At 51.5% G+C, this 57,671-nt stretch carries 47 protein-coding genes, 1 rRNA gene, 1 other RNA gene and 2 riboswitches (1 of these 51 running past the window's edge); of the genes, 36 read left to right on the top strand and 13 right to left on the bottom strand.

Translation table 11 applies throughout. The features are described 5' to 3' along the window. Nucleotides 1-32: the 3' end of a hypothetical protein gene (locus tag PAEVO_RS32975; protein WP_071221117.1), read on the top strand. Its footprint begins 262 nt before the window's first position; only the last 32 of its 294 coding nucleotides appear in the window; its start codon lies off the left edge, out of view; the stop codon is at nt 30-32. A gap of 109 nt (nt 33-141) precedes the next feature. Then, nucleotides 142-456, top strand: a complete 315-nt coding sequence (locus PAEVO_RS32970; RefSeq protein ID WP_098741259.1) for a 4a-hydroxytetrahydrobiopterin dehydratase — start codon at nt 142-144, stop codon at nt 454-456. A 101-nt stretch (nt 457-557) separates the two neighbouring features. On the opposite strand, the gene PAEVO_RS32965 is transcribed toward PAEVO_RS32970, so the two are convergent. The 6 genes from PAEVO_RS32965 to PAEVO_RS32940 all read right to left on the bottom strand — a co-directional run bounded on the left by PAEVO_RS32965 (nt 558) and on the right by PAEVO_RS32940 (nt 6,520). Beyond that, nucleotides 558-914, bottom strand: a complete 357-nt coding sequence (locus PAEVO_RS32965) for a c-type cytochrome (protein ID WP_096777305.1) — start codon at nt 912-914, stop codon at nt 558-560. 161 nt (nt 915-1,075) lie between these two features. Next, nucleotides 1,076-1,576: a GNAT family N-acetyltransferase gene (locus PAEVO_RS32960; RefSeq protein WP_100541614.1), complete on the bottom strand. Its 501-nt coding sequence runs from the start codon at nt 1,574-1,576 to the stop codon at nt 1,076-1,078. A 137-nt stretch (nt 1,577-1,713) separates the two neighbouring features. Beyond that, nucleotides 1,714-2,187, bottom strand: coding sequence for a C40 family peptidase (locus PAEVO_RS32955; protein WP_100541625.1), 474 nt, complete (start codon nt 2,185-2,187; stop codon nt 1,714-1,716). A gap of 5 nt (nt 2,188-2,192) precedes the next feature. Further along, nucleotides 2,193-2,332, bottom strand: a riboswitch (cyclic di-AMP (ydaO/yuaA leader). A gap of 392 nt (nt 2,333-2,724) precedes the next feature. After that, nucleotides 2,725-3,198, bottom strand: coding sequence for a C40 family peptidase (locus tag PAEVO_RS32950; RefSeq protein ID WP_100541613.1), 474 nt, complete (start codon nt 3,196-3,198; stop codon nt 2,725-2,727). 3 nt (nt 3,199-3,201) lie between these two features. Then, nucleotides 3,202-3,341: riboswitch (cyclic di-AMP (ydaO/yuaA leader) on the bottom strand. 348 nt (nt 3,342-3,689) lie between these two features. Further along, nucleotides 3,690-4,517 (bottom strand): hypothetical protein, encoded by an 828-nt coding sequence (locus tag PAEVO_RS32945; RefSeq protein ID WP_100541612.1) that lies wholly within the window; start codon nt 4,515-4,517, stop codon nt 3,690-3,692. 11 nt (nt 4,518-4,528) lie between these two features. Next, complete coding sequence (locus tag PAEVO_RS32940) at nt 4,529-6,520, bottom strand: M1 family metallopeptidase (RefSeq protein ID WP_100541611.1); 1,992 nt, start codon at nt 6,518-6,520, stop codon at nt 4,529-4,531. A gap of 148 nt (nt 6,521-6,668) precedes the next feature. Between PAEVO_RS32940 and PAEVO_RS32935 the strand changes: the two genes are divergently transcribed. Next, nucleotides 6,669-7,187: a YwhD family protein gene (locus tag PAEVO_RS32935; RefSeq protein ID WP_100541610.1), complete on the top strand. Its 519-nt coding sequence runs from the start codon at nt 6,669-6,671 to the stop codon at nt 7,185-7,187. 94 nt (nt 7,188-7,281) lie between these two features. Here PAEVO_RS32935 and PAEVO_RS32930 read toward each other — a convergent pair whose 3' ends face one another. The 3 genes from PAEVO_RS32930 to PAEVO_RS32920 form a co-directional block, all read right to left on the bottom strand. After that, nucleotides 7,282-8,451 (bottom strand): copper amine oxidase N-terminal domain-containing protein, encoded by a 1,170-nt coding sequence (locus PAEVO_RS32930; protein WP_100541609.1) that lies wholly within the window; start codon nt 8,449-8,451, stop codon nt 7,282-7,284. 182 nt (nt 8,452-8,633) lie between these two features. Then, nucleotides 8,634-10,895, bottom strand: coding sequence for a heavy metal translocating P-type ATPase (locus tag PAEVO_RS32925; protein ID WP_100541608.1), 2,262 nt, complete (start codon nt 10,893-10,895; stop codon nt 8,634-8,636). After that, nucleotides 10,896-11,279 (bottom strand): ArsR/SmtB family transcription factor, encoded by a 384-nt coding sequence (locus PAEVO_RS32920; protein ID WP_100541607.1) that lies wholly within the window; start codon nt 11,277-11,279, stop codon nt 10,896-10,898. It lies immediately after the preceding gene. A gap of 411 nt (nt 11,280-11,690) precedes the next feature. On the opposite strand from PAEVO_RS32920, the gene PAEVO_RS32915 reads away from it, so the two are divergent. Continuing rightward, the gene (locus PAEVO_RS32915; RefSeq protein ID WP_100541606.1) at nt 11,691-12,569 is read left to right on the top strand and encodes a hypothetical protein; all 879 of its coding nucleotides are present in this window, start codon (nt 11,691-11,693) and stop codon (nt 12,567-12,569) included. Between the two features lie 111 nt (nt 12,570-12,680). Here the strand turns inward: PAEVO_RS32915 and PAEVO_RS32910 are convergent, their stop codons facing one another. Beyond that, the gene (locus PAEVO_RS32910) at nt 12,681-14,741 is read right to left on the bottom strand and encodes a transglycosylase domain-containing protein (RefSeq protein WP_100541605.1); all 2,061 of its coding nucleotides are present in this window, start codon (nt 14,739-14,741) and stop codon (nt 12,681-12,683) included. Nucleotides 14,742-15,073: 332 nt separating this feature from the next. Here PAEVO_RS32910 and speE point away from each other — a divergent pair, with 332 nt between their 5' ends. The 12 genes from speE to PAEVO_RS32845 all read left to right on the top strand — a co-directional run bounded on the left by speE (nt 15,074) and on the right by PAEVO_RS32845 (nt 34,015). Beyond that, complete coding sequence (gene speE, locus PAEVO_RS32905) at nt 15,074-15,901, top strand: polyamine aminopropyltransferase (protein ID WP_012818360.1); 828 nt, start codon at nt 15,074-15,076, stop codon at nt 15,899-15,901. Between the two features lie 18 nt (nt 15,902-15,919). Next, nucleotides 15,920-16,789 (top strand): agmatinase, encoded by an 870-nt coding sequence (gene speB / locus PAEVO_RS32900; RefSeq protein WP_100541604.1) that lies wholly within the window; start codon nt 15,920-15,922, stop codon nt 16,787-16,789. Between the two features lie 974 nt (nt 16,790-17,763). After that, nucleotides 17,764-18,729 (top strand): ABC transporter permease, encoded by a 966-nt coding sequence (locus PAEVO_RS32890; RefSeq protein WP_100541602.1) that lies wholly within the window; start codon nt 17,764-17,766, stop codon nt 18,727-18,729. Beyond that, entirely contained in the window at nt 18,729-19,598 is an 870-nt protein-coding gene (locus tag PAEVO_RS32885; RefSeq protein ID WP_009595532.1) for a carbohydrate ABC transporter permease, read from the top strand. The genes PAEVO_RS32890 and PAEVO_RS32885 overlap by 1 nt, the downstream gene beginning before the upstream one ends. 84 nt (nt 19,599-19,682) lie before the next feature. Continuing rightward, nucleotides 19,683-21,224 carry an extracellular solute-binding protein gene (locus PAEVO_RS32880; RefSeq protein WP_100541601.1) on the top strand — a complete coding sequence of 514 codons (1,542 nt, stop codon included), beginning with the start codon at nt 19,683-19,685 and terminating at the stop codon, nt 21,222-21,224. A gap of 7 nt (nt 21,225-21,231) precedes the next feature. Further along, the gene (locus PAEVO_RS32875; protein WP_100541600.1) at nt 21,232-22,533 is read left to right on the top strand and encodes a Gfo/Idh/MocA family protein; all 1,302 of its coding nucleotides are present in this window, start codon (nt 21,232-21,234) and stop codon (nt 22,531-22,533) included. Next, complete coding sequence (locus PAEVO_RS32870) at nt 22,514-24,709, top strand: glycoside hydrolase family 88/105 protein (RefSeq protein WP_481856514.1); 2,196 nt, start codon at nt 22,514-22,516, stop codon at nt 24,707-24,709. The genes PAEVO_RS32875 and PAEVO_RS32870 overlap by 20 nt, the downstream gene beginning before the upstream one ends. A gap of 69 nt (nt 24,710-24,778) precedes the next feature. Beyond that, nucleotides 24,779-27,052 (top strand): helix-turn-helix domain-containing protein, encoded by a 2,274-nt coding sequence (locus PAEVO_RS32865; protein WP_100541598.1) that lies wholly within the window; start codon nt 24,779-24,781, stop codon nt 27,050-27,052. A 22-nt stretch (nt 27,053-27,074) separates the two neighbouring features. Beyond that, nucleotides 27,075-29,150 carry a glycoside hydrolase family 65 gene (locus tag PAEVO_RS32860; protein WP_100541597.1) on the top strand — a complete coding sequence of 692 codons (2,076 nt, stop codon included), beginning with the start codon at nt 27,075-27,077 and terminating at the stop codon, nt 29,148-29,150. 43 nt (nt 29,151-29,193) lie between these two features. Continuing rightward, nucleotides 29,194-30,339: an oligogalacturonate lyase family protein gene (locus PAEVO_RS32855; protein WP_100541596.1), complete on the top strand. Its 1,146-nt coding sequence runs from the start codon at nt 29,194-29,196 to the stop codon at nt 30,337-30,339. A gap of 26 nt (nt 30,340-30,365) precedes the next feature. Then, nucleotides 30,366-31,511 (top strand): glycoside hydrolase family 88/105 protein, encoded by a 1,146-nt coding sequence (locus tag PAEVO_RS32850; protein ID WP_100541595.1) that lies wholly within the window; start codon nt 30,366-30,368, stop codon nt 31,509-31,511. Further along, complete coding sequence (locus tag PAEVO_RS32845) at nt 31,508-34,015, top strand: glycosyl hydrolase family 95 catalytic domain-containing protein (RefSeq protein ID WP_100541594.1); 2,508 nt, start codon at nt 31,508-31,510, stop codon at nt 34,013-34,015. Before PAEVO_RS32850 ends, PAEVO_RS32845 begins: the two co-directional genes overlap by 4 nt. 125 nt (nt 34,016-34,140) lie before the next feature. Here the strand turns inward: PAEVO_RS32845 and PAEVO_RS32840 are convergent, their stop codons facing one another. Next, a complete protein-coding gene (locus PAEVO_RS32840; protein ID WP_100541593.1) occupies nt 34,141-36,213 on the bottom strand; it encodes a serine hydrolase domain-containing protein in 2,073 nt (690 codons plus the stop codon). A gap of 234 nt (nt 36,214-36,447) precedes the next feature. Further along, on the bottom strand, nt 36,448-36,972 hold the full coding sequence (locus PAEVO_RS32835) for a phosphatase PAP2 family protein (protein WP_100541592.1): 525 nt from the start codon (nt 36,970-36,972) through the stop codon (nt 36,448-36,450). Nucleotides 36,973-37,315: 343 nt separating this feature from the next. Between PAEVO_RS32835 and PAEVO_RS32830 the strand changes: the two genes are divergently transcribed. The 5 genes from PAEVO_RS32830 to argS all read left to right on the top strand — a co-directional run bounded on the left by PAEVO_RS32830 (nt 37,316) and on the right by argS (nt 42,107). Next, nucleotides 37,316-38,173 (top strand): carbon-nitrogen hydrolase family protein, encoded by an 858-nt coding sequence (locus PAEVO_RS32830; protein ID WP_100541591.1) that lies wholly within the window; start codon nt 37,316-37,318, stop codon nt 38,171-38,173. A 49-nt stretch (nt 38,174-38,222) separates the two neighbouring features. Then, nucleotides 38,223-38,894 (top strand): GNAT family N-acetyltransferase, encoded by a 672-nt coding sequence (locus PAEVO_RS32825; RefSeq protein WP_100541590.1) that lies wholly within the window; start codon nt 38,223-38,225, stop codon nt 38,892-38,894. Nucleotides 38,895-38,977: 83 nt separating this feature from the next. Beyond that, a complete protein-coding gene (locus tag PAEVO_RS32820; RefSeq protein ID WP_100541589.1) occupies nt 38,978-39,649 on the top strand; it encodes a GNAT family protein in 672 nt (223 codons plus the stop codon). Nucleotides 39,650-40,005: 356 nt separating this feature from the next. Then, nucleotides 40,006-40,431, top strand: a complete 426-nt coding sequence (locus tag PAEVO_RS32815; protein ID WP_100541588.1) for a YwiB family protein — start codon at nt 40,006-40,008, stop codon at nt 40,429-40,431. Continuing rightward, nucleotides 40,428-42,107: an arginine--tRNA ligase gene (gene argS, locus PAEVO_RS32810; RefSeq protein ID WP_100541587.1), complete on the top strand. Its 1,680-nt coding sequence runs from the start codon at nt 40,428-40,430 to the stop codon at nt 42,105-42,107. The genes PAEVO_RS32815 and argS overlap by 4 nt, the downstream gene beginning before the upstream one ends. Nucleotides 42,108-42,210: 103 nt before the next feature. Here the strand turns inward: argS and PAEVO_RS32805 are convergent, their stop codons facing one another. Next, complete coding sequence (locus tag PAEVO_RS32805) at nt 42,211-43,359, bottom strand: S8 family peptidase (RefSeq protein WP_100541586.1); 1,149 nt, start codon at nt 43,357-43,359, stop codon at nt 42,211-42,213. A 367-nt stretch (nt 43,360-43,726) separates the two neighbouring features. Here PAEVO_RS32805 and rpoE point away from each other — a divergent pair, with 367 nt between their 5' ends. The 15 genes from rpoE to PAEVO_RS32730 form a co-directional block, all read left to right on the top strand. After that, nucleotides 43,727-44,293: a DNA-directed RNA polymerase subunit delta gene (rpoE, locus tag PAEVO_RS32800; protein WP_100541585.1), complete on the top strand. Its 567-nt coding sequence runs from the start codon at nt 43,727-43,729 to the stop codon at nt 44,291-44,293. Nucleotides 44,294-44,988: 695 nt separating this feature from the next. Beyond that, a complete protein-coding gene (locus PAEVO_RS32795) occupies nt 44,989-46,590 on the top strand; it encodes a CTP synthase (protein WP_071221150.1) in 1,602 nt (533 codons plus the stop codon). A 275-nt stretch (nt 46,591-46,865) separates the two neighbouring features. Continuing rightward, entirely contained in the window at nt 46,866-47,258 is a 393-nt protein-coding gene (locus PAEVO_RS32790; RefSeq protein ID WP_076326391.1) for a response regulator, read from the top strand. A 174-nt stretch (nt 47,259-47,432) separates the two neighbouring features. After that, on the top strand, nt 47,433-48,287 hold the full coding sequence (fba, locus tag PAEVO_RS32785) for a class II fructose-1,6-bisphosphate aldolase (protein WP_076326392.1): 855 nt from the start codon (nt 47,433-47,435) through the stop codon (nt 48,285-48,287). A 316-nt stretch (nt 48,288-48,603) separates the two neighbouring features. Continuing rightward, a complete protein-coding gene (locus PAEVO_RS32780) occupies nt 48,604-49,863 on the top strand; it encodes a UDP-N-acetylglucosamine 1-carboxyvinyltransferase (protein ID WP_100541584.1) in 1,260 nt (419 codons plus the stop codon). Nucleotides 49,864-50,017: 154 nt separating this feature from the next. Beyond that, the gene (rho, locus tag PAEVO_RS32775; protein ID WP_100541583.1) at nt 50,018-51,346 is read left to right on the top strand and encodes a transcription termination factor Rho; all 1,329 of its coding nucleotides are present in this window, start codon (nt 50,018-50,020) and stop codon (nt 51,344-51,346) included. Nucleotides 51,347-51,378: 32 nt separating this feature from the next. Further along, nucleotides 51,379-52,656: a radical SAM family protein gene (locus PAEVO_RS32770; RefSeq protein WP_100541582.1), complete on the top strand. Its 1,278-nt coding sequence runs from the start codon at nt 51,379-51,381 to the stop codon at nt 52,654-52,656. Between the two features lie 177 nt (nt 52,657-52,833). Further along, complete coding sequence (gene rpmE, locus PAEVO_RS32765; RefSeq protein WP_006207505.1) at nt 52,834-53,031, top strand: 50S ribosomal protein L31; 198 nt, start codon at nt 52,834-52,836, stop codon at nt 53,029-53,031. Between the two features lie 117 nt (nt 53,032-53,148). Continuing rightward, nucleotides 53,149-53,415, top strand: an RNA gene (gene ffs, locus PAEVO_RS32760) — signal recognition particle sRNA large type. A gap of 293 nt (nt 53,416-53,708) precedes the next feature. Beyond that, complete coding sequence (dnaX, locus tag PAEVO_RS32755) at nt 53,709-55,424, top strand: DNA polymerase III subunit gamma/tau (RefSeq protein ID WP_100541581.1); 1,716 nt, start codon at nt 53,709-53,711, stop codon at nt 55,422-55,424. 41 nt (nt 55,425-55,465) lie between these two features. Then, nucleotides 55,466-55,777, top strand: a complete 312-nt coding sequence (locus tag PAEVO_RS32750; protein WP_009595540.1) for a YbaB/EbfC family nucleoid-associated protein — start codon at nt 55,466-55,468, stop codon at nt 55,775-55,777. Nucleotides 55,778-55,802: 25 nt separating this feature from the next. Next, complete coding sequence (gene recR / locus PAEVO_RS32745) at nt 55,803-56,402, top strand: recombination mediator RecR (protein WP_071222338.1); 600 nt, start codon at nt 55,803-55,805, stop codon at nt 56,400-56,402. 230 nt (nt 56,403-56,632) lie between these two features. Beyond that, nucleotides 56,633-56,923: a hypothetical protein gene (locus PAEVO_RS32740; protein ID WP_100541580.1), complete on the top strand. Its 291-nt coding sequence runs from the start codon at nt 56,633-56,635 to the stop codon at nt 56,921-56,923. Between the two features lie 39 nt (nt 56,924-56,962). Beyond that, nucleotides 56,963-57,232, top strand: a complete 270-nt coding sequence (locus PAEVO_RS32735; RefSeq protein ID WP_100541579.1) for a pro-sigmaK processing inhibitor BofA family protein — start codon at nt 56,963-56,965, stop codon at nt 57,230-57,232. A 331-nt stretch (nt 57,233-57,563) separates the two neighbouring features. Continuing rightward, nucleotides 57,564-57,671: ribosomal RNA gene (locus PAEVO_RS32730) — 16S ribosomal RNA — on the top strand; the annotation flags it as partial.

Genomic DNA, 57,671 nt, shown 5'->3' with positions numbered 1-57,671 from the left:
AAGAAGAGTTGGCTTTTGTGGCCCTTGTGTAATCACTCCAGTTATCAACAGATACAGGGCAGAATAGAATAGATGACAGATAGCCCATATTACGTGTCAGTCGGCTTTAAGATAGGTTTTTTTCGGGGAGGAAGATAAAAGATGCTTTATACGCAGCAAGAAGTAGAGGCTCATCTGGAAAAGCTTGAGGGTTGGGAATTTGAACAAGGGAGATGGATCGTACGGAAGTATACCTTCTCCTCCTTCATGAAGGGAATCGCTTTTGTTGATGAAGTGGCAGCTATTTCGGAAGCTTTCGGACATCACCCCTACATCACCATAGATTATAAAGTCGTTACACTTCGTCTCACTTCTTGGGACGACGGTGGCATCACGGCTGTGGATATTAAGGAAGCGCAGCAGTTTAACGAAGCCTATGAGAAGAGTCGTTCGAAGGATGGCAAGGCGGCACAATAGAAGGGGAAGACGGTAAGTCCCCTCGGAGGTCCCGAATATGTAAAAACACGCTTGCCCCAGGAAGAACTCCAGGTGCAGGCGTGTTTTGCGTATAAGCTGATTTATTTTTTCTCAGCAAGGTACAGCGCGATGTTTGCGATTTCATCAGGCTTAAGTTGATCTTTAAAGGAAGGCATTCCCTTACGACCTTTGGTTACAACGTTGAAGATCGCGTCCGCATCCATGTGTCCGCCCACTTGATTCAAAGCCGGTCCAGCGCCGCCTTGAAGTTGGTCGCCGTGACAGCTAATGCAGCTTGCTTTCAGTGTAGCTTCCGCTGCGGCAGCATCGAGAGTCACTTCCGGCATGGTCGGCTTCTCTTCCTGAGCTACCTGTTCCTTACCTGGGAGCGTAAACATCAGCGCAATAGCCAACGCACATGCGACGAAGAACAATCCGCTCATGATCCATTTTTGCATCGTCATATCGTCCCTTCTATGTATACTGCACTTTTGCACTTGTCTCCATTATAAACCAACATCCATAGACAGCATAGCCAGTTGTGACAAAAAAAGCAACTATACGGCGTGGCTTCATAAAAAGTACACAAAATTGTGCTTTTTCATATAGACAAAGATTACTATTCCTCATTTGCCGGGGGCTCATACACCATACAATGGAAAAGGGCGTTACCCGTTGGCGTAAGCCGCTCGTACGTATCGGTGATGTGAAAGCCCGCCCTTTGATAAGCGCGAATCGCACGCTCATTCCAGGTCAACACCTCCAGGTCAATTTCGTCGGCAGGGCGCCTCCGCCTGGCTTCCCGGACAATCGTCTGCATAAACCGTTTACCCATTCCACGCCCGCACCAATCAGGCCGCATGCCAAGTCCGATTCGTGTAACCTCATGCATCGGAAACAGTTGGGCAAACCCCCAAAGGGCCTCCCATTCATCCAGAATCGAGATGTACTGCCTCTGGCGAATGTCCGGATCGCCAAACTCCACCTCAAGCCCTTTCATCTGCTCCCAGGGAAGAAAGCCATAGATATTATAGGGAGGAGGATAGGTCCAGGCGCATATTTCTTCCGCGTGCTCTTCACGCATGATTACAGTGTGAAATGAAATCGGTGTTGCATCCATTTGCGAAATCCTCCTATCGTATGCATGAATAATAACCATTTTACGAATATTCAAGTCACATCAAAAAGCCCGTCAAAGAGAGGTAAGGGCTCCTTTAACGGGCAAGCAGTATGTATAGGATGATTAGCCTCTATAACTTAGGATGTTTCACCGGTTGACTCTTCATACTTATCATTGCTCATAATACGCTTCGCACCCACGTATCGCTGATCATAGTACTCCTCTGAAAGGCGGTTAATTACCACGCCGCGGTTGGAGGAGGCATGGGCAAATTTGTCATCGCCGACATAAATGCCGACGTGGGAGATGCCCTGGCCCGATGTGTTGAAAAACACTAAATCGCCAGCGCGCAGCTCCTTACGGGATACACTTGTCCCCATGTCGAATTGAGAGCCGGATTGATGCGGTAGCTTCAGACCGAGTTTAGCATATACATACATGGTGAAGCCGGAACAGTCAAATCCGCTCGTGGTCGTGCCGCCGTAGCTGTATTTTGTACCTAGCACCTTATCGATTTCGTGATCCAGCGCACGATCCGCAAACACGCTGCCAACGCCCAAAGTGAACAACAGCGTGATACTCAGGGCTGCTGTCGATAATGTTTTCTTCAGCATGGAAAGCTCCTTTTCGTTGCCTGCGAGGTTAGCTTGAGGGTTCGGTTGAAGGTTCCCTATGATCTCTTGACGGCAAGATCAATTCACCCGTGGGTTGGTTCCCCCGCTTCCCGTTCGGCCGGGAATTCGGCATAGCAATCTATGATTAAAGCACTTACATTAATGACAAAGTTGTTACTGCGTCCATTCTATCAGACAGCAAGCGAGATTGGCAATTATTTCTTGGTGAATTTCGCTATTTTTCAATAGCATTAGCCGTCGAAGCATCGGATAAAATCAATATTTTTCCAAAATGGGTGTTTAATGAAGGGAGAGAAGGGTATATAAAGGGTAGAAGATGTGAAGACATGGCGAAGTGAAGTGAACTTGTAGAATAAATTTCATTTTTTTTCGAAAAGCGGGAACTTTTCCGTTGTCCTGAACGTTATAAAGGTATAGACAGAATAAACAAAAGAAAAAAGCCGCTGGATGAGATCGGCACAATCTCATAAGCCCAGGGCTTTCTTGTAAGAGTAAATCAATAAAGTTCCAACATTAATTGTAGTTCACAGCTACAGATTTGTACGTATTTTGACTCATAATTCTCTTAGCGCCTACATATCGGTTGGCATAATAGCTCTGGCTTAGCGGACTGATAATGACACCACGCGAAGATGAGGAATGAGCGAATTTGCCGCTCCCAACATATATACCCACATGAGATACACCTCTACCGGATGTGTTGAAGAACACGAGATCGCCAGCTTTCAGGTTGCTCTTGGATACTGCCGTACCTACTTTGTATTGAGCTGCAGATGTACGCGGCAGGCTAAGGCCAAGCTTCTTGTAAACATAGCTGGTGAATCCGGAGCAGTCAAAACCATTCGTTGTGGTTCCGCCTGTTTTATAAGAGACACCAATGGCTGGTTTGATTGCAGTATTTAATTTGGAATCGGCGAAAGCGCTTCCGGTCCCTAATGTGAGTGCGAGTGCGAGGCCTAGAGAAACAGCCGTTAACTTCTTTTTCAAAACAAAAGCTCCTTCCATTGCCTGCGAGGTTAGCTTAAGGGTTCGGTTGAAGGTCCCCTATGATCCCTCTCTTGCGAGATCAATTCACCCAAAACGGATCCCCCGCTTCCCATATCGTTATGGGAATTCGGCTCCTTAAAATGTTGATGAACCCATTCATTGACGTCTGACGTTCCAACATAGATAACGAATTTACATCGTTCCAACAAAAAGTTACAGTAAAGATGACAAAGTTGTTACTAACATATTCGTTATTTTAGCAGAGTATTAACAATTTGGCAAACGAGGAAAGATCATTTTTAAACAAAAAAACCTGTCCCCATCTTGGGGAAACAGGTTTTTTTGTAATTTGGCGCTCAGAAATTTGTAATATAGAGGATAAATGAACTCTTATTCTTTGTAAAATCAAGACCCGGATAGAAACGTGTCACTTCGGATTACAGCTTATTCGCGAGCATGTTTCATCATTTCAGGGTAACGAATTGTAACGATTAAGGATGCGATGAGGAGGAATCTCTCCACAAATGATATTGAGCGGAAATTACCCAAATTTGGAAAAGTCCATTCAGAAAATAAGAGGCCTGCTGAATAATTAAGCCGATCAACCCGGCCCAGAAGAGCGAAGCCGAGCTCAGGAGCAACAGAATGACACAGGCGGATCCGCCGATGGTGATGGATAACAGCACTGCCGTGCCCAAGCGGCGGAAGAGCGCATGGAGAGAGCTGATCATACCAAAGTCTCCCGTGCGCCCGAACTGCATATAGAGCAATAACAGGCGGATTAGATAGGCGTACAAGAACCAGCCAACGGCATACGGCAGTGCATGAAGGAGCAGAACAGGCTCCTGAATCCCATTTAGCAGAATCGGAAGAATTTTGGGCAGAAGCCAGTAACCGGGCACAAAGGTGAGAATAAGCTCAATCAGATAGAATAGCGTTACAGGTTTCCACAGTTTGCGCATGCCAGTGAAGAAGAATAAACCACGCTCGCCCTTGGCTTCCTGGTGAAGGTTGTAGAAGATGCCGGCCCGAATGAGCGGGGTGAGAACCATCCGGATCAGGAGCAAACCGGCCAGAAGCCATCCGTAGGTGTGGACCGTGCTGCTCAGGGTTAGGCTCATCTCGCCCTCATAGAAGAATAACAGACGGCTGAGCTCGTTAGGGGCAGAATCCGGATATCGCATCAGAAGGGGAACGACTGCCGATTTTACGAGTCGGTACAGGCAGTATCCCCACAGCAAACGGTATAAGAAGAGCAGAATCGAGACGTATAGCTGGTCTTTAACACTGGTCCACCCTTGGCCTGCGTAACTTTTCATGTGCTCCCCCCTCACCATGACAGGCTGCCGAACAGCGTCTCCACAAGCTTGGTAATACTGAGATTCCAGCGTGTAACCACCTTCGGATCCATTCCTGCCTTCATATAGTTATTGATGTGTTTGTTCTCCAGGACGATGGAGTATTTGGGATCAACCATGGCCCAGGCGAGCGGAGTGCTGTACTCCAGGGTGTAAGTAACTTTGCCGTCCTTGCCGCTCCAGGTCCGCTCCACCGTTTTGCCATCCTCAAAGGCGAACACGATCGGCACATTGGTTATATCCCCGTCCTTGCTCGTAATCTTGACCGTAGACTCATAACGAGGATGTTCCGCCGTGCCTTTATTTTTGGTTTTGATCACGTCGATGGCGACATCCGCCATCTGGCTTCCATATACATATTGGTCAAAATACGGCTGCCAGGACGTTTTGCTTACTTGCTCTACAACTTTCTGGAAGTCGGACGTGGTCGGATGCTTGAACCGGTATTTCTGGGCATACGTATGAAGAATCTTCTCCATCATCTGCGGACCGACCTGCCGTTCGATGCCTTGCAGCACCAGCTTGCCCCTCGTGTAAACATTCAGTGCGTAGTTTTCGTGGGAGCTGTATTTCCAGGATTCCATCTTCAGCGGTGCAGGGGAAGTAATGGATGCTCCCTGAGCTGCCGTATTGGAGGTAATACCGTATTCTTTTTCCATCACTCGTTCTTCAGCATAGGTTGCAAAGGCCTCGTCCAGCCACGCTTCCTCAAATTCATTACTTGCGATCATTCCGTAAAAATATTGATGGGCGATCTCATGAATGACGGTCCGCTCCAGCTCATATCCCGGCGAATCGTTTTTGGCACCGAAGGCCGTGACCAGCGTCGGGTATTCCATGCCGCCTGCCCCGTTGCCCGATTCCGGCGGAACGACGATGGACAACGTGGAATACGGATAGGTTCCGTACCATTTTCCAAACGAAGCGAGTGCCGACTTGGCGGCATCAAAGTAACGCTCCTTTAAGTCTTTATGGGCCGGATCGAGATACAGCTTGATGCGGACCCCCGGTACGCCTGGTGCGGAGAATGCTTCTTCTGCCGTGACAAAGTTTGGCGATGCCGACCAGGCAAAATCATGCACATCATCCGCATAGAATTGATAAATTTTTTCCCCGTTTGATTTTTGGGCAGGCTTGGTAGGGAATCCGGTCGCCGCGACAATGTAATTTTCGGGCACTCGGATGCGAACGCTGTAGATGCCGAAGTTCGAATAGAATTCGGAGTTGCCATGGTATTGATGAAGATTCCAGCCTTCCTCTGTTCTTCCGCGAAGACCAGCGGGTTCATAGACCGAAAGTTTAGGAAACCATTGGCCGGCCATAATAAAATTCTCGGTGGTTCCCATGCGAGCAAATATTTTGGGAAGTTCGACCTCGAACTCCAAGTGAATGGTAACACTCTCCCCGCTCTTGATGGGTTTAGGCAGCCGGAGCTTGGCAAGGCTGTGATCCTTGATGTTGCCGTCATCCGGTTGAACAAATTGAAGGCGATGGGTCAGGGCCAGTCCTTCGGTTGTTTTCACGCTGGTAATGGCCATGGAGCCGTATCCGTCGTCTGGCATGGGATCGGAACGAAGCCTGCCGCCCGATTCCTTCATAAAGGTCGTGTCATTGGAAGCAAATGCATTGGGATACAGATGAAAGTACAGCTCGTTTACGCTTTTTTTGCCTGGATGAGTCCAAGTGAGTGTCTGTTTGCCCTTAAGCTTGTTCTCCTCAGGCTCGTACCGAACATCCATATGATATTCCACCAGCCGGTCGCTTAAGGCCGGAGCGGGAATATTAGGCTGCACCTTAGGCGGTGAGAGCGGGGCCTTCTCCACGGCAGAGGCGGAGGGCTTGCCCGCATTTGGGGCAAGAGCAGACGCTGAGGACCCTGGATTCAGAAATATCGGCATCGATCCTGCAAGCAAACCTATGGCAAGCAGGGATGATAGAAAGACTTTGGCACGTGGTGGGACCATATCGAACAACCTCCCGTTGACAAGCATCTAGTGCATGTATATGTTTGCTTTTGGGGGATTATTAGTTAAAATAAAATTATTGGGACATGGGTTATCAATTTAGCAGCTGATACGTATGAATCGGCTCTGATATAGGAGGTCGGCAGCAGTGGAGAATGAAGAGCAGAAGCAGGGTGCGAAGAAACCGATTGCTTTGAATATTATTAATAGCAAGAGTAAACATAAGGGGTTTGGATCAGGCTCCATCGATCTGAACAGTTTGTCGCCCGTCATTATCGACAATGGCGAAGCCCGAGTGGACATTGGAGCCATGCACGCCAAGAGTAAGGTGGAGAAGGGCATCCGTTTCAGCATGAACCGGGATGAAGTACCCAACGGACGCCAGGTGTGGATCGTGTGGGTAGCTGTAGATCGTACCGCGGAGGGACAGCATTATGCAGGCATGACCGCCTGTGAAATGTGGATTGACCACGAGGCCCGCCGCGGCTGGAAGATCCTCGCCGATCATGTGAATAAAATGGATGCGGCGATGAAGCGCAAGATTATTCTGGATGGGCTTGGCGACGTGGAGAAGAGAGCGCTGCGTGAGCTGCTGATTTCGCGTAACGAGGAATGGTGGAATGCATCCCCAGAGGAAATTAAGGAAGCCCTTCGAACCGAGGAATAATACAATAAATGAAAGCATTGTTCTAGATGCGCAAGTGAAAAGACCGGTTGGATTCGTGATCGAATCCTGCCGGTCTTTTTGTAATTGCGTATGGTTAGAATGGAAGAGCGTAGGTCAGTTTTTCTTTTTGATCGAGAAACGGATTTTTGTATTGGAGCGTCAGCTTGCCGCCGGCATATCCGATATACGTAAGACCGTCACCAATGAAGCCCACCTCGTTCGGCGGCATTTCCTCAATGACCTTGATGGTTTCCTCGTCCAGAAATTCAGGATAGATAAGCTCGGCTGTCTTGCCTGTCGGATGAACGATATACAGGGTCGCCTTCGTGTATGGTCGGACGAGCAGGAAGTCCTGTTCGATCGCTTCTACAACAAAATGATCCTTTACTCCCGTGAGCGCGGCCAGGTCATAAGTTTTGACCGTTTTGCCCGTCGGATGAACCAGCTCCAGCGTGCTGCCGTTCATCATGGCAATATTGCCTTTGTAGCTGAGTTGGTCCGGTTTGTAGTTAATTCCGGCAAAATTGGAATGTTTGGTTTTGGATAGCTTCAGGATTTTCTTGTCCTGAATGAGCAGCCGGTATCTTCCCTCATGAATATGAGGTTCGCCGTAATAATTGGACAAGTCGACGACATAGGTATTGCTGTTGATGCGATGTGCGCTTAAGCCGACTTGATCGATTTCCTCCACCGGGATCATGCCGACTTGGGCTGGGGTGGATCCGGCTTTACCCATGGACAGCATACCATTCTCGCGATTTACCCAGAAGAGCATATTGGCCGTGGAAGCATAGGCGTATTTTGACCAAGAATCAAAGGTCGTTCTAAGTCCGGATTTGCTGTCATACTTCAGAGGGATGCCGAAGGCTTTGGTAATCAGACTGGCGGGAACATAAGTCACGCCTTTCTTCACGACCGGAGCCGCCTCGAGCTTTAGAGCGGTCCCCTTGGCATTGACTGCACGCGACTGTCCGATGATAATGCGGACAGACTGTGTCGGGCTGTTAATGTACAGCTCTTTTTTTCCGGGGATCGTCAACTGCAGCTGCAGCTGTTCGGAAACTTCCTTCAATGGAATGAATACAACGCCTTTATTCGTATAAGGTTTATGTTTCACATCCAGAGTGCTCCATGTTGCCTTGCTCTGTGATGTGGAGGCTGCTGCCGCATGGGCAGGAATCGTTGTGAGCGATGAGGACGTAAGCAATAAAGACATGGCTATGGATGCGGTACCTGCTAATTTGATAATTTGTACGGACTTCATATCATTTCCTCCTTCTGGTTTTCACTCCCGCCTATATAAACGACTAAATAATGGGAAATGTTTCACCTAAATCACGAAATCATGTAAAAAATGAGATATGCGATGGCGAGATTGGAGCTGGCGCGCCAAAGGACGAACTAAAAAAACCGGAGCTGCCCTGAAAGGGCGAAGCTCCGGTAAAATCAATATCCTGATTTTAGCTCCTGATCCTTGCCAAGCAGAATGGTGAGACCAAGCAAGGTCACGATAATGGTTGCGCCCATGTCCGATATGATTGCAATCCACAGGGTCAGCCATCCCGGGATCGTAAGCAGTAAAGCAATGGCTTTCAGCGACAAGGAGAGCCCGATATTCCACTTAATAATCTGATTGACCCGTCTTGCCGTTTGGATGGCCCCTGGCAGCTTGCCAAGGTGATCCTGCATCAATACAACGTCGGCCGTTTCAATGGCACTATCCGTCCCTTTCCCCATCGCGATGCCCAGATCGGCAGCGGCCAATGCAGGGGCATCGTTAATGCCATCACCAACCATGCCGGTTTTTTTGCGGGAAGAAAGCTCCTTGATCTTGGCAACCTTCTGTTCAGGCAGGAGACTTGCGAATACCCGAGATACACCGGATTGCTTCGCTATCGCCTGTGCGGACTGCTCGTGGTCGCCTGTCAGCATGACCGTATCCGTGATACCGGCCTCATGAAGCTTGCTGACGACGGTTGCCGTCTCCGGTCTGATCTCATCGGCAAGACCGAATTGGCCTAATACGCGATCCTCGCTTACGGCAGCAACGATCGTATAACCCTGGGCCTTCATTCTCCGGATGTCTTCCTCCACGGAGCTGATATGGTCTTGCGGGCCGTTCACATGCTGCAGCACTTCCTCGCTTCCGACCCAGAACAGCTTCCCTCCGATCTCAGCCCGAATGCCTTCGCCGGGCAGTACCGTTATCTGTTGAGGTTCATTAAACATGCACTGCGGATTCTTGATCTCCAGATGCTTCATGACCGCTTTAGCCAACGGATGGAGAGAGGATTGCTCCAGTGCGCCTACAACGGCATAAAATGTTGTTTCATCATATACCGTCTCCGCATAGACGGCAGGCTCACCTTTGGTCAAGGTTCCCGTCTTGTCAAAAGCGATGGCTTCCAGTCGGCCAAGCTGCTCCAGGTGGACCCCGCCTTTGATCAGAATGCCGTTGCGTGCCGCGCGGGTCATCCCGCTGACCAGTGCAATCGGAGAAGAAAGCACGAGCGAGCAAGGGCACCCGACAATGAGTATGGACAGCCCCTGATAGATCCAGGTCATCCAGGGCTGATGGAGCAGCAGCGGAGGAATCAGCGTAACTGCCAGCGCGATGATCATAATAGCGGGAGTATAGTATTTCGCGAATTTATCGATAAAGAGCTCTGTCGGCGTCTTGCTGTCCTGTGCCTCCTGTACAAGATACATGATCTTGGCCAGGGAGGAATCCTCATAAACCTTCGAGATGGCGATATAAAGCACGCCGTCGGTGCTTACGCTGCCGCCAAATACGGTGTCGCCCTCCCGTTTCGTAACAGGCACCGATTCCCCGGTTATGGCAGCTTCGTTCACCGAGCCAGTTCCTTGGGTTATCGCTCCGTCCGAAGGAATCTTCTCGCCCGGTCTTACCCGGACAACGTCTCCGGGAGAGAGGCTCTCGATCGGCACGCGCTGGGTTTGACCGTCTTTCCATAGCTCCGCTTCCTTCGGTGCTGCGGCCAGCAGCGCTTCCATCGATTGCCGGGCTCGATTCATGCCGTAGCCTTCCAGCAGCTCGTTAAGACCAAACAGAATGGCAACCAGCGTGGCTTCCCGCCATTCCCCGATAATGACGGCGCCCACGAGCGCAACGGTCATCAGGGTATCCATATTGAATTTGAAGCGGGTCAGGTTACGCAGTCCGCGCAAGAATGTGGTGTACCCGCTCAGAATCATAGCACCTGCATATAATGCGATCACAACCGGTCCGGCGACTTTTCCTTCTAATAGAAAGGTTAGCACATAGAAAACAGCCGAGATGGACAACAGCCACTTCATTTTTCCTTCGCTGCCGTTACGGTGCTCATGAGCCTGACCGTGATCATGGTCATGTTCTTCGTCCCGTCCTTGTGCCGATCCATGAGAATGCGATGAAGGGGCATGTAGAGCAGCACCGGCGGCCGATAACGCTGTCTGCGGAGCATGAACGATGCGCGCACCGTCACTTTTCAGAATGGTTTCTACCCGGCTTAGATTCACATGAGGAGAGAGGGTAAGCTTCCCGCTGTTGTAACTCAGTCGGGCATTGTTCCCATGCTCCAGCTTCTGGATCTCTTCCTGCATTTCACGTGTACAGTTCGGGCAGGAGAGCCCCTGTACCCGGTATTCAATAAGTTCGCCGCCTGCCTCCGGAGATGATTTGGAACGTTGATGGTTATCCGTACTCATCTACATCTTCTCCTTCTGGTGCTCCAGCGTCATGTGAAGCAATGTTCGGATATGGTCATCTTTGAGGGAGTAGTATACATTCTTTCCGGCCTTGCGCGATTTGGCGATATCTTTGTTCTTCAGCGTACGCAGATGATGGGAGGCCGTTGCCGTTGAGCTTCCGAGTACTTCAGCTACATCGCAAACACACAGCTCGCCGCCACGGTCCAGCATATAAGCTACCTTGACCCGCGTCGGGTCGGCCAATGCCTTGAAGATTTCCGCCATGCCGATCATATCATCATCGGAGATCGTTTCTTTTAACAAAGCAATCCCTTCGGTTGAAGGACATTCCGTTTCGCACAGCTCAAGGGAGACTTCTTCGTTCATCGTCCGGGCATTCATAAGAACAACCTCCTTGGATTAGGAGCAATAAGCGCTCTTTATTCTATATATTCAAACGTTGATTTGATTGTTAGTCATAATATACCCGATTTACACACGATATTCAAACGGATGTTTGATTGTTCACAAGCATGTCACAGTCCAAGAATGAATCGATAAGTCATATAGTATTAACCAATTCCAATGGTTAGGCGCAGTGTCGCCCCTCAGAAAATCCTTCCATTTCATATCACGCCAACTTATACTATTAGCAAAAAGATATAAAATTCGCATAGGAAGAATACTGGGCCCAAGGCGCCTCATGCACTACATAACACCCTTGCACGGGCCAAACGTTTCGACTCGAATGTGTACATTATCTAATACCTATCCTTCGATTTACGGATGTGTATGAACAGGGGAGGCGAGAGTATGACTTGTCCAATATGTCGATATGAAACGGGAGATGGGAAGTATTGCAAGAAATGCGGGGCAAGGCTGATTATCGAGGACTCACCCGTATTTGCCGCCATGAAAGAGCAAGCAGCAACGTCGGAGGTATACAGTGTCACTAGGCGAAGTGCCAGCAGTAGAGGGGAGATACCTCATGCACGCCAGATTGAACCTGCTTTGCCGGTGTATACGCCGCCGGATATTCCCTTCTCAACGGCAGGCCGGCAGCATTCCGATGAAGATGAGGAACCCAATCCTTATTGGACCAGCTTAAAATTGTACGGACAGCTCTACGGGGATTATTTTCTGAAGGGACTAAGACATCCCTTTGGCGCAGCTGCCGGAACTGAGAGCAGCCAGTTCTTCAACGCGATCGTGTCCATGGTGCTCTATGTTGTTCTTTTTCCACTCGCGCTGTACGCAGCACTTCATCATGAACTGCAAGGGCTGCCCGAGGGGGCGTTTGCAGATCTTGTCCTAAAGCCAATCGTTTGGACTGCGATTTTCTTATTCTTGCTGAACGTCTTTACTTTCGCTGCGGTCAAGCTGTCCTTCAACCCGGCTGCGAAGCTAAAAGAAGTGATGGCAAGATTCGGCGCTTTGCTGCCTTTATTCCTCGTGTTGTATATCGTCAGTTTTGTGTTCCTGTTCCTGAATGGGGATATATCGAAGGTTATCATCCTTTTGTCGTTCATCAGCACCGTGATGACCGTGCCGTTATTCGTCATGACCAGCTACAAGAGAAGAATGGTTGGCGGCCTGGATCCGCTGTATGCGATCCTGCTGGTTTACGTTGCACTGATGCTCGTGATCGTGACTCTTGGTAGTTCCATGATTGAATATATAACCGTTTTATAATGAAGCCATCTACATAACATATCGTGAAAAAAGAAAAACAGCAGGCCCTCTTGCGGGGAAATCCCGTTAAAGGAGCTTGCTGTTTTTTTGATGTGACGGGTTCGATCCGAGTTACTCGACCCACCATCGTTTGAAATCCTTCCACCAGGAACGCTCTTCCTGTTTCTCGGCCGCATCTGCAGGGTCAGCCTTCTTCACGGGCTCGCCGTTTCCGTGTTCGTCACAATATTCCGTAGGCTCCGTACCCTTGACGAAAACCTCCAGAACTTTGCCAGGACAGTCGGCTCCTGCAAGCTTTCCGGTCTTGGGATCCACATAAGCACTGACGACTTCATCCGGGATCGGAAAAATCTTGGGCGGTACATTCTCCAGCGCTTTCTCCGTGTACTGCGCGAAAATCGGCGCTGCCCGCCGCCCGTCGACTTTGCTGATTTCCCGCCCTTTATCATATCCAACCCAGACCGCCGTCGACAGCTCCGGTGTATAGCCCACGAGCCAAGCGTCGGAGTCGGTGGTACCTGTCTTCCCGGCAACCGGTCGTTTCATCAGGGTAGAGACCCGGTTGCCCGTGCCGCCTGTCTCGAATACCCCCTCCATCATACGTGTCATCACGTAAGCGGCAGCAGGCTCGACTACTTGTTCCCCTGCGTCTTCCGGCGCTGTATACAAGCTGCGACCGGCGGCATCGGTGATACTCAGTACGGCGACAGGCAAGACCCGTTTACCGTTATTCGCCATAACGGCGTAAGCGGAGGCCATCTCCAGCGGACTGACGGGCGAGGTCCCCAGCGCCAGCGAAGGGACAGGCTCCAGCGGGCTTGTGATGCCCATCTTTTTCGCCATGTCGGCTACTTTATCCGCGCCGATCTTCATGATGGTATTCACGGCATAAATATTATCCGAAGCGGCGATGGCTTCCCGCATGGGAATTTCCCCTAAATATTTATTGCCGAAGTTGCTGGGCTGATACGTTTTGCGGTTGTTATCGTAATGAAACAGGGTGGGCTGGCTGTTGAACACGCTGGTGCTCGTCATTTCCTTGGATGCTATAGCCGTAAGGTACATAATCGGCTTAAACGAGGACCCGGGCTGCCTTGTTTTGGCCAACGCGTGGTTGTATTGATTCTCACGGTAGTTCTTTCCGCCAACCATGGCTTTGATGTGCCCGTTACGCGGGTCGATGGATACAAGCGCCGTCTCCAGCTCGCTCTTGCTGTCCATGCCCTCGGATACAGCCTCTTCGGCTGCTTTCTGGGCCCGAGGGTCCAGTGTCGTATAGATGTTTAAGCCACCCTGTTCGAGCTGCTGATCCGTAATGTTCAGCTGTTTAGTAACGAGGCTCCGGACATAGTCCCGGAAATAGGAGGCAATCACCTTATTCTCCTGCCGGTCCTGAGGAAGCAGGGCGAGCTTGGCCGAGGCGGCTTTATCGGCCTCGGCCTCGGTAATGAACCCGGTCTCCGCCATGGCATTCAGGACAATCTGCTGTCTTTTAAGCGCATTGTCCATATGATTGTAGGGCGAGTAATACGTCGGGCCCTTTGGAATGCCGGCTAGCATCGCGCTTTCGGCCAAAGTCAGGTTTTTTGATGACTTGCCGAAGTAGAGCAGGGACGCCGATTCGATACCGTAAGCTCCATGGCCGTAATAAATTTCGTTCAGGTACATTTCAAGTATTTGATCTTTCGTATATTTCATCTCAAGCTGGGCGGTGAATTTGGCCTCCTTGAGTTTGCGTGTCCACGTTTTTTCATGAGATAGGTATAAGTTTCGAGCAAGCTGCTGGGTTAATGTGCTTGCGCCTTGTTTGCGATCCATATGCTGCAGGTTGACCAATACGGCTCGGGCCATGCCCTTCATATCAAACCCCGGATGATCATAGAATTTCCGGTCCTCCACCGCCAAGGTGGCCTGGATCAGGAGGGGAGATATGTCGGTCAAGCTCACTTGCTCAGATGTATGTCCCGTGGTGGAGAAGGTGGCGATTAAATCGCCTTGGCTGTCGAGCAGACGGGAGTAGCGGGATGTTTCCGCGACGGGCAGTGGCGTTATAAATAAATAGGCGAGCAGAATGCCGCCGGCGATGATGGAAATGCATAAGAGTACGAACAGAAATGTAGCAAGCCGGACGAAACGACGTTTGCGCTTAGGTGATTTTTTTTGTCCCGGCATCAGTGGTTCTCCTTCCAGTCCTCTTTGTAGAATCGAGTCTTTCACGCTGCCAAAACGGAGATATGCTCAAATTCCCCTTGGCTGCCTTCTTTTTCTATATAGTATGGGGCTGCAGAAGGCAGGATATTCATCGGAAACGATGATGTTTTTGCTTCCATTCGTCTGTACCGGAAGTTTTGGTTGCAATTTGGGCTTGATTTAATATAATCTAATTTGTTTGGTACAATAGGAAAAGTGTGAAACTGTAAGCTAAAGGCATCTGCCCCGAATAAAGTTTTACGGCTTGGATCTGGACGGCTGAACATTATTCTAGCGGAAAGAAGGTAGTGACGATGGAATTATGGTACACAGAGAAGCAAACCCCGACTTTTGGTATTACGGCTAAAATCCGGGAGACTTTTGTACATGAGAAGACGGAGTTTCAACAACTGGATATGATCGATACTGAGGAATTCGGGCGCATGCTCGTTCTGGACGGTATGGTTATGACTACAATTAAGGATGAATTCGTCTATCATGAGATGGTCGCTCACCCCGCACTGAACACGCATCCAAATCCGAAGAAGGTACTTGTTGTCGGCGGAGGAGACGGTGGCGTCATTCGCGAAGTGATCAAGCATCCGGGCGTAGAGAAAGCCGTACTCGTTGAAATTGATGGGAAAGTCATTGAATATTCGAAGCAGTATTTGCCTGAGATCGCCGGCAAGCTGGATGATCCGAAGGTCGAAGTGCTGGTTAACGATGGATATATGCACATCATTGAGCATAAGAACGAATACGACGTCATTATGGTAGACTCCACAGAGCCTGTGGGCCCGGCTGCTCCGTTGTTTGAGCGCGGATTCTACCAAGGGATCTACGAAGCGCTGAAGGAAGACGGTATTTTCGTGGCGCAAACGGACAACCCGTGGTTTAAAGCAGACCTGATTCAGCAGGTCAACAAAGACGTGAAGGAAATCTTCCCGATTGTCCGTGTGTATGGAGCGAACATTCCAACCTACCCAAGCGGTCTGTGGACCTTCACGATGGGCAGCAAAACGTATGATCCGCTTGAAGTGGACGAGTCCACGATTGATGAGATGGATACGAAATACTATTCGCCTCGCCTGCACAAAGCCGCATTCGTGCTGCCTAAATTTGTTGAAGACCTGGTGAAATAAGGAGGAGCGTATAAACTGATGAAACTGGATCAAGGTTATTCCGGCAACGTGTTTATTTTGAGCTCCGAGGATTATGAAGGGTCCAAGGCTGTCATTTACGGTATGCCGATGGATTTCACGGTTAGCTACCGTCCCGGCTCCCGTTTCGGTCCGGCTCGTATTCGCCAGGCGTCCGTTGGCTTGGAGGAGTACAGCCCGTACTTGGATAAAAGCATTGAAGACATGACGTATTTCGATGCAGGTGACCTGATGCTGCCTTTCGGCAATGCGGGCCGCAGTCTTGAAGTGATTGGCGATTATGTTGGCAAACTGCTGGATGACGGGAAATTCCCGATCGGACTTGGCGGCGAGCACCTCGTATCCTGGCCGATCATTCAGAAGGTGTACGAAAAGTACCCGGACCTCATTCTGATCCATATCGATGCCCATGCTGACCTGCGCGAGCATTATGAGGGAGAGCCGCTGTCCCACTCCACGCCGGTCCGCAAAGCAGCGGGCATTATGGGCGGCAAGAACATTTATCAGTTCGGTATCCGTTCCGGCTCCCGCGAGGAGTTCCAATATGGACGCGAGAACATTAATTTCTATCCGTTCGAAGTGGCGGCGCCTCTTAAGGAAGCCTTGCCTTCCATGGGCAACCGTCCGGTCTACGTGACCATCGACATCGATGTGCTTGACCCGTCTGCCGCACCGGGCACCGGTACTGCAGAAGCGGGCGGCATCACATCGAAGGAGCTGCTGGAAGCCGTGCACCTCATTGCGGGCTCCGACGTGAATGTGGTCGGCTGCGATCTCGTGGAAGTGGCGCCGATCTATGATCCGACCGAGCAGACCCAGATCGTAGCTGCGAAGCTTATTCGTGAGATGTTGTTGGGATTCGTAAAATAGTCCACCCACCCAAACCCTCCCTGCCAGGGAGGGCCCCAAGGGCGCTGCCCTCTGGACACCCGGAACTTTGGTGTTCGGAGTTGGTATGAGGATATGAGCGGGGCTGGTGCTTGTGCCCGGCCACCGCTCGGTCTCCCTGCGGGGACGTCCTCGTGGCCTTTTGTGCGCCCATATATAGCCGAGGTTTCACCTCTCGGCCTTATGAAGAAAAAGCAAGCCGTCCCTACCTAAGCCCTTGGCTAACGGTGTCGGCTTGCTTTTTCGCGTGAGCGCGGCCCCCTCGGTCAGCTCCCCTGGCGGGTTTCCTTGTGGGCCGGCGCTTAAGTGCGTGTAAGCCGAGGTTTCGCCTCTCGGCCTTATGAAGAAAAAGCAAGCCTCCCCCACCTAAGCCTTTGGCTAACGGTGTCGGCTTGCTTTTTCGCGTGAGCGCGGCCCCCTCGGTCAGCTCCCCTGACGGGTTGCTCGCGGGCCGGCTCAAGTGCGTATCAGCCGAGGTTTCACTTCTCGGCTGTAGAAGAAAAAGTAAGCCTCCCCCATCTAAGCCTTCGGCTAACGGTGTCGGCTTGCTTTTTCGCGTCTCAGCTGCCAAGAAAAAAGGAAGCTTCCCTTGCCTAAGCCTGCGGCTATCGGGGAAAGCTTCCTTTTTTTACTGACATAAATGGTGGGCATAGATGCTACGGAAAAGGGGGGGAACAGGGATATGTTTACCGGATAATCAGCCAACTTAACAATTATGAAACCCAACCCATCCTCCAGCCCATCAACAAATCCTTTATGCCTCTCCTCAATTTGCTTGTCCACTCTTCTAATCTTAAGTTCTATTTCAAGTCCACGCATTGGTTCAAGGTACGCCTAGTTTGGGGAGAATCGGCGATCTGCTCATTGCGTGTCGGATTGATTGATTGTGCCGATAACCGGAAGCCGTTAATATTGGCGTTACATCGACCATATCGACGGAAGGAGGTACACATACGATGGCAGCCCAGTCACCCAATATAAAACGCGAGGATTTGATAACCGCCAGGCAACCAGGGACATCTCGCAACCGGTACATAACCAATATCCGCAAGCATTGGATGCTGTATGTCATGATTATTCCCGGAATTCTCTACTATATTGTGTTCAAATATGTGCCGCTGGCGGGCAGTGTCATCGCCTTTCAGGACTATCAGATTTTCAAAGGCATCCTTGGCAGCCCATGGGTGGGCCTGGACAATTTCGGATTTATTTTTTCCTACCAGGATTTCTACAACGTGCTGCGCAATACGGCGGTCATCGCTTTCTATCAGCTTGTTTTTGGTTTTCCGGCCCCGATCGTGCTGGCTCTCCTATTCAATGAGATTCGCATCATGCTGGCAAAACGGGTCGTGCAAAGCATGTTCTATCTTCCGCACTTTTTATCGTGGGTTGTTGTCGGCGGGATCGTCTTCGAGCTGTTGTCCAACCAAGGGGTTGTGAATGCGGTTCGAGACTGGTTCGGCTACGAACCGATTCTGTTCATGCAGGAGGAGCGGTATTTCCGAGGGATTGTCGTGCTGTCCTCGATCTGGAAGGAAGTCGGCTGGGGAACGATTATTTATTTGGCTGCCATCGCCGGCATCAATCCGAATTTATATGAAGCAGCCGTCATGGATGGAGCGAGCCGGTGGAAACAAACGATTTATATTACGCTGCCCACGATGTTTCCGACGATTCTGGTGCTGTTCCTGCTGCAGATCGGTAATTTCCTGGAGCTCGGCTTTGATCAGATTTACAATTTGCTGACGCCGATGACGTATTCGGTAGGGGATATCATCGAGACGTACGTCTATCGTGCGGGTGTGCTTCAGGGACAATACAGCATGACAACAGCCATCGGGCTGTTCCAGTCCGTCATTGGGTTTATACTGCTGTGGATTTTTAACCGGTTGGCCAGAAAAACGGATCAGGGGTTGTGGTGATGAAAGCGACATTCGGAGAAAAAATGTTTCAGACGCTGAATTATGTGTTTCTGTTCGCTGCTGCGGTGACGATGCTGTTCCCGCTTCTTCAGCTGCTTGCCGTATCGCTCAGCTCCCCGGTAGCTGCCGATTCGAAGGAAGTATTCCTGCTGCCCGTGGAGTTTACGACCGCTTCTTGGGAGCACGTATTAAAAAATAAAGGCCTGTGGACATCATTCGGGATTACCGTATATATTACGATCGCCGGGACGCTGCTCAGCATGCTGTTTTCGGTCATGACGGCATACCCGCTTTCACGACGGGAATTTCTGATTCGCAAACAAGTCATGTTCGGCATTGTGCTCACGATGATTTTCAACGCGCCGATGATCCCGTTTTTTTTGACTGTTCGCGAGCTTGGCATGATGAACTCCTTGTGGGCGCTCATCATTCCCGGTCTGGTTGGCACATTCAACATGATCATTATCCGGACCTTTTTCATGGGCATTCCCAGTGAACTGGACGATTCGGCGCGAATCGACGGATGCAGCGAGTTCGGCATATTGTTCCGCATGTATTTGCCTTTATCCAAACCGGTGATGGCGACGGTCAGTCTGTTTTACGCGGTCGGATACTGGAACACCTTCTCCCGTGCCGTGCTGTTTATAAGGGATCCGGAGAAATGGCCGCTTCAAATGAAGCTGAGAGCGTACCTGCAGTCTCCTGAGGAGCTGGCTGCGGTCAATCTGTTTCTTGGGGATTACGATTTCAACACGACAACCTTGAAAGCGGCAACCATCCTGTTTGCCACCATCCCGATCATTCTGGTGTACCCGTATCTGCAAAAATATTTTGTCAAAGGGTCCATGCTGGGTTCGTTAAAGGAATAAGGCAAAGAGAGGCAGGCGATATGAAATCGGCCTTGCAGCCGGTTTGATATAACAACCCATCCGAAAAAAGGGGAGGATTTACTTATGTCGAAATGGTTTTTCCAAAAAGGGGCATGGAAACCGGCGCTCACGGCGACACTTGCGGCAGTCATGCTGTTTGGCTGCGGCGGCAAGGGCGACAACGAATCGCAAGCGGGCCAGGGCGGGGAGGGAAATGAAGAACTTACACAGGTAAAGGTGTTCAAAAGCCACATGGGCGTCGGCACGATTCCGGGCGCGGATAATCCGCATGTCCAGTATGTGGCGGAGCGGACCGGTGTGGAATATCAGCTGGTGACGACCCCGCCGGGATCGGAGCCGACCGAATATCTCAATCTGATGATTGCATCCGACGACTTGCCCGATATTCTTCGGCCCATCGGCGGGATCGAGCAGACCCTTATTCGCCAGGGAGGAGCGCTGGCACTGGATGATTTGCTGCCCCAGTATGCCCCGAACGTCTGGAACAATATCCCGCAGGAGGCATGGGATGTCGTTCGATCCGCTTCGCCGGACGGCAAAATCTATTATGTGCCTAAAGTGTTCCTGGTGCCGGAAAGAGCGCCGCTGATCCGCCAGGATTGGCTTGACAAGGTGGGGATGTCCATGCCGAAGACAACGGAGGAATACAAGGAGGTGCTGCGCGCCTTCCTCAACGAAGACCCGAACGGGAACGGTCTGAAGGACGAACTGCCTACAACGGGCCGCGAATTCGGCAAATGGATGGACCATTTGTTCGCCATGTTCGGCGTCGCGATGTGGGAGGGGAATCCGGAATGGGACGTCTATGACGGAAAAATCCAGTATGCCGGCGTAACGGACAATATGAAGGCTGCCATTGCGTTTGCCCGTGAGTTATATGACGAGAAGCTGCTGGACAACGAGACGTTTCTGAACAAAGGCGATGTATGGACAGCTAAAATCAATAACAATCTGGTCGGCAGCTGGTACCACCTTCCCGCCAACCTGCGCGATCGGTTCACGGCCATGCAGCAAAAAGCACCGGATGCTTATATCGTTGGCATGCCGCTTCCAAAGGCCGATGGGTTTGAGGGCTTTGTCACGCAGAAGAGCATGGGCGAACCGGAGTGGATCATTCCGGCAAAGGCCCAGGATAAAGCCCCGGCCGCCTTGAAGCTGCTCGATTTCTTCTATGATCGGTCGAATGATGAATTTACCCGCTTTGGCATCGAAGGATTGCAGCATGAAGTTGTTGATGGCAAAAAAGTGCTGCTTCCGGCCGAGGACAGCCGTCCGTTGGCGCTCGGCATGCGCAACCTGACGACAAAGGAGGATATGGACATCCGGATTCAGGAGACGATCCCGGAAGACATGCAGCAGATGGTGAAGGATATATTTGAGGTGAGTACCGCGGACGCGAAGCGGATCGCCGGGGATGGACTTCCGAGTACCGTGTATGAAGGCTTCCCGGATATTCAATCGCATAAGCTGTTTCAGGAATATGTAACCAAGATTGTTATCGGCGAATGGCCGCTGGAGAAGTTCGATGAATTCGTTGACCGCTGGCATAAGGCAGGGGGAGACGAAGTAACGAAGAGGGTGGAGGAATGGTACTCAAGGATGTGATCATACAGTGAAAAAGAAATATGCCATATGCGGTGTGAGCGGTCGTGCGCTCGGCATGTTCGCCAAACCGATTCTGACGACGCATGCACGGCGCTGCGACCTGGTTGCCATACTGGACTGCGATCCGGCCCGCTTCGAGCTGTACCGCTCCCGCTTCCCGGAGCATACGGCCGTCGGAACGTACGGTGAAGAGGAATTCGGGAAGATGATTGACGAGACTCGGCCGGATGTGGTCATCGTGGCGGGGCGCGACGATACGCATGCGCGTTATATTGTTGCCGCGCTTGAACGGGATCTGGATGTCATCACGGAAAAGCCGATGGTCACGACGGGTAAGGACGCTCGGCGCGTGTTGGATGCGGAGCGGGTGAGCAAAGGCTCGGTGACGGTCACGTTTAATTACCGTTATGCCCCGATTCACGCCAAAATCAAGGAAATGGTGTGGGAGGGCAAGCTCGGCCGGATTACATCCGTTGATCTCAACTGGTATTTGGACACGTATCACGGCTCCAGCTACTTCAAACGGTGGAACCGCCGGCGCGAGATGTCAGGAGGTCTCTCCATCCATAAGAGCACGCATCATTTCGACCTCGTGAACTGGTGGATCGGGCAAAAGCCGGTCGAAGCCTTCGCCTACGGGGCGCTCCATTATTACGGTGCCCAAGGGGAGCTGAATCCGGGCAAAGAAGACGGTCGCCATTGCGGAACCTGCCTCTCAGCCAGCCGCTGCGCCTATCATTCGCGCTGGAACGCACGTCATGTGCAGGACGATCATCTTGGCCAGCTGGATAGCGGGGGACCGCAATTTCCTTATACAGGCTACCGCCCGGACCGGTGTATTTTTGATGATGAGATCGATATTGAGGATACGTATGCGGCCACCGTCAAATACAGCGGAGGCGCACTGCTCAGTTATTCCGTCAACTTTTCGCTGCCATATGAAGGGTATCGCTTGGCGATCAACGGTACGAAAGGCCGGCTGGAGACGATCGAATATCATGCACCATCCCGAACCCCTTTTCCAACACCGATCCAGACGATCGACTACTTCCCGTTGTTCGGCTCCAAGGAAACCATCCATGTCGTCCATCGGGAAGGCGGCCATGGAGGAGGCGACCCGCTTCTGCTGAACGACCTGTTTCTCGGTGAGAACCGGGAAAGGCCGTTCCCGATTTTGTCCGGGGCTGTGGATGGCGCCTATTCCGTGGCAACGGGGGAAGCCGTGTGGCGTTCCGTGAAGGAACACCGTCCGGTGGCGATAGCGGATGTTCTGGGCGGGTGGAAGGAGAGTGAGCCTATTGAACGATAAAGGATACTTTGACCCGGCGGAAAGCCTGGCTTCCCAAACAGAGGGCAGTAACATCGAGCATGCGCTAACGGTCATTGCCCAGCGTTATATCGGTGAAAATCCGCCTCATGCCCCGGTTTACCGGGTGACGCGCAAGAGTCCGATCCGCAAGCGGGCCGACCACTGCTATCAACTCCCCATCGCGGATATGTTCCCCGAAATGACGGGGAGCCAGGTGGTTTACGCCTGGACGAAGCTGTGGGCTGCCGACCCGCAGAGCTTCCCCTTTCTGATGGAGTGGACGGGGCACGTTCGGCTTTACCATAACGGCCGGAAGCGGTTCGGTTCGGCGCCAGGGGAAGAAGCGACAGCAGGCGAATTGCCTCTGAAGCTTGGGATTCCGCTTACCAAGGGATGGAATCACTTCGTCCTGGAATTCCGCCGGAGCCCAAACGGCTGCGGAGCGGTATTTGGCACAAGCAACCGCAAGAACAAGCCGTTTCACTTTCTGGCTCCATCCATGGAGCGGGAGGGCGAGGAAGGATGGATTGTGACGGTGCCGCTGGACGGGGCGCTTGCCCGCATCCCCGATTCAATAGAAAGTGAATCATGGACGGGTGCACAGTGGCTGCCCGTGCCAGCAAAGCACGGTGGGGAAGCAGAGGGTGGCCCGATGTTGAGAATGTACGGGCGGAAGCCGGGGTATGCCGCTTACGCCTGGACTGCCGTGGTCAACCGGACCTTAACGGCCAAGAAGGTGACCTTGTCGGGAACCTCTTATGGTCCGGTTCGGTTTGAATGGAACGGCAGAGAGGTTTACACAAGTCGGGAGGCAGGCACATTCCGTATTGCCATCGATGTGCCTCCGGGCCGCGGGGAGCTTACCGCACGCAGCGAATGCATTCAAGAGGGCTGGGGATTCGAGGTCAGCGAAGCCTCGCCTGAAGGGATGCTGACCGCACCGCGCAGGGTGCACGGCCTGACCGGCGAGTGGCTTTATCTGGGTCCGATCCGTGCGGAAGCAGAACTTGAGCTGTCCGACTATTTCGGACTGGATACGGTTGCTGTTGACGGCGGACAGACGCTGTTCTGGACAGGAAGCGAACCGGGAGCCTGTGTGAGGCCGTTTTTGGAGAATGAGCTTTTCGGCCGCTGGAATTATCCGCTTGGTGTCACGCTGTACGGCTTGCTGGAGTCGGGTAGGCTGCTGAATCGCCCGGACATCCAGGAATATGTGCTCCGCCATGTCGAGTATGCAGCGGGGCATTACGAATATTCCTTATGGGATCGGGAGGAATTCGGTGCGGCAGGGCTGAACAATCAGCTGTCCGACATCGACAGTCTCGACGATTGCGGATCCTTCGGCGCGCTAGCCATTCTTGCAGACCGAATTCGATTCTTGAAAGGGGTGCGCAAGGCAGCGGACGACATCGCCCGGTACATCATGGATAAGCAATCACGTCTTGAGGATGGGGCGCTTTATCGCGAAGTTGGCGTTTCCCCGAGCAAGCACCTTACGATGTGGTGCGACGATATGTACATGAGCGTACCGTTCCTGTGCCGATACGCCGAGCTGTCCGGCGATTCCCGCTATCTGGACGAGGCAGCACGCCAGCTTCTGCTGTATAAGTCCTACCTATACCTGCCCGACCTGCAGCTGATGTCGCATGTATACGATGTGCGTCATGGGCAGCCTTCCCGGACGGTATGGGGACGAGGCAACGGATGGGTGTTTTTTTCGCTGTCAGAGCTGCTTGCCGTGCTTCCGTTTGGCCATCCCGACTATGAGGAACTGCTGCTTTTTTATCGTGCGCTGGCGGAAGGGTACCTTCGTGTGCAGGGAGTAAACGGGTTATGGCACCAAGTGCTGACAGACCCTGAATCCTATGAAGAAGCCTCGTGTACCGCAATGTTTATTTTCGGCATGGCGCGGGGGATTCGCCACGGCTGGCTGGAGGAACCGGATCCGTACTTGCAATCCGCCGCTGCGGGGTGGGAAGGTTTAACCAGCAGGGCCATCGACCGCCGGGGAAATGTGTATGGCGTGTGCAAGGGCAGCAGCTGGTCGACCTCGCATGCTTACTACAAGCACGATTTATCGTGGAACTTGAATGATACGCACGGAATCGGCATCGTGCTGTTGGCCGGAGTCGAGCTGCTCGGACTGATGCGGGCCAGCCCGATTGTAAACGCTTAAATTTGCGTGACGGCAGGAGCGGAACGTGAGCTATAATGGAACCATTCTGGTAATAAAGCGGGGGTTGATATGTTCCTATCGATCGGCAAGTGGCTGAAATACACGCTGGCCCATACGCAAGCGCGGCTGGTGCTCATTTTGACCGTTTCCGTTTTTATGATCATTTTGGCCGTCAGCCTGACATCATATTACACCTCCAAATCGGTGCTTCAGGAAGAGCTCAGCGAGCCGCAGCACCAAATGCTGCAGATCAGTATGAAATATATCGACGATTTGATCCGGGAGAGCGACAAGATTGCGGTCCAGATCGCGGTGAATGACTATATCTACGATTTTCTGACGAGCGAGAATCAGAACTCGGTGTCCAATATATCGACATTGTACCGACTGCTCTCAACCTGGATCAGCAATTCAAAATACATTAACAGCATATACGTATACGATGTCGAGCGGGGAAGCTTTATTTCGCTTCCGCAGGGATACAGCTCGAGCAAGCTCACATTCGTGGATTCCGAGTGGACCGGTATCGCTGATGAATTCGGAGACGACATGATGATGATCCGCAAAAGGCATGTCCCCGAGGGGGCGGGTAATAAAGGATCGGAGCTGACGCTGTTCCGCAAAATCATGATCCAGGGCCGATTACGAGGCGTCGTGGCGGTCAATTTGCTGGATGCTGAACTGTTCGCGAAATTGAATCCGCCGGCTCTGTCCCAGTTGGACAGCATACGGTACATCGTGGACCAGCATAATAACATTCTTTATTCGGTTTCGAATTCGGAATTCCAACCGGAAGCGGTGAGGCAGGCGCTGCACGAGCTGAAGGAAGACCACTTCGGCGATTTTTTCCATGAGGGACGGAAGCTGCTGGTCAATCAGATCGAATCGCCGCTGACCGGATGGAAATACGTATCCATCGTCTCCCAAGACAGTTTGCTTGCACAGTCCAAAAAGGTGCGAGACACGGTGCTGTATGTATCGGTGGCGGCACTTGCGCTCGGCGTGCTGACCATTCTGTATGTAAACTCCGCGGCCTTCCGGCCGGTGCGCAGGCTTAAGCAGCTGTTCAGCGCCTACGACGGAAAGGCGACCAGCCCGGATCGCATCGATCTGGAAAAGCTGGCCGGCGAACTGCTCAGCAATCATGCGCATCTATCTCAGCTGATCCGCGAGACGATATCCGATGCGGCTTCCAAGTTTCTGTATGACATTCACTCGGGTCATATGAGCGGCAGACGTGAAATCCTCGAGAAGTGGAGACGGTATTTTGCGGAATGGACGGATGCGCCCGTCACGGTAGCGGTGCTGTCGATCGACCGCTATGATTCGTGGTCGCGCAGGTTTCCGGCCAGTGACCACTCGCTGCTGAAGTTTGCCCTGGCCAATATCATGGCAGAGCTGCATGAGCCCGAATGGAGGGTGGCCTGTGCCGATTTCGGAGCGGACCGGATGGCTATCCTGTTTCAACCGCGGAGCGGCGAAACTCGGCCTCCGCTGGCCGAGGCGATCGAAACGGTGTCCCGTTTGCTGAAATTCAGTGTGTCCGCCGGCGTGAGCATGCCACAGAGTGAGGTTTGCCGGTTAAAGCAGTCCATGCTGGAAGCGGAGAACGCGTTAACCTACCGTTTATATAAAGGGTATGGTCAGCTCGTGCCGTTTCAGGATGTATCCAGTCATGAAGTGACGGATATGCAGCCGCAGGAAGATGGTGTACGGGAGCTGATGACTGCTGTGGAGACCGGTGAAGGGGAGCGGGCTATAGAGCTGCTTGGGCGTATTATTGGCGATATCCGCAGCCGTTACTGGTATCCTTCGGAGGCGCTTGCCTTGCTTCAGGCGCTGCTGGAACGTCTTAAAGGGATATGCCCAGAGGGCGACGGTCCCGAGGGGGACCCGGCCGGTCGGCTGGGCACGCTGTACATCGAAGATATCGAGGCCGAGCTTTCCGGCCTGATTTCGGTCTTGGCCGACCGCTACCGCCGTTTAATCGGCAGCAAGGATTTCTTGATGTGCCAGCGGATGATCGAATTCATGGAGCAGCATCTCGGCGATCCGATCGGCATTCCGGAAATTGCAGAATCGACCGGCATCAGCAGCAGCTTGGCCAGCCAGCTGTTCAAGCAGGAGACAAACGAAACGATCTATAACTACTTAACCCGGCTGCGGATGGAGCGGGCTAGCGAGCTGCTGGTCAAAACCGACCGCAAAATATCCGATATCGCTCAAATGGTGGGCTACCAGCATGAAAACAGCTTCATTCGCAGCTTCCGCAAATTCAAGGATATCACCCCGGGCAAATACCGGGATATGATGAGAACCCGGATAGACGCCTTGTTTGAATGAAGGGGCCGGGAAGGGAGGAGCTATGGAGATGGAGAGAAAGCAGATTGTTTGGCGGCATCATCCTGAATTCGACAGGCTGGATCCGCTTTCGCCACTTTCGGTAGGCAACGGGGAATTCGCGTTTACCGCCGATATTACCGGGCTGCAGACATTTCCCGAACAATATGAGGTGCCGCTTGGCACCCAGTCGAACTGGGGCTGGCATTTTACAGGGGGGCGAAGGTTCTCCGCAAAGGATGCAGCGTTGCAGATGTTCGAGACCCACGGCCGGCAGGTCGGCTATCCGATGAAGCCGGGGGATAAGCCGGAAGCTTACCAATGGCTGCGGCAAAATCCCCACCGTCTTCAGCTAGGCCGGCTGTCGTTCCGATTTCTGGACGAAGCGGGAGAAGAGCTCGGTTACAGCGATGCAGGCCAATTCCGTCAAAAGCTCGATCTGTGGACGGGCATTCTATCGAGCAAGTTCGAAATTCGGGGCGTGCCGATTGAAGTGACGACGGCATGCCACCCCGAAGCCGATATTTTGGGCGTGCGGGTGATCTCGCCCCTTATCCGGGAAGGGAGGCTTCAGGTATTCATACGCTTCCCCGCACCGGATATGACTCATTCGGCTTGGGCAAAATCGGTGTTTCCCGATTGGGAAAGCGATCATCGACATGATACCGTTCTCGTTCGGCAGGAGAAAGGAACGGCCTTGATGGAGCGGACGCTGGATGAGGAGCGTTATGCGGTCCGCTGGCATTGGAATATTGGCCGGCTGGAACAAACGGAAACACACGAATTTACGCTGTATCCCGGCGAGTCTTCGGATGAACCCCCGAATGAATCACGGGAGGAGCTGACATTTTCCGTCGGCTTTGCGGCCGGGTCGCCCGGTGTGGCTGACTTTGAAGCTATCGTTTCGGCCAGCGCCCGGCATTGGGAATCGTTTTGGCAGAGCGGCGGTGCAGTCAGCTTCGCAGGCAGCTCCGATCCGCGAGCTTTTGAGCTGGAGCGCCGCGTCGTCTTGTCGCAATGGTTATGCGCCATTCACAGCGGGGGCTCGATGCCCCCCCAGGAGACCGGTCTTATGTACAACAGCTGGTTTGGCAAATCGCATTTGGAGATGCATTGGTGGCATGCCGCCCATTTCGCGCTGTGGGGCCGGGCCCCCAAATTGCGGAGAAGCATGGACTGGTACAACGGTATACTGCCGGTCGCCCGCGAACTGGCGCTATCGCAGGGATACGAGGGAGCGCGCTGGCCGAAAATGGTCGGTTTCGACGGCATTCCGTGCCCCTCGCCGGTCGCTCCGGGCTTGATGTGGCAGCAGCCGCACCCGATCGCCATGGCGGAGCTGTGCTACAAGGCCGACCCGGCACAAGAAACGCTGCGCCGGTTCCGTGACATCGTCTTTGAATCGGCTGACTTTATGGTTTCCTATGCCCACTGGAATGAGTCAAAGAATGCCTTCGATCTCGGACCGCCGCTCATTCCGGCGCAAGAATGCCATCCGATGAGCGCTAGCGTGAACCCGCCTTATGAGCTGGAGTATTGGAAATATGGCCTGGATATCGCTATAAAGTGGGCTGATCGATTGGGTGTCCAGCCGAATCCGCGCTGGGTTGAGGTGGCGAGTCATCTGGCAACGCCGCCCCGGCTGGACGGCGTTTACCTGGCGCATGAGTTGGCGCCGGATACGTTTACGGAGAAGAACCATGACCATCCGTCCATGCTCTGCGCATTAGGCGTGCTTCCCGGCAAGCTTGTCGACCGGGAAACCATGCGGCGTACATTGTGGAAGGTCAAGGACGATTGGAAATGGGAATCGGCCTGGGGATGGGATTTTCCCGTATGCGCCATGACCGCTGCTCGGCTCGGCGAGCAAGATCTGGCTGTCGATTTTCTGTTAATGGATGAAATGAAAAACACGTTTTTGCCGAACGGGCATAACTATCAGCGACCGGGTCTGACCGCTTATTTGCCGGGTAACGGCGGACTGCTTACGGCGGTGGCCATGATGGCCTGCGGCTGGGAAGGAGGAGAGGATGTGTGCTGTCCGGGATTTCCGGCAAGCGGCTGGACGGTGCAGTGGGAGGGGCTGAAGCCGTGGCTTTAGCTTCGGATTCGGCTTGTACAACTTGCGGACAGGAGGGCTGAATATGGCCAAGGGAACGGTGTGGAAGCCGGAACGCAAGCAGTATCGCGACCGGTTGACCGGAGTCGAAGTGGTGCAGTTGACCGACTATAAGGCTCATAGTCATCATCTATATTTTACGGAGAACGGTTGGTATGACGGCGGCAAGCGGCTGTTGTTCGTATCGGATAGGGAAAACAGTTCGAACTTGTACAGCATGGATGTCAACAGCGGTGAAATGCTCCAGCTGACGGATTACCCGGACAATGATGATGTGGATGCCTGTCTGTTACCGGATGGCCGGGCCGCCTTCGTCAAAACGGGTCGGAGCGTACGCCGCCTTGATCTGGCAACATTGGAGGAAGAGCTTGTCTACGAAGCCCCGGAGGGGTACAACATCGGCAACCTGAGCTGTCCTGCCGATGGTCGCTCGGTCGTCACTTGTATACAGGAGGATCTATCCCATCGTATGCAGCTAGATCTGGGCAATGGCTATGTCGGCCATAGGGAGTTGATGGAGGCAGCTCCTCACAGCCGGATCGTGCGGATCGATTCGGAAGGGCAGACGCAGCCGGAAACCCTGTATGAAGCCCATCGCTTTATAACCCATATAAATGCATCACCCGTCGAACCATGGTTGATCACCTTTTGCCACGAAGGGCCGTGGCATTTGGTCGATCACCGGATATGGGGACTGGATCTTCGGAACGGAGAGGCCTGGAGAATTCGCCAGCGCCTTGAACCCGGAGAAAAGGTCGGCCATGAATTTTTTTATCCTGACGGCGTTACCATCGGTTACCATGGCTTCCGTACGGATGGAACCAATTTCTTCGGAAATATCCGGTATGACAATACGGCCATGGAAGAGACGGATTTCGGGTTTGATACGTGGCATGCGTATGCGGACGGCCTCGGTCAGGCCGTTGTCGACGGCAAAGGGTCGGTCAAAACGCTCTCCGTATGGCGTAAAGACGCCAAAGGAGTCTATCAAGGGCCGAGGATGCTGTGCGAGCTCCGATGCAGTTTTCATTCCCAGAAGGTGCATGCGCATCCGCGTTTTGATCCGGACGGTAAACGACTCTTGTTTACAAGCGATAAAAATGGTTATGGCAATCTGTATCTGGTCGACATGCCGGAAGATTTCGATTCGCTGCCGCTGCAATCGGTCTAAAGCGAAGGAGAGGGGAGGGGTCAACCGTGGCTGAAGCAACGGTCCTGGAACGAATACCGGTCCGGGTGGCAGAGACGATCTTGTCCGCTTGCGTGGACGGATACCATCCGAATATAGCCAACAAATGGGGCTACGTGGCCGGCATGGCTTTGAGTGCACTGGGCAACCTGGCCGAATGGACGGGTGAGGAGCGCTACAATGAAGCAGTCAAGCGCCATATGGATGTCTTCATACAAGAAGACGGGAAGATAGCAGGCTATACACTGGAGGACTATAACCTCGATCATATCAATAAAGGCAAGAATCTACTGCCCTTGTGGCGCACGACAGGAGAAGAGAAATACCGCAGGGCTGCCGAGCTGCTGGCATCTCAGCTGGTTGGACAGCCGCGGACAGACGAAGGCGGATTTTGGCATAAGAAAATCTATCCGTTTCAGATGTGGCTGGACGGCCTCTATATGTCGTCACCGTTTATGGCGGAGTACGCAGAAACGTTTGATGCGCCGGAATGGTTCGACGAAGCGGCCCGTCAGCTGCTGCTCATCGAGCGGCGCACGCGGAATCCGCAGACGGGCCTGCTGCATCATGCTTATGATGAGAGCCGGGAGCAGCGCTGGTGTGACAAGGAAACGGGCCGCTCGCGTCATGTATGGGGGCGGGCCATGGGCTGGTATGCGATGGCCCTAGTGGACTCACTGGAGCATTTCCCCGTAAGGCATCCGCAGCGCGGCCAGCTGATGGGCATTTTCGAACGAATGGCCAATGCGCTCGTACGCGCGCAGGATCAAGACAGCGGGCTGTGGTATCAGGTGATGGACTGCAACGGACGGCAGGGTAATTATTTGGAGGCTTCGGGCTCCTGCATGTTGACCTATGCCTTGGCCAAAGGCATTCGGCTTCATTATTTGGCCGAGATCGACATCGGGGTGGTCGAACGTGCCTATGACGGCATCAAGAAACGTTTTCTCACCGTCAATGCGGAAGGACTGCACCTTCACGGCATATGCCACGGCGCCGGATTGGGCGGGCGGAAATACCGTGACGGATCGTACGAGTATTATTTGAGTGAAAAGGTAGTCAGTGACTCGCTCATGGGCGTCGCACCGCTCCTGCTGGCCAGCATCGAAATGGAGAGGCTGCAGGCGGGAGACGGGGGTGGGCATCGAGGATGAGTCAAGAGAACTTGTTGACCATGAGGTATCCCGCATCTTGGTGGCGTAATATGTGGCGTGAGGGGTTACCCTCAGGCAATGGAATGGTCGGGGCCTCGGTATTCGGGGGCGTGCAGGAAGAGACGGTGCTGCTGAATCATGAGGGGTTGTGGCATTGGGGTCGGAAGGATCCGCTGCCGGACGTGAGCATGACGCTTGCCGAAACGCGCAGGCTGATGGATGAAGGACACTATGCGGAGGGCAGCTGGAATTTGGCGAACGCTTTACGGGAGCGGGGATACGGGACGAGGCTGGCCTCCCGCTTCCCGCTCGCGGCGATTAAGCTGTTCATGCCCAGTACACGGGCGTTCCGCCATTACCGAAGAACCCTCAATATGGAGACCGGTGAGGTTTCGGTTGGCTGGACGGACAGTTCGATCCGATACGTAAGGCGGTTGTTCGTCTCCCGTGCAGATAGGGCCATCGTTTACGAGATTGGCTCCGAGGGATGTGCTAACCAAGAAATAAACCCAGAAGGCAGGAAAGGGATCGGTAAGCATATCGAGGTTCAAGCCGAGACGAGTCACTGTATTTCGGGAGAGATTGGACTGGCGCTCTACCCGAGCGACCGATTGGGGGATACGCCGGAATTCAAGGAACTGGCCGAATCCGTGGTCACTTCGGCGAAAGGGACGTTTATCCGGTACGCTGGCCGCAATGATGACGGTACAGATTTCGGGGCCGTGCTGCGGCTTATTTGTGAAGGCGGAAGTTTACAGTCAACCAAGGAAGGAACGATGTTAAGTTTTGTTAAGGCCCGACGGGCGCTGGCACTGGTGAAAGTATTTATCCGTGGCAAGCGTGAACAGGAATGGGAGCAGCTTGAGCGTGAGCTCAGTGATTTCCCTGAATATTGCGAATATGACCTGCTTCTCAAGCGCCACGCCGAGCTTCATGGTCCATTGTTCCATTCCGCATCCTTGGAGCTGAACGTGACCAGCGGGGACGTGCGTTCGAACGAGGAACTGCTGCTGGAGGCTTACGAGGGCGAGGCGCCCGATTCGCTTGTTCGTAAAATGTGGGCTTATGGAAGGTATTTGTTTATTAGCGGGACGGCGGCCGAATCGGGGCCGTTCGGACTATATGGCCTGTGGGGCGGAGACTACCGGCTTGTCTGGGGCCACCATATGGCGAATGAGAATATTCAAATGATGTATTGGCACGCGCATGTTGGAGGCTTGGGAGAACTAGTCCCCCCTTTGTTCCGCTACTACGGGAGCCTAATGGACGATTTCCGCGGCAATGCCCGCAAGTTGTATGGTTGTCGCGGAATCTACATCCCGGCAGGGACTACGCCAGGGATCGGAACGCCGAATCAAATCGTGCCCGTCATTCTAAACTGGACGGGAGCGGCCGGGTGGCTGGCCCGGCATTATTATGAGCATTTTTTGTATACGGGCGATATCCGGTTTTTGCGGGAGGAGGCGCTGCCGTTCATGCGTGAAGCTCTTCAATTCTACGAGGACTTTGCAGTCGTTGGTGAGGACGGCACCTACCGTCTGTATCCTTCGGTTTCGCCGGAGAACACGCCGCTCAATTTCATGCCGGAGGACGGAAGGCAGCTGGCTCACCCGATGCCGACAACCGTCAATGCCACGATGGATATTGCAATTATGAAAGAACTGCTTGCCCATCTGATCCAAGCGAATCGGCTAGTCGGAGGCCCAGGTTCGGAGGAAGAACGGTGGAAGCGAATGCTGGAACGCATTCCGCCTTACCGGACGAATAGGGACGGAGCCCTTGCGGAATGGCTGGATCCCGCGTTTGAGGACCGATACGATCACCGTCATCTCTCCCATATCTATCCCTTGTTCCCGGGTGATGAAGTGACTCGGGAATCAGCACCAGAGTTGTACGTCGCTTTTGAGAAGGCGGTGCGTCTGCGCCGACTCGGAGCCCAAAGCGGTTGGTCACTTACCCATATGGCTTCCATTTACGCGCGGCTGGGGGCAGGCGATCGTGCGCTGGAGTGTCTTGATACATTGGCGCAATCATGTCTGCTGCCGAATCTGTTTACCCTCCATAATGATTGGAGGGGGATGGGGATATGCATGGATATGCCGGCAGCGCCGATACAGCTCGATGCAAACATGGGATGGGTGAATGCCGTACAGGAGATGCTGCTGCAGGTGTCGCCGGATATGGTGAAACTCCTGCCAGCGTTGCCGGAGCGCTGGCGTAGTGGCCGACTCTCAGGCTGGAGATACCATACCGGTAGGATCACCGTGGAATGGAACCGGGATGCCGGTATGTTCCACGCCAAGCTTGAGGCTGAACGGGAGACGGACATCCTCGTTTCCCTGCCACCTTGGGCAGGGGAATGTTCCATGTCCGGCCCGGCAGCCTCCGTCCAGCCATCAACGCTAGGACCCCTTTTTCATGCGGTCCGTCTGCGCCCGGGGTCACAGCTGTTGATCCATTGCAGCCCGCAAGTCGAAGTAGACGTAAGCGGACCTCGAAACTGAAATTGGCCGAAGACCATTTCATTGCAAAAAAACACCTCAACCATGGGCATGAGCCGTTGGTTGAGGTGCTTCTGTTTTATATCTGGGCTTGACAGGGGATCATGTACCCCCGCTGCCCACCTTCATTACGGCTGCAGGGTGATACCGAATGCCGAGCCTGGGGCACCGGCAAATACGACAGCCCCATTGGCAGGGAGCTTCACTTCATTACTGCCGCTGACGATGCTGTAGTTCACAACGGCACCTTTTTCGTCATACACGGCGAATGCGCCTTGTGCCGGCAGGGAGACGGTCATCGTTTTGCCTGCAGCTTGTTTAGGGACGGTGTACCATTTGGCATAGCCATCGGCTTGCAGGGTGACGGTTGATTTTTTTCCTTTATAAAGCGGCTTAACGTCCTTACCGCTCACAAACAGGGAACCTGCCCCTTCGAGATACTCTACGCCCTTTTCCTTATAGAAACGGAATTCGGACGTATCCCGGCTGCCGATCGCGGGAACCTGATGCTGGCTTACTGCGGTATCCGGGTCGATGATCTTCTTGTCGATCAGATATCCTTCCAGACCGCTCTTGCTGTTAATCTCGACCGTCGGTTTCGTGATGAAGTACATCAGCGATGTGAATTTCTCGTTCAATGGATAGAACGTTTCGCCTTCCCGCTTGGCCCATGCGGCAGCGGTCTCCTTGGACAGCGGGTTCGCTTCCATTTTTTCGGCCGAATATTGCGATAAAGCCATCTGTCCCAGTCCAGGAATCGAAACATATTGTCTTACCCATAAGTAGATACGGTCATTCTTTTCTTTGACAAAGCTGACCTTCGTACTGCCATCCGCGCTGACAAATGTTCCATCCGCGGTGTATACATATTTCTCCGCAGGATACTCCGGAATCATGGGTACGGTAATGGACAGTTCGCCGTCCTTGATGTCGACTTTCATCTGTTGATTCGTCACGCCATAGTAACCGGCATATTTCGCGATGTCGCTAGGCATGTCGGCCTTGACCGGTTTGCCGAAGGATTTTTCCGGCTTGAATTCCTTGATGGTGCCTTTCTCCTTGAGCGCTTGCAGCAGAATGTCGTTGGCCAACAGTTGGTTGGTTGAGCTGGAACCGCCGGACGACAATACAGCGGCAGCCATGTTCTGCTCCGGAAGAACAACGAGCGAAGCGTGATACAGGATGGTGTCTCCACCTTTAGTTACGGCTTTCATGTCATATTGGTTAAATGGGAACAGTCTTACGCTGTCCCAGCCAAGTCCGTAATCGAACGAGTTATCGGCATCTTCGGGCCATAGCCCCTTTTTATATTCTTCCTGCTCCATGGCTTTAACGGATTTGTCGGAAAGAATGCCTTCGGCTTCCCCGGTGAAGATCTGCGCGAACTGCACCAGGTCTTCAGCCGTAGAATAGATGCCGCCGGTTCCGATCACATTGATCGTCTCGTTAGGAAGCTGTCCTTGGTGAGTAGGATAGTACAGACCTGCCATTTGGCTTAACTCCAACGTATCTTGGGATGTCTTCGTGTGGTCCAAATCTAACGGCTCGGTAAAATATTGATGAATGAATGCGGTAAAATCCTTGCCGCTCACTTTCTCTACCAGTATTTCAGCTAGCGTGAACCCATCATTACAATAAACGGAGAATGCACCCGGGTCTGCCTTCAGATTCTGGGTGGACAGCTGCTTCAGCAGCGTGTCATGTGCATGAGGGTCATTATCCTCGAACAAAAATGCATTGTTCAGGCTTGAGCCTTGCAGTCCGGAGGAATGGTTGAGCAGCATGCGCGGCGTGATTTTTTTGTAACGTTCGTCTTTCATCGTGAATTCGGGTATGTACTGAACCAGAGGCGTATCCAGATTGATTTTCCCCTCATCCACCAATTTCATTACCGCAGCGGCGGTGAACACTTTACTCGTGGAGCCGATGCCATACATCGTATCTTCGGTCAGCGGGATCTTTCCTTCGGCATCATTGACGCCCGCTTGCCCGGACACGGTAATCTTGCCGTTGTCGATCAGGGCATATTGGACGCTTGTCGTTCCATACGTCCCGGTGAGCAGCTTGGCTTTCTCTGCAGCGGTTTTCTCAAGGCTTCCTCCAGCGGCAGCTTGGCTGTTATCTGCTGCCATTACCCCAGCTGGAAGAACCAGTGTGACTGCGAGAAGGGTTACGAGCATACGTGATAGTCTTTTCTTCAATGAATAAATACCTCCTTATTATGAATGTACTATTAGTACGATTTACCAGCTGGAATGGTTCAATCTTTTTTCATATTTCTGTGAAATGATGATGGATACGTATGGGAAGATAGCGATAATTCCTTGTCGCAGCGGGGATCGAGGGGCAGGGAAATAACAAGTGAGGGGAAGCGAAAAGTGAAAAAAAAGGCATCCCATTCATAGCCGTGAAGCCATTAGGGGAATGCCTGTTTTTTAACTAAGGACGATAAGCAGCGCCGAGGTGGTTCCGACGAAACAGCCGGCCAAACAATCCGAAGGATAGTGAAAGCCCAGATAGATGCGTGACAGGCTGACCGTAAGGGCCAGCAGGATCAAGAGCAACGACAGCCAAGGCGTTATGAACAGAAACGGCGTGATAATGGAAAAGATGGCCGTCGAGTGACCGGAAGGAAACGAATGGTCCTTCATCGGTTTTTGTTCGAACCGCACCTCTTCCAGTGCCAGATAGGGCCTGATGCGCCGCATCTTCCTTTTGATGAGAGCCGTAATCAGGAAGCTGAGTGAAAGCGCCAAAAAGCTCTGCCACCCCATCGCATCCCACGGCTCAGGTGCAAAAAACGCTATCGAAAGTGTCAGCACAATGGTAAAGATAGCACCCCCCATATGGGTGACCAGCGCGAGCATCGAATCCACCGTTTTGTTGCTGATCTTGCGGTTTAACCAGCGGAAGATAAGGTGGTCATGTTGCTGAAGCCAATCCATCGAACGAGTAATCATTGTGAACAGAACACCTCACATTATAATTTTGTAAGCTGTCAGCCCAAAGTTCAATCAGGCTGAGGATATATGCTTGTAAGGGCCGAGATTCAAAGTGTAGACAAGAGGCTTACATACGACAGTATACAGGAGAATTGTTAAGCGTGGGTATGAATGACATGTATTTCTTCATAATTTGATCTTTCTTTCTCACACATGAGTTGAGGGCTAACCGTTTGAGCGTGTTGGAAGCACGCCTCACAAGATTATGGTTTCCAAGGGATGGTGACTTCATGTTCCCATGTTCTCGGAGCCCGGAATCCGATATAATGAAAGCATCTAACTATGCCTAAGGAGGAGAAGCATGAAATTTCGCGTTTCTGCCGTGCAATATCATCTGCACACCATTCAATCCTTTGACGAATTTGCCCGTCAGTCGGAGCATTATATCCGGGCGGCGGAGGAATTTGAATCCGATTTTGTGCTGTTTCCGGAATTTTTCACGACCCAGCTGATGTCCATCGGGGATGATCAGGGCAAGGCATTGACGATCAATGATCTTCCGGATTTCACAGACCGTTACCGCGAGCTGTTTCAAGGCTTTGCGAAGCAATATAACATGCATATCATTGGCGGTACGCACGTCATTCGCCGGGAAGGGAAGCTGTACAATGTCGCGCATCTGTTCTATCCGGACGGCCGCATTGCGGAGCAGGCCAAGATTCATATCACGCCTTCGGAGATTAGCGGATGGAATATGGGAGCAGGCGAAGGGCTCGAAGTGTTCGAGACGGAAAAAGGCACCATTGCGATGCTGACCTGTTATGACATCGAATTCCCTGAGATCGTGCGCATGGCCAAGGCTAAAGGGGCCGACGTCATTTTCTGTCCATCCTGTACGGATGATCGTCACGGATTCCACCGCGTTCGTTACACCAGCCATGCCCGCGCCATTGAGAATCAAATCTATGTGGTGCTGACAGGTACCGTTGGCTCGCTGCCAACCGTGGATCTGATGCGTGCCAACTTCGGACAGGCGGCCATCATTACCCCGAACGATATCCCGTTTCCTCCGCAGGGCCTGCTGGCCGAGGGAGAGCTCAACAACGACATGATCATTACAGCCGATCTCGATCTGGATTTATTGTACCAAGTGCGGGAGAAAGGATCCGTCACGACATGGCGCGATCGCCGCACGGATTTGTATCCGGATTGGAAATAAGCCGTTTATCATCACTTGAGGAAAATAGGACAAAGGCGGTGCAGAGGAAATGGCCCGGTTTCATCAACAGTTTTATGTATTTGACGACGCCCGGCCGGTGCCGGTTGTCATACGAAGCTACACGGAAGCGGATTTTGACGAGCTGATCGTCATTCAATCCGAGACGTTCCCTCCCCCGTATCCGCCGGAGCAGTTGTGGAACAAGGAGCAGCTGAAGCAGCATGTCACCTTGTTCCCTGAGGGTGCTCTGTGCGTTGAAGTGAGCGGGATGCTCGCCGGGTCGATCACCTCGCTCATTGTGGATTACGATCCGCGAGAGCCTGCCCACTCCTGGGCGGATACCACGGATAACGGGTATATCCGGACGCACAAGCCGGACGGGAATACGCTATACATTGCCGACATTTGCGTCAGGCCGCGCTTTCGTAAGCTCGGACTCGGCAAATGGCTGATCCAGTCGCTGTACCATGTGACGGTGAATCGGGGACTGGACCGACTGCTTGGCGGCGGACGGATGCCCGGCTATCATCGGCATGCCCATGAAATGTCGGCTGCGGAATATCTGGACGCTGTGATCCGGGGTGATCTCAAGGATCCGGTGATTACTTTCCTGCTGCGTTGCGGCCGGACGCCCGTTGGGGTGGCAGCGGAGTATTTGGAGGATGAGGAATCCTGCAATTATGGGGCTCTAATGGAATGGAAGAATCCGTTCAGTGGGTGAAGTAGTTTCGCGTGAATGATAATGAATTGGCTTCATATATAAAGTGGATTTTTTGATTACATATATAAGGAGGCTTTTATTTAATGGAATATATCCGTATTACCAGCATCGACGATCCCTTGTTCCGCAAAATGCACAATCTGATGAAGGAAGTGTTCCCTCCGGAAGAGGTGCTGGAATTCAGTCTATGGAAAGAACCATTGGAGGATCCGGGTATTCGGGTGTTTGTTGCCCTGCATGAGGATGAAGTGGTGGGTACGACGGAATACCGCTATTACGAGGAGTGGAACGTCGCGATGACCGATTTCACCATTATTGGCCGCGAAGGGCTTGGCATCGGCCGATTTCTGGCACAGCATCGCTTGAAGGATCTGAATCAACTGGCGGCAGCGAACGGCAAGGAGCTGTTCGGCATGTTCGCCGAGATCTACGATCCATATCGGGTACAGGACTATGCGTTCGGCGGGGTAAAGCCGATGGATCCGTTCGTTCGCCGCGAGGTGCTGTCGCATCTTGGCTACAAACGCACGGATATCGCCTACGTGCATCCATCCTGGAATAATGATGGCGAAGCCGTGAGCGGGCTCAACTTCTGCTTCATGCCGGGCGATGATGCTGTCAATGAATTGCCTGCAGAGCTGATCGTGAGCTTCCTGAAACGATACTATTCGGTACTGCCTGAGAAGCCGCAGGCCTGGAACGACATGGTCGCCAAGCTGGAAGCGCGGGAGAAGGTATCTCTGCTGCCGTTGTAATCTATAGTGTGGATCATGCCTGATTCGTTATGGATCAGGCATATTTTTTTCTGGTTATGCCTATAGCATGTGCTAATTTGGTATTCTATTCGTAGAATGACGGTAACCCCCTTATATTCAGACATGGAGCGTGCAGAGCCATGATCCGGCAGCCTATTTTGGCAAGGAAATCACAGGTGTAGGTTATAGTGAGTGGCACAAGCAATGCGCCGAGAAATACGGAGATTGAGGATGCGGTCGGGCTTCCGTGTAAGCACGTGGATCAACTTTTTCTTCACATTTGCTAAAATCCTCATTTGAATTGCAAGGCTATACTGGATATAGTAATACAATAGGTAAGGAAAAGAGGAACGTACATGAACGACCGAAAACAAGTGAGCATCCGTCTTCAAAGCCTTCACGAAGGGGAGAATACGATACAGGAGCTTCCGGCAGAGGCGTTTATCAAAGGGAAGGTCCTGTATGTTCGCTATACAGAACCAGCGCTTGGACCGCATCAAGGGGAAACCAAGGCGATGCTCAAGCTGACGGAGGACGAGCTGAAGCTGATCCGTCACGGCGAGGTGGAGTCCGAGCAGGCATTTAAGCTGGGTCAGCGATTGCCGGGGTATTACCGCTCCCCGTTCACTTCATTTAATCTGTCTACGCACACCCAGCGTCTGGAGCTAGCGCTTGAAGGCGTGTCCGGACGAGCGGCTTGGGCGTATGATTTATATGTGTTTGACGAGTTTTCGGGACACTTTTCGATCAGTTTGACTATTCAGGAGGCACATGAATCATGACAATGAATCCATTAGATCACATTAACGGGCTGGTTGCTGAAGCGGTGGCGGACGCTGCCGTAGCTGCAGGGCTGGTTTCCCGTGAGGAACTGCCGGGCATTACGCTGGAAGTTCCCAAGGATAAGTCGCATGGCGACTTGGCTACGAACGTAGCGATGCAGTTGACACGAATCGCCAAGAAGAACCCGCGGCAAATTGCGGAGGCTATCTTGGAGCATTTGGACATGGCGAAAGCTTCCATTGAAAAGGCGGAAATAGCCGGGCCTGGATTCATTAACTTTACCTTGGACAAGGGGTATCTCTATCCGATCGTTGCATTGGTAGAAGAACAGGGCGACAACTACGGGCGGATTGCTGCGGGTAAGGGGCAAAAGGTTCAGATGGAGTTTGTCAGCGCTAACCCCACCGGAAGTCTGCATCTGGGACATGCCCGCGGAGCGGCGGTAGGCGATGCCCTCTGCAATGTGCTTGATTTTGCAGGCTACGAAGTTACGCGCGAATACTACATCAATGATGCGGGCAACCAAGTGGTCAACCTGATTAAATCCCTCGAGGCCCGTTACTTGCAGGAGCTCGGACAGGATGCCGAAATGCCGGAAGATGGATACCATGGCGAAGATATCAAAGGGTTTGCCAAAGAGCTTGTAGCCGAGAAGGGCGACTCTTTGCTATCCATGGATCCAGGCGAGAGAACGGCATTCCTTCGTCAGTTCGGACTTGAGAAGGAGCTGGATAAAATCAAACGCGATTTGAATCGATTCCGCGTTCATTTTGACGAATGGTTTAGTGAGACATCCCTGTATGAGAACGGACTCGTGGAGAAATCCCTGGAAGAGCTGAAATCGAAGGGCGAAGCTTATGAGAAGGATGGGGCAACCTGGCTTCGCACAACCGACTATGGGGATGACAAAGACCGCGTCCTCGTGAAGAATGACGGAACCTATACTTACCTGACGCCGGATATTGCGTACCACCGTAATAAATACGAGCGCGGCTATGACAAGATCCTTAATATTTGGGGAGCCGATCACCATGGCTATATTCCGCGGATGAGGGCTGCCATGGAGGCGCTCGGCAATGATCCGGACAAACTGATTGTATTGATCGCCCAGATGGTCAGCTTATTCCAGGATGGCGAGAAAGTGAAGATGTCCAAGCGTACCGGTAAAGCGGTCACGATGGAAGATCTGATGGATGAAGTCGGCGTGGACGCGATTCGCTATTTCTTCACCATGCGCAGTATGGATTCGCATCTGGATTTCGATATGGATCTGGCGGTGTCTACGTCCAATGAGAATCCTGTCTTCTATGTGCAGTATGCTCACGCACGTATATGCAGCGTATTCCGCCAAGCTGAGGAGCAGGGTGTTAACCTCCTGCCGCTTTCCGAAGTGAACCTGAGCGTTCTTACAACCGAGCATGAATACGACATTTTGCGCAAAATAGGAGAGCTTCCGCAGGAAGTGTCGCTTGCCGCAGAGAACTATGCTCCGCACCGACTCATCCGGTATGTATATGAGCTGGCTTCCTTGTTCCACAGCTACTATCGAGCCGAACGCGTGATCACCGAGGATGCGGATCAAACGCAGGCTCGCCTTGCTTTGCTTCGAGCAGTTCGCACGGTCATCGCTAACGTGCTTCGCCTGATGGGCGTATCGGCTCCGGAACGGATGTAAGGGATTTTGCCTTTTACTATGTGACAACAGCCGTCTTTCCGTGGAAAGGCGGCTGTTTTTAATTGATAAACGGACTTTCTTTTATTATTGATGAAGAATCAGTTTATAATTTCATGCCCTCGCGCAAAAATTTCAAGGCATTTACCTCTCCATCGGAGACGCTGTATCCTTTTTTGAGCTTAAGGGGAGAGGAGGTGCGTCGCAGCAGGGCCTTAATGGTAGCCGTTTTTTTTAGGTCGGGCTTTTGTGCAAGCAGTAGGGCGATCGCTCCGCTAACGTGTGAAGTCGCCATGGAGGTGCCGCTCATCTCGTGGTATTTTCCTTGCAGCCACGCGGACACGATTTTATCTCCAGGTGCATAAATATCGACAAATTGCCCGCGATTGCTAAAGGCAGGGATTTTCCGGTTGCGGTCGGTAGCTCCGACGGATATGGTTTGAGGATAACGGGCAGGATAGTCCGCGGTACGGCGTTTGCCGTCGTTACCGGAGGAGGCAACAATAATGACACCTGCTTGGTGGGCCTTGCCTACTATATCCAGCAGCGTGCGACTTCGGGTTTGCATACCGAAACTCATATTGATGATATCGATCTCGGACCGCACGCACCAGTCGATGGCTAGAATGATATCCGACACAAAGGCGGATCCGTTGTGATCAAAGGCTTTGACTGGATACACCACAGATCTTGGAGCAACGCCAATCATTCCCTGCGTGCTGTTGGCAGCAGCGATGGTACCCGAAATATGTGTTCCGTGTCCGTTGTCATCATATGGCGGGATGTTCCGGTGGACAAGGTTAACACCTCGAGTCAGCGAATACTTCAGATCGGGGTGAGCGAAATCCACCCCCGTGTCGATAACGGCAATCTTCATGCGGTGTCCTGTCGAGACCGACCAGGCTTGAGGGGCTTTGATTTGCTTGATACCCCATGGGATCCCGGTTAACGTTCCAATTGTCCCCTGTATGGCATGGATATGAACCTGTTCATCCTCTTCAACCATCAGTTCATTCCGAAACTCCGACTCAAACTTCGCGGTTTGGGGAGCTGGAGCGATGATGGTGCGGGTAAGCGGCGAATAGCTGACCGAACTCGGAAATCGCCTTTTCCCGACAAGTCGATTCCATTCGCGGATACATTCCTGGTACAGCTGAGGGTCATGAAACGTAAGGAGCCGCCGGTTCATTTCCCGGACGTTCCGCATAGGGTTCGTCTCTGTAAGTAGTGATTGCATGATCCGGGTGTAATCCATGTGTGGCAATCTCCCTTCCCGATGAACCGTTGCTTCAGTATTGTATGAACCGGGGAGAGTGCCCGAATGGGATGTTGCCCTTTTTCCGGGAAATAGGCCCTGTTTACCGTGTCAAAGCAGCAGGGCTAACATAAGATACATGGAGAGAACATCAAGGTTCTCTTATCTAATCCCGTAAGGAGTCGATCCTTGGGGCGGATACAGTCAGAAGACGGAGAGGAATCCTCTCCGTCTTTTTCCTTTTGGTATCTGATGGGTAATGGTGCATAAAAACTTGATTTTTATTTCCAAATAGGTTTTACTTAGTTTTGATAATGGATATGTTGAGGGTATAACGTGAAGATTGTGTGAGAGGAAGTGTGCGTTAGTGAGTAATCCGCTCAATTTAAAGATCGATCCGGAGAAGATTCAGGAAATCCCCATGGTTGACCTGGCTTTTATGGTTCTGAAAGCGGCGAATACGCCGTATTATTACCGTGACCTTATGAATGAGGTGGCCAAGCTTCGCGGCTTTACGGAACAGGAAATTAACGAAACGATTGCCCAGTTATATACCGAGATCAATATAGACGGACGTTTCGCATGTGTAGGAACGAATCTGTGGGGACTGAAGCGCTGGTATCCGCTGGAGAAGTCCGAGGATCCGATTGCGAACGCCAAGCGTCCGCGGATCATCAACGATGAAGATGATGATGACGATGATTTCACCGATGAAGAGGATACTTATAGCGGTGACGATGCCGAGGAGGATTTCGACAGCATCGATGAGGAAGATGATGATCACGACGATCTCTTCCCGGATGATGATGATGCCGACGATGATGTAGATGAAGAGGTTGTTCTGGATGATGACGAATTGGATGACGAGGATTCGGAATCCGAAGAGGAAGACGATCTGGAAGATGAAGCATTTGAGGAAGACGATAAGGATTAATCCGTCAGGCAGCAGGGGCTTTAGGACTTGTCTACGCTGATTATGACTGTGTTTTACAGTGTCAGGCCATTGGGGAATTTTGAGGTTGCTTCTTCTCTTGACAAGCAGACAAGGCACAGAGTAAACTATTGCTTGGGCTTATGATTGTGGATTAAATATGTTTAATATAAAAGTGCCCCGTTATTTATTCGGGGTCACTTTTTTTGTTTTTAAGGCTCAGAAAGTGTAAACGACGCTAGCTTCTGGACCTAATAATGCAAGAGAAACTACCTTATCACAAGTGGTCTGCTTCTGGAAGTTTGTCGATAGACATTTTTTCTTTGGGCTGTGGAGGCATCCTTCCTGTAGGGACTGGACTTTCATGGTCTCTTGCAGTGATTATTCCGCCGGTGGGGGAGATCTTCTGTTTAAACCTTATGTCGACTAAGACTCAGGTTTGCAGTTGTTTAAGATGAGGTATGGGAACCGCTCGTTTGGATGCCTCATAACGTATGCCGTGTTTAGCAGCTCGGTATGAGGATCATTTAAGCGTCAATATATGCGGTTTGTAATAGGTCGGAGGTCAGCTCGCTCACCATTTTTGGAAGCGAGCGATGCTTTTTGTTGGTCCCTCTGATGAATCAGGGGAAAACGGGTTAGGATAAACATCATATGTCGCCTGAAGTTATGGAGATTATATAGGAGGGTTTTTAACAGTGACAAAGTATATTTTTGTAACAGGCGGGGTCGTGTCATCTCTTGGTAAGGGAATTACCGCCGCTTCGCTCGGTAGATTGCTTAAGAACAGAGGGCTCAAGGTAACGATTCAGAAATTCGATCCGTACATTAATATAGATCCGGGCACCATGAGTCCTTACCAGCATGGCGAAGTATTCGTTACGGATGACGGTGCGGAAACCGACCTGGACCTGGGACACTATGAGCGCTTCATCGATATTAACCTGTCGAAGAACAGCAATGTGACAACAGGGAAAGTATACTCTTCTGTTATCAGCAAGGAACGTCGGGGCGAATATTTAGGCGGTACCGTGCAGGTGATCCCTCATATTACGAACGAAATCAAGGAGCGCGTGTTCCGTGCAGGCCGTGAAGCGGGATCGGATGTGGTCATTACCGAAATCGGCGGTACGGTTGGCGATATCGAAAGTCTTCCTTTCCTTGAGGCGATCCGTCAGATTAAGAGCGACGTTGGCCGTGAGAACGTGATGTATATTCATGTAACCCTCATTCCATATATTAAGGCAGCCGGTGAAGTGAAAACAAAGCCGACCCAGCACAGTGTAAAAGAACTCCGCAGTATTGGCATTCAGCCGAATGTTATCGTGTGCCGTACGGAGCATGAGCTTTCAACCGAGATGAAAGCAAAAATCGCGCTCTTCTGCGACATCGACCCGAATGCGGTTGTAGAATGTCGCGATGCCTCCTCGCTGTATGAGGTACCGCTGAATCTGCGTGAAGAAGGCCTTGATGAAATTGTTGTCAATCATTTGAAATTGACCACACCTGCGCCTGATATGAGCGAGTGGGAAGATCTGGTGGAGCGTGTATCCAAGCTGGAGAAGACCGTTGAGATTGCGATCGTCGGTAAGTATGTCGCACTGCACGATGCCTACCTCAGTGTTGTTGAATCCTTGTCTCATGCAGGCTTTGATGCTAATGCCGACGTGAAGATCCGCTGGGTGAATGCCGAAGAAATTACGGCAGACAATGTGGAAGAGGCGTTGAGTGGCATTGGCGGTATTCTTGTACCGGGTGGATTTGGTGATCGGGGTATCGAAGGCAAGATCAGCGCGATCCGCTATGCTCGCGAACGCAACATTCCATTCTTCGGCATTTGCCTTGGGATGCAAGTGTCCGTTATTGAATATGCCCGTTCGATTGTCGGTCTGAACGGCGCGAACAGCTCGGAGATCGATCCGGCTACCGAATATCCAGTCATCGATCTGCTGCCGGAGCAAAAGGATATTGAGGATCTTGGCGGAACCATGCGCCTGGGTCTGTATCCATGCAAGCTGGTTCCAGGATCGCTTGCCGAGTCCTGCTACCAGGACGAGCTGGTATATGAAAGACATCGCCACCGGTATGAGTTTAACAACCAATACCGCGAAGATATTGAAAAAGCAGGCCTGCGTATATCCGGTACTTCTCCGGATGGACGTCTGGTTGAAATTGTAGAGCTGCCAGGACACCCTTGGTTCCTCGCCGTGCAATTCCATCCGGAATTCACTTCCCGTCCGAACCGTCCGCAGCCGCTGTTCCGTGAATTTGTAAAAGCCTCGATCCAGCATCAGGCATAATGAGAAGAGCCTCTTTTGAAGAGGCTCTTTTTTTGCGTATAAATCCGTCGTCCTCACTACGGACGGGAGTAAGCTAAACGTTCAAATCGGATGTCCGGAGCTGTCGATTTCGTATACAACAAATTTGTACATCTTTTTTTCTTACTTTTTTTAGGATAGGAAGGAATTCGACATCTACAGGCGAATACAAATAATGGTCGGTTTATGGGAAAGTTAGGAACTTTCGAGTTTGCATATACTCATTGTACGATTTAAGTATCGGGGAGGTTGGAAGGATGAGCAAAGAAAGCAAACACAAAGTGCTGATTGTGGATGACCAGAATGGTATCCGCATCCTGCTTGTGGAAGTGTTCAGCAGTGAAGGATATGAGACGTTTCAAGCGGCGAACGGCAAGGTAGCGCTTGAAATTGTGAAGATGCATGCCCCGGATTTGGTGCTGCTGGATATGAAAATTCCTGGAATGGACGGGCTTGAGATTTTGAAGCATATTAAACAGATGAATCCGGACATTAAGGTGATCATGATGACAGCCTATGGAGAGCTTGACATGATCAAGGAAGCAACCGATCTTGGTGCGTTGATGCATTTTACCAAACCCTTTGATATTGATGAGATGCGGCAAGCCGTCAATATGCAGCTGAAAGGGACCGCCAATAATATCGGTTGAATGATGAATTCTGCTCAAAGGGCGGAATTCTTTTTTTTGCCAGAATGTGAGGTCCTTCGCAGCATTTTAGGAAATGCTTGTTTAGTATTTATGACGCGATGTGGTATAATAAGTCCGTATGTTATATCGGCTAAAAACCATAGACAAACTAAGCATCTATAGGAGGATGAAACCATGCCATTAGTATCAATGACAGACATGCTGAACAAAGCACTCGAAGGTAAATATGCTGTTGGTCAATACAACATCAACAACCTGGAGTGGACATATGCGATTCTTGAAGCGGCTGAGCAAGAGAAATCCCCGGTAATTCTCGGAGTTTCCGAAGGCGCAGCTCGTTATATGGGTGGATTCAGCACCGTCGTACACATGGTAAAAGGTTTGATGGAGGACCTGAAAGTTACAGTTCCTGTTGCCATTCACCTTGACCACGGTTCAAGTGTTGAGAAATGTAAAGAGGCAATCGACGCTGGATTCACTTCGGTTATGATCGATGATTCCCACAGCCCGATTGAGACGAATATTGCAACAACGAAACAAGTCGTTGAGTATGCTCATGCCAAAGGCGTTTCCGTTGAAGCTGAAGTCGGCATGGTCGGCGGACAAGAAGATGACGTCATCGGTGACGTAATGTACGCGAAGCTTGACGATTGCGTTCGCATCGTGAACGAAACAGGCATCGACACATTGGCACCTGCGCTTGGTTCTGTTCATGGTCCTTACAAAGGCGAACCAAATCTTGGTTTCAAAGAGATGGAAGAGATTCGCAATGCTGTGAAACTTCCGTTGGTGCTTCATGGTGGTACAGGCATCCCCACGCATGACATCAAGAAAGCAATCTCTTTGGGTACGTCCAAAATCAACGTGAACACCGAGAACCAAATCTCGTTCTCCAAAGTTGTTCGTGAAGTGCTTGCTGCTAAACCAGAAGCTTACGATCCGCGCACATTCCTGAAACCGGGCCGTGAGGCGATTAAGGAAACGGTTGTTGGCAAAATCCGTGAGTTCGGTTCCAACAATCAAGCGTAATCATTACTTGTAATTAAATCGCTCGTAGTCCTAGTGGCCACAACATGACGATTGGAATCACCTAAGATTTTAGGCTGTCTTATGCTGCATACAATGAAATGGAAAGCACACCGCATAGCCGGTGTTTTTCCATTTCATTTATTAAGATATCAAAGAACAAGCGGGTTGTGAGCTTCACAACCGGATAATCGAGAACAAAAAAAGAACGCTAAATGCGGTCTGTCATCCTAAGGAACGTCGCTAAGACGTTTTTCTTGTATGACGGCCATCAGAACCATTTCCGGCTGCGAAGTGATGTAGGGGGACCCGAAAGCTTATGGAAAAATTGATGATCAGCGGTGGACGCCCACTGCGAGGCACTGTAACCATCAGTGGTGCCAAGAACAGTGCCATTGCGTTAATTCCCGCCGCAATCCTGGCGGAATCGGAAGTCGTACTTGATAATTTGCCGCTTCTCAGCGATGTGGCTGTTTATGCTGAGATCTTGGAAGAATTGGGCGGGCAAGTTTCATGGGAAGGCAATCAGATGAGAATTGACCCTTCTGATATCAAATCTATTCCGATGCCTAACGGACCCGTCAAGAAACTGCGCGCGTCCTACTATATGATGGGCGCCATGCTTGGAAGATTTAAAGAAGCCGTGATCGGCCTGCCGGGCGGCTGTAATTTTGAACCTCGTCCCATCGACCAGCACATCAAGGGTTTTGAAGCGCTCGGCGCAACCGTCACCAATGAACACGGTTCGATTCATCTGCATGCCAAAGAGCTGCGAGGCGCGAAGATCTATCTGGATGTGAGCAGTGTGGGTGCAACGATTAATATTATGCTGGCGGCTGCTAAGGCCAAAGGCTCCACAATTATTGAAAATGCGGCGAAAGAGCCTGAAATTATAGATGTTGCAACACTTTTGAATTCCATGGGAGCTGTCATTAAGGGCGCCGGAACGGAAACGATCCGGATTGAAGGCGTAACCGAGATGCATGGCTGCCGACATTCCATTATTCCAGACCGGATTCAGGCCGGTACATATATGATTGCTGCCGCAGCTACACGCGGCGATGTTCTGATTGACAACGTCATCCCGAAACATCTTGAAGCCCTTACGGCCAAGCTGATCGAGATGGGTGTTGGTATTGAGGAGCTGGACGAAAGCATTCGCGTGATCGGTAAGGACCGGTACCAGCATGTGGATGTGAAGGCGCTTATATATCCTGGATTTGCAACGGATTTGCAATCACCGATGACCAGCCTGCTTACGCAAGCGGAAGGCGTCAGTGTCCTTAGTGATTTTGTATATAGCAACCGATTTAAACATGTTCCGGAGCTCGTTCGCATGGGGGCCGAAATCCGCGTGGAGGGACGCTCTGCCATTATAGAAGGCGGTCCGCTGAACGCAGCTAAAGTCAAAGCGACCGACCTGCGCGCAGGCGCAGCTCTTGTCATTGCGGGACTAACCGTACCCGAAGGGGTAACAGAGGTAAGCGGCGTAGAATTCATTGATCGCGGCTATGACCATCTGGTATCCAATCTGCGTATGCTGGGTGCAGACGTATGGCGTGAGACGGAGGAAGAGTGATTTTTTTACCAAAATGAGGGAAATGTGCAGTTAAAACTGCATATCTCCCTCTGATTTGGGTAATGCTCCTAGTAAAGCTCTCATAGAATAATAGACTACATGACAGCAGGGATCTGCTGTGACAGAAACAAATAATTGAATAGGTGGTTATTGAATGGATTTACAAATAGCCGATTTGGAAGGCATGAAGCTGACGGATCTGTATAAGCTGGCCAAAAAGTATCAGATTCCTTATTATGGCCAGTTGAAGAAAAAAGAATTGATATTTGCCATTCTCCGGGCGCAGGCTGAACAGAGCGGCTTGATGTTCATGGAGGGTGTGCTCGAGATTTTGCCGGAGGGTTACGGTTTTCTTAGGCCGATCAACTATTTGCCGAGCACGGAGGACATCTACATTTCGGCCTCCCAGATTCGCAAATTTGATTTAAGGACCGGAGATTTGGTTTCGGGCAAATGCCGGACACCTAAAGAGAACGAACGTTACTTCGGGCTGCTGCAGGTTAACGCCGTGAATGGTGAGAATCCTGCCGTCGCAGCGGAACGATTGCACTTCCCAGCCTTGACTCCTCTTTATCCGCAAGAAAAGCTTGTTCTTGAAACATCCCCTAATCAGTTGTCAACCCGAATTATGGATCTGCTTGCACCTGTAGGTTTAGGACAACGCGGTTTGATCGTAGCGCCGCCAAAAGCAGGGAAAACGCTCCTCTTAAAAGAAATCGCCAACAGCATCTCAACCAACAATCCAGAGATTGAACTGTTTGTTTTACTCATCGATGAACGGCCTGAAGAAGTGACGGATATGCAGCGTTCCGTTAAGGGCGAGGTGGTTGCTTCTACTTTTGACGAGCTTCCGGAGAACCATATTAAAGTGGCGGAACTGGTATTGTCCCGTGCCTTGCGGCTGGTGGAGCATAAGAAGGACGTTGTTATATTGCTGGACAGCATCACCCGTCTTGCCCGCGCGTATAACCTGGTCATCCCTCCGTCCGGCAGAACGCTGAGCGGCGGTATTGATCCTGCGGCATTCCATCGTCCGAAGCGTTTCTTTGGATCGGCGCGCAACGTGGAGGAAGGCGGAAGCTTGACGATTCTGGCTACGGCCTTGGTTGAAACCGGGTCGCGGATGGATGATATTATTTATGAGGAATTTAAAGGTACGGGCAACATGGAGCTGCATCTGGACCGCCGCTTCGCGGAACGCCGTATTTTTCCGGCGATCGACATTCGCCGCTCCGGCACCCGGCGTGAAGAGGTGCTGCTGAATAAGGATGAATTGGATACCATTTGGGCGATCCGTAAAAATATGAACGACTCTGCTGACTTTGTGGAAGGCTTCCTCAAAAAAATGCGTGACAGCAAGAATAACGCGGAGTTCTTGGCATCATTTGATGTTAATGCCAATAACGGTAGCGGAACCGGGGCTCAGGGCCAGACAGCCAGACGTCCATCGCGTGCATCTGCGGCGACGGCCCCTCAGAGCTAAGCCCTGAATCAACCGGAGAATAGGAGATCAACATGTATTTGGTTTATGCAGATGAACAAGGGAACGTATACGATCATTCCGAACTGTTTGGGCTGGCCCGCAGCGGAGATATGATCGTTGAGATATTGGATGATGAATTGATACCTTTGCCGGAAGGAGCTACACTAGTCGGACTGCCAAGCACCCGAGCGATCGGAATGGATCCGGAGACCGGTGAAATGATGCCGCTTGAAGACGGGTATACCGCTGTCGGAGCGCTTCTGCCGCAAGGCTACACCCGGCTCTGCTTGCCGGGGTACGTGAAGTCGGACAAGGAATATAAGCTGCCGCTATTTGGTTACTCGGCGGTCGTATGGAAGGATGGCGCTTTCTATACGACGGCGCGTTTATCCGATGACCCTGAGAAGTGGAACCCTGTGAACTGCGATCTGAACGATCTTGAGCTTGGAGTCAAGACGCTGAAGGAGAAGTATCCGGAGAATCGGCTCTATGAACATCTGTCTAACTGTGCATTAGGATATGAATGCCTGACGGCATCCAACACCTTCCTGAATCGCTGGGAGGGCGCCGTTCCCGTGTCTTACTCCTGCAATGCCGGATGCTTCGGTTGTATTTCGGAACAGCCGGATGACAGCGGCTTTGTCTCGCCTCAGACCCGCATGAACTTCCGTCCGAGAGTGGATGAGCTGGTGCAGGTCATGCTGGAGCATCTGAAGACACCGGAGTCGATCATCAGCTTTGGCCAAGGCTGTGAGGGAGAACCCTCCACGCAGGCGAAGATCATTATAGAAGCCATGAGAGAAGTCCGGGCACAGACCGATATGGGATACATTAATATTAATACCAATGCGGGACTGACCGATTTTATCCGCGGCATCGTCGATGCGGGTCTTGATCTGATGAGAGTCAGTACCATCAGTGCATTGGATGATCATTATAACGCATACTACAAGCCAAGGGGCTATACGCTGGCCAATGTGGAGAAATCTCTTCGTTATGCAACCGATCAAGGGGTGTATACATCCATCAATTATCTGATCTTCCCAGGCGTGACCGATCGCGAGGAAGAGCTGGAAGCCATGATTGAGTTTGCCCGCCGCACGGGTCTTAAGTTAATCCAGCTGCGTAATCTCAATATTGACCCTGAGAGCTATCTTGAGCTTATTCCGCCTGCGCAAGGCGAGATTCTGGGGATGAAGCAGGCTATTGAGATTATGCAGGAGGAGCTGCCGGATGTGGTGATTGGCTCCTACACGCATGTGCCGCCTGCAGGACAGGCAAGACCGAAGAAGAGACCTTCGATTATCTAACAGAACCGTACTGATATCGCATGTGTTAAAAACAGGTTGAAATTCCAATTGTGGTCTTGCCTGATGATTTGTGTATGGGCTATTGCGCATTCAATATGCTCGTGATATACTCCATTTATGTGTCCATATAACTCTGGGTCCGCATGAGGCTCAGGGCGGAAAGAGGTGAAAGCTACAATGAAACAAGATATTCAACCGAAATATCACGTTACTACAGTTACTTGTGCTTGCGGTAATACGTTTGAAACAGGTTCTGTAAAACCAGATCTTCGTGTAGAGATTTGCTCGAACTGTCATCCGTTCTTCACAGGTAAACAGAAATTCCTGGATGCTGGCGGTCGTGTTGATAGATTCAAGAAGAAATACGGTATCTAATAAACAAACCCTTCCCCTTTGTGGTCGAAGGGTTTTTGTCTGTTTATAAGGCTGGCGGAGTATGCAACTTCTTCCGTCGGTTGCTTTTTTGATAGCCATGCGATATACTAAAGTTCGCCGTGCTAGACGGGGAGGTAGCGGTGCCCTGTAACTCGCAATCCGCTGTAGCGAGGTTGAATTCCTGTTAGAGGTATTGTCGATGTGAGGCTGGTCCCTGCGCTCAACGTTGACGGTTGGGTCCTCCGCAATGAGCACTTGTGAACCTGGTCAGGTCCGGAAGGAAGCAGCCATAAGCAAGATCGCTTTTGTGCCGGAGGGGTGCCTAGCCCGAGTTGTTGCTCAGGATTGCCGCTCGGATCGCAATTATCAATAACAGGTGCACGGTATACATATCTGCACATAACACCTTTGCCATATTGGCAAGGGTGTTTTTTGTCGAGATGGCTATATATTCAAGCTAATCCTTCATGTGTACTTTGGATAAAGTTTTCCAAGTAAACGTTTTGCTAAGGCAGGGGAAAGTAGTATAGAATGTAGTATAATATAACCGTTAAACTCATGCCTTTTCGGCTGGGATTGACCATGAATGCACAGTAAAGCACGCGAGAATCGGGCATAGTATAAACTTTTGGTTTTCTCGATCTCGTGAAGTGGAAGTTGAAAGAGGGTAAAGCACAGTGGAACATATCGCGTTATATCGTGCTTGGCGACCACAGTCGTTTGGCGACATGGTGGGCCAGCAGCATATTATCCAGACCCTGCAGAATGCCATTCGCGAGCAGCGGGTTTCCCATGCCTACCTGTTCAGCGGTCCACGGGGTACGGGCAAGACCAGTGCCGCTAAAATTTTGGCCAAAGCCGTGAACTGCGAGCATGGTCCGGCTGAGGAACCCTGCAATGAATGCGAGGCCTGCCGGCGCATTACGTCCGGCGCCGTCATGGATGTTCAGGAGATTGATGCTGCATCCAACCGCGGTGTCGAGGAAATCCGTGATTTGCGGGAGAAAGTCAAATACGCACCGACCGAGGTGCGGCGTAAGGTTTATATTATCGATGAAGTACACATGCTGACGACGGAAGCGTTCAATGCCTTATTGAAAACGCTGGAGGAACCGCCGGCACACGTGATGTTTATACTAGCGACAACAGAGCCGCACAGGCTTCCGGCAACAATCATCTCACGCTGTCAACGGTTTGACTTCCGAAGGGTTTCCTTGGACGAACAAACCGGGCGTCTAGAGCAGATTTGCGGAGAAGAAGGCATTACGGCAGAGCATGAAGCGCTGCAGTATATCGCACGTCTATCGGATGGCGGTATGCGGGATGCATTGAGCATTTTGGATCAGATTGCTTCCTTCACTGGAGGCACGGTATCTTACCAGCAGGTAATGGACATGACGGGCGGTATTGCCTCGGAGCAGTTTGGTCGTCTGGCCAGTGCCGTGAAACAAGGGGATGCCGGACTTGTGCTGCAGATCGTGGAGCAGTTCATGCAGGAGGGGAAAAGTGCTGATAAATGCATGGAGAATCTCCTGTATTATTTCCGCGATTTGCTAATGATCAAGATGGTTCCTGGCGCCGACAAGCTGACCGATCGGGTTTTGAATCCGGCAGAGTTTCAGGAGATGGCGAATGCCTTCAGTCGAGATGAATTATTTCAAATGATTGATACGCTGAATCGGTATCAGAGTGAGATGAAATATGCCTCGCAGCCGCAAACCTTGTTTGAGGTAGCATTGCTCAAGCTTTCCGGTATAACCCAATCTGCGGGCGGGGCCGCAGCTGCCCATAGTACGGCCGATGCGGGGGAACTCGCTCAGCTGAAGCAGCATGTAGCCTCACTTGAGAAAAAGCTGGAGCGACTGATACAAAACGGTGTTCCTGCATCGAGTCAACGCGAACCGGCCAAGTCTACCCGTACACCGGCACCGAAAGCAGCTTCATCAGCCAAGATCCCGCAGCATATGGATCAGTATGTATCTTGCCGATCCGGGGAGGATTATATCTCTGTTCATCGGCAGTGGGCCCAAATTCTGCAGAATGTAAAAGAGGAGAAGGTAACGGTCCATGCATGGCTGATGGATGGAGAACCCGTGTCCGTATGGGAAGACAAGGTCCTTGTCGCTTTTAAAAACAACATCCACCGGGAAACCACGGAGAAACCTGCCAATAAACAGGTGATTGAAGGGGTTCTTGAGTCTACGCTTGGCAAACCGTATCATCTGGTTACCATGATGCTTCGTGACTGGAGTGACGCGGTAGAAGGAGTGGGCAAGCCTCAGGCAGAAGAGCTTAAGCTGGAGCATGAAGAAGCGGATGCCGGTGGGGAAAAACCATGGATTGATGAGGCGATCCAATTGTTTGGAGAAGACCTCGTTGTCATAAAAGACTAGCACGTCCCTACGTGCACCCTATTATAAGGAGAGATGAATCAATGAATAATATGAACCAAATGATGAAGCAAGTGAAAAAGATGCAGGAGCAAATGCTTAAGGCTCAGGAAGAGCTCGCTACGAAAACCGTTGAAGGAACTTCCGGCGGTGGCGTGGTTACCGTGGAAGCGAATGGTCATAAACAAATTCTGTCCATCAACATCAAACCTGAGGCGGTTGACCCGGATGATGTGGAAATGCTGCAGGATTTGGTATTGACTGCGGTTAACGATGCACTTGCCAAGGCTGAAGAAATCGCAAATGCTGATATGGGCAAATTCACAGGCGGCATGAAAATTCCGGGCTTGTTCTAATCTAACCTAGAAGGAGTAGTTACATTTGTACTATCCTGAACCGATCGCGAAGCTCATCGATGCCTTTACGCGACTGCCGGGTGTGGGGCCGAAGACGGCTGCCCGCCTGGCTTTTCATGTTCTGAACATGAAGGAAGATGACGTTATTGATTTTGCCAAAGCGCTAGTCAGTGTCAAAAGGAATCTGCACTACTGCTCCGTCTGTTGCAACATCACCGATACGGATCCATGCCGGGTATGTCAGGACAAAACCCGGGATGCTTCGACCATCTGCGTTGTTCAGGATGCCAAGGATCTCGTGGCGATGGAGCGTACGAAGGAATTCGATGGCTACTATCATGTCCTCCATGGAGCCATATCTCCAATGGAAGGGATCGGACCGGATGAAATCCGTCTGAAGGAGCTGCTGACGCGTCTTAGCGACGAGAGAGTGAAAGAGCTGATTCTGGCCACGAATGCCAATATAGAAGGAGAGGCAACGGCGATGTACATATCGCGTCTGGTCCGTCCTTTTGACATTAAGGTGACCCGAATTGCCCATGGACTGCCTGTTGGCGGTGACTTGGAGTATGCAGATGAAGTGACTTTATCCAAGGCGCTAGAGGGCCGACGAGAACTGAACTGATATTTTGTGATTTCTGCAACATCGGTTTGAGATTGAAAGCATATATACGAGAACGAGCATCGGAAGCAATTCTGAGGGCTCGTTTTTTCTTTATTTACTACATCGCGCAGAAAGTAGAGGCTGGAAGAGCTCTTTTGGTTCTAAGTTTGTCCCTCTCTCGATATGAATGTTACAGACAGTCTTATTTAAGGGCAGTGTCTTAACATTCATATTCATAGGGAGTGAACGGAATGAAGATATGGTGGAAGCAGTCGAGGAAGAAAGAAGAGGAAACGTATATCACAGCAGAGGATCAGGAACGGATGTGGCATGTCTTCCTGGACGTTCAGAGATCCCAGATGGAGTGGGAGCGAGCGCATTTGCTGTTTCAAGAGGCGACGGGACAGGATCAGATCGATTATGCGATCTACATGCTGGAGGCAGCGGAGCGCAAATACCAAATGAACCTCAAACAGGCCAAGCAGCTCAACCTGGATGGAGCAAGGATGCAATATATCGAGCAAAAAAGGGAGAACGGTTAAACGAGAGCTGCGAGGATTCCTAATGAAGGAGGAGTATCTATGAAAATGATTGTTCTGGGCGTGTTATGCATATCGCTTTTGCTGCTTATCTATGTTGTGTTTAGAAAGAAGCTCGGGCTGGGATGGTTAACCGTATTCGGTGCGCATTTGGCCCTCTCGGCTGTAGCTATCTATGTTGTGAATTTCACGGGCTTAGCAGCTGAAACGTATATTCCTCTGAATCCGATGACCATAGGAACCGTTATGGTTCTGGGCTTGCCGGGCGTGGCTCTACTAGTTGGTCTGAAAATAACGATATTAGGTAGTTGACGCAAGCTTATATTCTATGATACATTAATGTTCGCCCGTTTGATTCTGGGTGATAGAGATTCACTGGTCAGGTGGAAAAATGGTTGAAAAAATAATCAAAAAAACCTCTTGACCAACAGCAAGCTAGTATGATATATTATAAAAGTCGCCGCTGAGATGCGGATGACAAACGAAAATGATTGATCTTTGAAAACTGAACAACGAGTGAGTGAGGATTTCACTAGTGAAATCCATTGTGAAATCATCATGTACAAGCCTTGGTTTGTTGGATGGTGGAACATAAAGAGAATTGAACAAATTCTCGTCAGTTAAGAAATGAGCAAGTCAAACTTTATTGGAGAGTTTGATCCTGGCTCAGGACGAACGCTGGCGGCGTGCCTAATACATGCAAGTCGAGCGGACTTGATGGAGTGCTTGCACTCCTGAAGGTTAGCGGCGG

It is taken from the genome of Paenibacillus sp. GM2FR, assembly GCF_002803325.1.
Lineage (GTDB): Bacteria > Bacillota > Bacilli > Paenibacillales > Paenibacillaceae > Paenibacillus_AQ > Paenibacillus_AQ lautus.
This window is presented reverse-complemented; position numbering and strand designations above follow the sequence as displayed.

What these genes read in the sequence shown, in the direction of transcription:
- PAEVO_RS32970 (WP_098741259.1), top strand. Translation starts at nt 142, where the DNA reads ATGCTTTATACGCAGCAAGAAGTAGAGGCTCATCTGGAAAAGCTTGAG.
- PAEVO_RS32965 (WP_096777305.1), bottom strand. Translation starts at nt 914, where the DNA reads ATGCAAAAATGGATCATGAGCGGATTGTTCTTCGTCGCATGTGCGTTG.
- PAEVO_RS32960 (WP_100541614.1), bottom strand. Translation starts at nt 1,576, where the DNA reads ATGGATGCAACACCGATTTCATTTCACACTGTAATCATGCGTGAAGAG.
- PAEVO_RS32945 (WP_100541612.1), bottom strand. Translation starts at nt 4,517, where the DNA reads ATGAAAAGTTACGCAGGCCAAGGGTGGACCAGTGTTAAAGACCAGCTA.
- PAEVO_RS32940 (WP_100541611.1), bottom strand. Translation starts at nt 6,520, where the DNA reads ATGGTCCCACCACGTGCCAAAGTCTTTCTATCATCCCTGCTTGCCATA.
- PAEVO_RS32930 (WP_100541609.1), bottom strand. Translation starts at nt 8,451, where the DNA reads ATGAAGTCCGTACAAATTATCAAATTAGCAGGTACCGCATCCATAGCC.
- PAEVO_RS32925 (WP_100541608.1), bottom strand. Translation starts at nt 10,895, where the DNA reads ATGAGTACGGATAACCATCAACGTTCCAAATCATCTCCGGAGGCAGGC.
- PAEVO_RS32920 (WP_100541607.1), bottom strand. Translation starts at nt 11,279, where the DNA reads ATGAATGCCCGGACGATGAACGAAGAAGTCTCCCTTGAGCTGTGCGAA.
- PAEVO_RS32915 (WP_100541606.1), top strand. Translation starts at nt 11,691, where the DNA reads ATGACTTGTCCAATATGTCGATATGAAACGGGAGATGGGAAGTATTGC.
- PAEVO_RS32910 (WP_100541605.1), bottom strand. Translation starts at nt 14,741, where the DNA reads ATGCCGGGACAAAAAAAATCACCTAAGCGCAAACGTCGTTTCGTCCGG.
- speE (WP_012818360.1), top strand. Translation starts at nt 15,074, where the DNA reads ATGGAATTATGGTACACAGAGAAGCAAACCCCGACTTTTGGTATTACG.
- speB (WP_100541604.1), top strand. Translation starts at nt 15,920, where the DNA reads ATGAAACTGGATCAAGGTTATTCCGGCAACGTGTTTATTTTGAGCTCC.
- PAEVO_RS32890 (WP_100541602.1), top strand. Translation starts at nt 17,764, where the DNA reads ATGGCAGCCCAGTCACCCAATATAAAACGCGAGGATTTGATAACCGCC.
- PAEVO_RS32885 (WP_009595532.1), top strand. Translation starts at nt 18,729, where the DNA reads ATGAAAGCGACATTCGGAGAAAAAATGTTTCAGACGCTGAATTATGTG.
- PAEVO_RS32880 (WP_100541601.1), top strand. Translation starts at nt 19,683, where the DNA reads ATGTCGAAATGGTTTTTCCAAAAAGGGGCATGGAAACCGGCGCTCACG.
- PAEVO_RS32865 (WP_100541598.1), top strand. Translation starts at nt 24,779, where the DNA reads ATGTTCCTATCGATCGGCAAGTGGCTGAAATACACGCTGGCCCATACG.
- PAEVO_RS32860 (WP_100541597.1), top strand. Translation starts at nt 27,075, where the DNA reads ATGGAGATGGAGAGAAAGCAGATTGTTTGGCGGCATCATCCTGAATTC.
- PAEVO_RS32855 (WP_100541596.1), top strand. Translation starts at nt 29,194, where the DNA reads ATGGCCAAGGGAACGGTGTGGAAGCCGGAACGCAAGCAGTATCGCGAC.
- PAEVO_RS32845 (WP_100541594.1), top strand. Translation starts at nt 31,508, where the DNA reads ATGAGTCAAGAGAACTTGTTGACCATGAGGTATCCCGCATCTTGGTGG.
- PAEVO_RS32835 (WP_100541592.1), bottom strand. Translation starts at nt 36,972, where the DNA reads ATGATTACTCGTTCGATGGATTGGCTTCAGCAACATGACCACCTTATC.
- PAEVO_RS32830 (WP_100541591.1), top strand. Translation starts at nt 37,316, where the DNA reads ATGAAATTTCGCGTTTCTGCCGTGCAATATCATCTGCACACCATTCAA.
- PAEVO_RS32825 (WP_100541590.1), top strand. Translation starts at nt 38,223, where the DNA reads ATGGCCCGGTTTCATCAACAGTTTTATGTATTTGACGACGCCCGGCCG.
- PAEVO_RS32820 (WP_100541589.1), top strand. Translation starts at nt 38,978, where the DNA reads ATGGAATATATCCGTATTACCAGCATCGACGATCCCTTGTTCCGCAAA.
- PAEVO_RS32815 (WP_100541588.1), top strand. Translation starts at nt 40,006, where the DNA reads ATGAACGACCGAAAACAAGTGAGCATCCGTCTTCAAAGCCTTCACGAA.
- argS (WP_100541587.1), top strand. Translation starts at nt 40,428, where the DNA reads ATGACAATGAATCCATTAGATCACATTAACGGGCTGGTTGCTGAAGCG.
- PAEVO_RS32805 (WP_100541586.1), bottom strand. Translation starts at nt 43,359, where the DNA reads ATGGATTACACCCGGATCATGCAATCACTACTTACAGAGACGAACCCT.
- PAEVO_RS32790 (WP_076326391.1), top strand. Translation starts at nt 46,866, where the DNA reads ATGAGCAAAGAAAGCAAACACAAAGTGCTGATTGTGGATGACCAGAAT.
- fba (WP_076326392.1), top strand. Translation starts at nt 47,433, where the DNA reads ATGCCATTAGTATCAATGACAGACATGCTGAACAAAGCACTCGAAGGT.
- PAEVO_RS32780 (WP_100541584.1), top strand. Translation starts at nt 48,604, where the DNA reads ATGGAAAAATTGATGATCAGCGGTGGACGCCCACTGCGAGGCACTGTA.
- rho (WP_100541583.1), top strand. Translation starts at nt 50,018, where the DNA reads ATGGATTTACAAATAGCCGATTTGGAAGGCATGAAGCTGACGGATCTG.
- PAEVO_RS32770 (WP_100541582.1), top strand. Translation starts at nt 51,379, where the DNA reads ATGTATTTGGTTTATGCAGATGAACAAGGGAACGTATACGATCATTCC.
- rpmE (WP_006207505.1), top strand. Translation starts at nt 52,834, where the DNA reads ATGAAACAAGATATTCAACCGAAATATCACGTTACTACAGTTACTTGT.
- PAEVO_RS32750 (WP_009595540.1), top strand. Translation starts at nt 55,466, where the DNA reads ATGAATAATATGAACCAAATGATGAAGCAAGTGAAAAAGATGCAGGAG.
- PAEVO_RS32740 (WP_100541580.1), top strand. Translation starts at nt 56,633, where the DNA reads ATGAAGATATGGTGGAAGCAGTCGAGGAAGAAAGAAGAGGAAACGTAT.
- PAEVO_RS32735 (WP_100541579.1), top strand. Translation starts at nt 56,963, where the DNA reads ATGAAAATGATTGTTCTGGGCGTGTTATGCATATCGCTTTTGCTGCTT.